Genomic DNA, 57,671 nt, shown 5'->3' on the forward strand with positions numbered 1-57,671 from the left:
TCCAACGCCCCCTTCACCGAGGTCCAGAAGGTCCTCTCCGTCTTCTCCACCGTCACCGCGCCGGTCTCGGCCGGCGCTTCCCTCTACGCGACCACCCGGTAAGGTGGCGCTGCGGGCATCTGGCATCGCCGCCTGACGCCCGCGCCGAAGCTCCCTCTTGCGTTCTCGTGCAGCATCGCGCACGGGTCGCACAGGCCCGGTCGATGCCGGAAGGCAACGGGTCGTGGACCCGGTGCACGCCGAACCTTGGCGGCAGGCCGATCCACCTCTATCTTTCAGCGAGGTCGACCGAGGCGTGAGACGGGGCGGGATGAGGTTCAGACGCGCGGCCCGGCGCTTCGGGCTTGCGGGCGGCTTGGCTGGCAGCCTGTTCCTCGTCGCCGGCTCGATGGTCGGAGCCACCCCGGCCCTGGCCGACGTGGTCATTGGCGTCGCCGTTCCGCGCTCCGGCGCCTATGTTGCGGTCGGCGAACAGGTCCTGCGCGGTGTCCAGGCCGCGGCCCGCGATGCCAATGCCAAGGGCGGCCTTGATGGCCAGACCATCGTTCTCGACGTGCAGGACGATGCCTGCGACTCCAACAAGGCCGTGGCGGTGGCCAACCACTACGCCACCCAGGGGGTGCGCCTCGTGGTCGGCCACGTCTGTTCGAACGCGTCGCTTGCCGCCTCCGAGGTCTATGCCGCCAACGGCACGCTGATGATCACCGCGGCCTCCGTCGCCGCCAAGCTCACCGACCGGGGTCTGCCGACGATCTTCCGCGTGTGCGGGCGCGATGACGATCAGGCCAAGCTCTCGGCCACCGTCCTCGCCGAGCGGTTCCGCGACAAGAAGATCGCCATTCTCAACGACCTGACGCCCGGCTCGCGCAACCTCGCCGCCGCCACCAAGGAAAATCTCAATCGCATCGGCATCAACGAGGCCATCGCCACTGCCTTCGCGGCGGGCGATGCCGATGATGCCGCCCTCGCCGATCGCCTGAAAGAGGCCGGGATCGCGGTCGCGTATTACGGCGGGGATGCCCGCGAGATGGGGCGTCTCGTGCGGATTTCGGCCGAGCGTGGCTTCAAGCCGCAATGGTTCGGGACGTCCGCCATCGCCACTCAGGAATTCGCCACCATCGCGGGGCCAGCGAGCAACGGCGTGCTGATGACCTTCTATCTCGACCCGCGCCGGAAGCCCGAGGCCGCTGCCGTGGTCGCGGCCTTCAAGGCCGAAGGTGTCGAGCCCGAGGGATCGACGATCTATGGCTACGCCGCGCTGCAGGCCCTCGTGGCGGCCGGCAATTTTGCCCACACGACCGACTCGAAGCGGATCGCCGCCACCCTGCACGTGGAGCGCTTCGACCTCGTCCTCGGTTCGGTCGGTTTCGACAGCAAGGGCGACGTCACCGCCCAGGGATACGTCCTCTACGTCTGGAACGACGGCACCTTCACGTACGCCAAATAGTGTTCACGGACATCAGCTCGTGTCCGCTGGCGTGATTCATGGCGTCGAAACGTCCCTGTGAGGATGCCATTCGGGTCGGCGGGAACTGACATTCTGACGTTTCGGGATCGTTTCCGGCCTTTCATCGGTTCGTGAACGGCGAATCTTCAGGCCATCGATCGGCCCGGACGCGCCGCGACGGGACGTTCGAGAACTTTCAGCGAGACGTCATGCCTCCATCCTCCGCAGGTCCCTCCACCGGGCGCCGTGCTCTCCTCTCCGCAGGGCTTGGCGGCGCGGCATCCCTCCTGGGGGCGCCTGCGCGCGCCGAGGCTGCGCCGGAACTGCGCTGGCGTCTCGCCTGCGCGTTTCCGAAGAATCTCGATATCTTGTTCGGTGCGACGGAAATGCTGGCCCGGCTCGTCAGCGAGGCCACCGACGGGCGCTTCCAAATCCAACCCTCGGGGCCCGGCGAACCCGTACCTGCCGAAGGGGTCCTCGACGCGGTGAGCGCGGGTACGGTCGAGATGGGCTACGCGTCGGCGACCCTGGGGGCGTCCAAGGACCCGACCTTCGCCCTCGCCACCGCCCTGCCCTTCGGCCTCAACGCGCGCGGCCAGGGCGCCTGGTGGCTCCAGGGCGGAGCCGCCGACCTGTTCGGCGAGATCTTCGCCAAGCACGGTCTGGTGGCCCTGCCGGCCGGCAACACCGGTGCGCAGATGGGCGGATGGTTCCGCCGCGAGGTGAAGACACTGGCGGATCTCCAGGGGCTGAAGCTGCGGATCGGTGGGCTTGGCGGCCAAGTGTTGGTCAAGCTCGGTGTCGTGCCGCAGACCACGCCGGGGTCGGACCTCTACGCCGCCCTGGAAGCCAAAACGATCGATGCGGCCGAGTGGATCGGACCCTACGAAGACGAGAAGCTCGGACTGCAGAAGGTGGCCCCGACCTACCATTATCCCGGTTTCTGGGAAGGGGCGTCGATGCTTCACCTCTGGTTCAACGCCGAGGCGTGGAAGGGACTGCCGAAGGCGTACCGCGCCATCCTGCAGGCTGCCTCCGCCCAGGTCTATGCCGACGTGCAGGCGAAGTACGACGCGCGCAATCCGCGGGCCCTGCGTCGCCTCGTGGCTGGCGGTGCGCAGTTGCGTCCCTTCCCCCAGGACGTGATGGAGGCAGCCCTGAAGGCCGCCAACGACGTCTATGGCGACATCGGCGCCAAGAATGCCGACTTCAAGCGGATCTACGAGGCGATGAAGGTGTTCCGGAACGAGGAATATCTCTGGTTCCAGGTGGCGGAATACACCTACGACAACTTCATGATCCGGGCGCGCGCCCGTGGGTGACGGGGGCGCGACAGAAAAAAGGCCGCTCCGAAGAGCGGCCCGAAGTCTAGGGAGGAAACGCCCAAGGAGGGCAGCGGGACCGCGACGCCATCGCGTTCCCGCAATGCACAATCTGATCCTCCTGTGGAGAATTGCAAGGTGAATAGGGCAGCACTCGTGTCTCTTTTCGCGAGGCGCGATCGGTTGCTCCATTTCTGTATCAAAAATGTCGCATCTGAGCAGCCGCAAATGCTCGCTTCCTGGATCGGGTGCGATCTGAAGTGAAGACACGATAACGGGCTGTTCGAATTCAGCTTTCGTCGTTCTGTCTATTCTTCTCCGTAGAGCGGCCCTCCGCGCGAGTGGGCCTTTCTGCCTCCGGCGCCGGATGGATTTGGCGCTCGATCTTTCAGCACGATTCGGGAATGGGTGTCGGCCGATGGCGATACAGGCGGGACGGGTTCGAATTCTCAACGATGTCGAGCCCCGCGGCGACGGGCGCTACGTGCTCTATCTGCTGCAACAGGCAAACCGCGCCCACCACAACCCGGCTCTGGAATGGGCCGTCGAGGAGGGGAACCGGCTCGGTCTTCCCGTGCTCGCCTGCTTCGGGCTGCTCGACGGCGCCAATGGGTTTCCCGAGGCCAATGCCCGGCACTACGCCTTCCTGCTCCAGGGTCTCGCCGATGCGGCCTTGGGCTTCGAGGCACGCGGCATCGGCTTCTGCCTGCGCAAGGCCTCGCCCGCCGCGATTGCCATTGACCTCGCGAAGCAGGCGGCCGTTCTGGTTCTGGACCGGGGTTATCTCGCCATCCAGAAGCGCTGGTACGATGAGATCGCCGCCGCCGTCGAGACCCGAGTCGTACAGGTGGAGGGTGACGTGGTCGTCCCGGTGGACGTCGTCTCGAGCAAGCACGAATACGCGGCCCGCACCTTGCGCCCGAAGCTGCACAAGCATCTCGACGACTACGTGGCGCCCCTCGCTGCCCGCACGGTGAAGCACAGGGCCGGGGCGGGTCTGCCCCGTTCCGAGGTCGACATCGCCGATCCCGACGCGGTGCTGGCGGGCATGAGCCTCGACCGCGTGGTGGGTCCGGTGCGCCGCTTCACCGGTGGCGAGACCGAGGCCCGCCGGCGGCTCGCGGCCTATCTCGACGGCCCGTTCGCGCAGTACGGAAGCGACCGCAACCGCCCGGAAGCCGGGGCGGCCTCGCACATGAGCCCCTACCTGCATTTCGGGCAGATCTCACCCGTCGAGATCGTGCTGGCGGTGCGCGCGGCGAAGACCGGCGGCCGAGAGGACAAGACGGCCTATGTCGAGGAGGTCGTGGTCCGTCGCGAACTGGCGATGAATCACGTCCATCATACGGAGGGCTACGACGACTATGCCCGCGCCGTCCCCGAATGGGCCCGGAAGGTGCTGGCCGAGCACGCGGCCGACCCGCGTCCCAGGACCTATACCGAGACGGAACTCGCCGAGGGCAAAACGCACGACGTCTACTGGAATGCGGCTCAGGCCGAGATGCGCGAGACCGGCTACATGCACAACCATCTGCGCATGTATTGGGGCAAGAAGATCCTCGAATGGTCGCCCTCGCCCGAGGAGGGCTTCGCCCGCACATTGCGACTCAACAACCGCTACTTCCTCGACGGCCGCGACGCGAATTCCTTCACCAACGTCGCCTGGGTCTACGGCCTGCACGATCGGCCCTGGGCCCGCCGCAAGATCTTCGGGACCGTGCGGTACCAGAGCGAGAATTCTCTTCGGAAGTTCGACGCCAAGGCGTATCTCAAGACCGTTGAGGCCCTCTGTCGGGCGGAGGCGGAGGGAAAGGACGGGCACGCGAAGGTACGGCCCTTGCCTGAGCGCTCCGCTCGCCGCACCAAGGGCTCGTCCTGAGCCTCGCCGTCCGTCCTCGTTTCACTTCCGGGACCGAATGCTCCGAATTCCGACCCCCCGGCGCGCAAAGCTCCTGCGCGCCAAACTCATTCACGGAAAGGTCCTGCCTGCCAAGGTCCTGCCAGGGATGCAGCGGCTGCGTGGCGCGACGCAGGACGCCTTCGGGGTGTGGCGCCATCGACTGCTGTTCCTTGCCGGCGGCGTCGGCGTCGGGCTGGCGGCGGTGCTCATGGCCTGGCTGGCCGATGCGGCCCAGGGAGGCTTTCGGCAGGTGCTGGCGCTCTCGCCGCTGGTGGCCCTCGGCCTTACCCCGCTCGGCTTCGCGCTCTGTGCCTGGCTCGCCCGCGACGTGTTTCCGAACGCGCAGGGGTCGGGCATCCCGCAGGTGATCGCTGCGCGCCAGACCCGGCAGGTCGCCCTGCGCCGCTCCCTTGTCTCGCTCAAGGTCGCGATCGGCAAGATCGTGGTGATGAGCCTCGGGCTGCTGTTCGGTGCCTCCACCGGGCGCGAGGGCCCGACGGTGCAGGTCGGGGCCGCGATCATGGCGGCGGCCGGTCACCTGACGCCGGAGCGGGTTCCGGGCCTGATCCTGGCGGGTGGCGCGGCCGGCGTCGCGGCTGCCTTCAACACGCCGCTCGCTGGCATCGTCTTCGGCATCGAGGAACTCGGCCGGGCTTACGAGGCGCGCACCGGCGGACTCATCGTCGCCGCCATCGTAGCGGCGGGGCTGACCGCCATGGCGCTCACCGGCAACTACACCTACTTCGGCACCTCCGACGCCGCCCTGCCCTTCGGTCCGGGCTGGATCGCCATCCCGGTGATCGGCGCTCTCGGCGGCCTTGCCGGCGGTGGGTTCGCCCGCATCGTCATCCTGTTCGCGCGCGGCCTGCCGGGACGCCTCGGGGCGGTCATCGCCAGACACCCGATCGCCTTCGCGGCGGCCTGCGGCCTCGGAGTCGCCCTGTGCGGCCTCATCTCGGGCGGCGCGGTCTACGGCACCGGCTACGAGGAGGCCCGCGCCCTCCTGCACGGCACCGCGGCGAGTCACGTCGATTTCGCCCCGCTGAAGTTCCTGGCGACCCTGTTCTCGGCGATCAGCGGTATACCCGGCGGGCTGTTCGCCCCCTCCCTCAGCATCGGAGCCGGCCTCGGCGCCGCCTTCCAGGGGTGGTTCTCGGGGGTGCCCGTGGCTGCCCTCGTCCTGATCGGCATGGTCGCCTACCTCACCGGGGCTCTGCAGGCGCCGATCACCGCCTTCGTCATCGTCACCGAGATGACCCAGGACCATGCCCTGATGATCCCCCTCATGGTGGCGGCTCTGATCGCCGACGCGGTCTCGAAGGCAGTCTGCCGCGAGGGGCTCTACCACGCCCTGGCGCACATCCTTCTCGAGCGGCACGGCACGGAGGGGCGCCCGAGCGCGGCCGCATCTCCGATGCCGTCGTAAAACAGCCGAGCTTGGGCGGAACGCTTGCGGCTCAGGGCGGTTATCGCTCGGTTTCGCGAGCTGGAGTATTGCGCATGACCCTTTTGAAATGGGCCCTCATCTGTTTCGTGATCTCCCTGCTCGCGGGTGGTCTCGGCTTCACCGGCATTGCCTCGGGCGCCGGCTCCCTGGCCCGCATCCTGTTCGGTCTGTTCCTGGTGGTGGCCATCATCATCGTGATCGTCGCCTTCGCCATCGGGCAGGCGGTGTTCTAGTCCGTACGCGCCGATGCCGGACCGGATCGCTCTCGTCACCGGTGCCACCTCCGGCATCGGCACCGAAACGGCGCTCGGCCTCGCCCGGGCCGGGTACCGGGTCGGCATCGTCGGCCGGGACGCCGGGCGCGTCCGTGAGACCATCAAGCGGTTTCGCGAAGAGGTATCGCGTGGAGAGGTCGACGGCTTCACGGCCGACCTCTCGTCCCAATCCGAAATCCGTCGCCTCGCAGCGGAGGTCCGGGTAAGATACCCGCGTCTCGACGTACTCGTGAACAATGCCGGTGCGATCTTCGACCGCTACGCCGTGACAGGGGATGGCATCGAGCGCACCTGGGCGCTCGATCATCTCGCCTACATGCAGGTCAGCCTCGAACTTCTGGATCTTCTGAAGGCCAGTGCGCCGGCCCGCATCGTCAATGTCGCCTCGGCGGCGCATCGGCGCGGTCGCATCGCCTTCGATGACATCGGCCATACCCAAGGCTACAGCCCCGTCACGGTCTATTCCCAAGCCAAGCTCGGCAATGTGCTGTTCAGTGCCGCCCTCGCGCGCCGTCTGGCCGGGACCGGTGTCACCAGCAACGCCCTGCACCCCGGCGTCATCGCCAGCGGGTTCGCCGCGGGAACCGGCGGCTGGTTCGGCCTCGGCTGGCGCCTGATCCGGCCTTTCATGGCCGATCCGGTTTCAGGAGCAGCGACGTCCATCCATGTAGCGACGGCACCGGAGACGGCGGACACGACGGGGCTCTACTTCGTTCGCAGCCAACCGGTGGCGACCTCCGCCCGGGGCCGGGACGTGGCGTTGCAGGAACGGGTCTGGGCCATGAGCCTGAGCCAGCTCGGCCGGTCGGACATTGGCCCTGGAGCGACCCGCTAGCGCAAGGGATGCGGATTTCATGCACTGCACGCATAGCCGCTCCCCCAAGGAGACAATTGCATGGTGCGGTGCGGGATGGCATTTGGTGGCCATGCACCGCGGCGATGGCGTCGCCGCGGTGTGCCCTTCTTGGGCGTTTCCTCCCTAGACTTCGGGCCGCTCCCTCACAGGGGCGGCCTTTTTTCTGTCCAGGCGATGGCGGTTTATCCTTCGGATGCCGCGGAGACAAGCACAATTGTGCGAAAGCGCACGTCATGCCGCACACATTATCCTGCGCCGGCGCCCAAGGGCGCCGGCGCAAGGCGGTTCATCAAGCCGCCGGTGCTTCGGGCAGGAAGGCTCCTGTCAGCGCCGTGGCGATCAACGCCCGGGTCTCGGTGACGCCGTAGAGGGCGATGAACGAGCCAAAGCGTGGGCCGCGTGCCTCTCCGAACAGCACGTTATAGATCGTGCTGAACCAGGCCTGCGATACGCCGGGGCGCCCATCCGGGCTCTTGGCCTTGCCCGACAGGTCAGGGAAATGTCGGCGGCCGACCTCATAGACCACCGCCTGCAGCCCCTCCGGATCACCCGAACCCGCATGTGCGGCCAGCGTCTCGGAGAGGTCCTCCAGGGCGGCCCGTTCCGCGTCCGTCGCGGCCCGGTAGGTCTTGGCCGGTCGCACCAGATCCCGGAAATACGCGAGCGCATGGCCGACGAGTCGGTTCAGCACCGGGTGGGTCTCAGGGCCCACCTCCGGGTCGTAGCGACGGATGAAGCCCCAGAGCACGGCCGGATCCTCGGTGTTGGCTACCGCCGCGAGGTTCAGCAGCATGGCGAAGTTCAGGGCGCCGCCCTTGCCCACGGCCTCGGCCGCTGGCGGATGGCCGCCATGCAGGTGCCAAACCGGGTTGCCGAGCTTCTGGGTCGCCTCCTGGGCCGGATACTTTTCGAGGAAGCCGAGGTAGTCGTCGACCTGACGTGGGATCATCTCCACGAACAGACGCTTGGCCTCGCGGGGTTTGTTGTACATGAACAGTGCAAGGCTGTCGGCGGTGCCGTAGACCAGCCAGTCGTCGATCGAGAGGCCGTTGCCCTTCGACTTCGAGATTTTCTTGCCGTCCTTGTCGAGGAAAAGCTCGTAGTTGAAGCCCTCCGGCGGTTCGCCGCCCAGCGCTCGGGCGATCTCGCCCGAAAGCTTCACCGAATCGATGAGGTCCTTGCCGGCCATCTCGTAGTCGATGCCGAGCGCCACCCAGCGCATGGCCCAGTCGGGCTTCCACTGCAGCTTGGCATGCCCGCCGGTCACCGGGGTCTCGTAGGCCTCGCCCGTCTTCGGGTCACGCCACACCAGGGTGCCGGCGTTCACCCGCACTTCGTCGATGGCCACCTGCATCACCTCGCCCGTCACCGGGTGGATGGGCAGGAACGGGGAGTAGCTCGCTGAGCGTTCGGCCCGCAGCGACGGCAACATGATCGCCATCACGGCCTCGTAGCGCTCCAGCACCGTCATCAACGCCGCATCGAACAGACCGGCCTTGTAGCATTCGGTCGCCGAGCGGAATTCATAGTCGAAGCCGAAGGCGTCGAGGAAGCGGCGCAACTCGGCGTTGTTGTGTGCGCCGAAGCTGTCATGAGTGCCGAACGGGTCGGGCACGCGGGTCAGCGGCTGATTCAGGGCGCCGATCAGCATCTCCTTGTTCGGCACGTTGTCCGGCACTTTGCGAAGGCCGTCCATGTCGTCCGAAAACGCGATCAGCCGCGTCGGTACGCTGTCCTGGGTGAGCACCCGGAAGGCGTGCCGGACCATGGAGGTCCGTGCCACCTCGCCGAAGGTGCCGATATGCGGCAGGCCCGACGGCCCGTAGCCGGTCTCGAACAGGATTTCGGATTTCGGACGACGCTCCAGCCGCGCCACGAGCTTGCGCGCCTCCTCGAAGGGCCAGGCGGCCGCGGTGGCCGCCGCCGCGATGAGATCCGGGTCGAGGTGGAACGGGGACGACATGAGACAGCGTCAGTTCTGCAAGGATGATCAGGAAGGTCGGCACCGTAGGGAGGGTGACCCGGAGGGTCAACGCGGAGTGGTCTCGCGACGCGCAGGGTTCTGGTCGCGCCGAGGCCGGCGCTTTCGATCCGACTCAGCCTCGCCGCATCTATGTCGCGCGTCGCGGGCGGACACAGGGCGACTCAGGTCTTGGTCGCTGATCTGCGTCGGCAGCCGAGCCTAACGATCCTAGCTCCGTCTCGACGGCGGGTCGGCTTCACACCTTTGCCGCGTCGACCTGCGAAACGTCGTCTCGCATCACGATGCGCTCAGGCTGCCCAGCCCCCAAGGCTTCATGACGTCGAACCCCCGATCCGCGATCGCCCGTCCGCATATGCGGATGAACGGCGCCCCCGAAATTCGTGCCACCCGCCTGCTGTTCCTCATCGTGGGGTTCGGGGTTGCGGCCTGGGCGCCTCTGGTCCCCCTCGTGAAGGCCGGGGCCGGCCTGGACGACGCGACCCTCGGGATGCTTCTCCTCTGTCTCGGCATCGGCTCCCTCGCCACGATGCCGATGGCAGGCGCTCTCGCACAAAGCTTCGGTGTCCGCCCGGTTCTGACGCTCGCCGTCGTCACCACCGGTTCGGCGCTGTTGGCGTTGTCCCGCGCCACAGATCTCGCGGTCCTCGCCGTCGCCTTGATTGGGCTCGGGATCGGGCTCGGCCTGCTCGATTGCCTGATGAATCTTCAAGCGGTGGTGGTGGAGCGCCGCGCCGGGCGGCCGATGATGTCGGGCTTCCACGGGCTCTACAGCCTCGGCTGCATCGTGGGCGCCGCCGGCTTCAGCGCCCTCCTGAGCCTCGGCCTGACACCGCCGGCCGCGACCCTGGCGGTGGTCGCCGGCATCGCGGTTGCCTTCCTTGCCGCCCTGCCGGGACTTCTGCCCAGCGAAGGCGGATCACGCGGCCCGGCCTTCGCGGTGCCGCGCGGCCCGGTGCTGGTGATCGGCCTCCTGTGCTTCGTGGTCTTTCTCACGGAGGGGTCGGCCTTGGACTGGAGCGGCATCTTCCTGATCCAGGAGCGGGGCCTTGCGCCAGCCCAGGCCGGCCTCGGCTACGCGGCCTTCTCGTTGACCATGACCCTCGGCCGGCTCACCGGCGACGGTCTCGTGCACCGGCTCGGCCGCCGCCGAATCGTGGTCCTGGGCGCCCTGCTGGCAGCCGCCGGGCTCGTCCTGGTGACGACCGTGCCGCTCTGGCCGGTGACGCTCCTGGGCTATGCCCTAGTGGGGGCGGGGTGCGCCAACATCGTGCCGGTGCTGTTCACCGCCGCCGGGCGGCAAGCCTCGATGCCCGCCGCCCTGGCGATTCCCGCTGTGACCACCCTGGGCTATGCCGGCGTGCTCGCCGGCCCGGCCGCCATCGGAATCCTGGCCCACGCGACCAGCCTGACCTGGGCTTTCCTCGCGGTAGCCGTCCTCCTCCTCGGCGTCGCGGCCGGGGCGGGGCGGCTGCGCGACTGAGGCTCACGGACGAGGCGCTGAGGATATCGTTGCACTCTCGTCAGGCCGGCTCAGCTGAACCATCCGGCTGCGCAGGGCGGATGCGCCAGCCTACTGTGAGCAACCGGGTCCGGACTGCCGCCCAGGCGACGAGCCAGCATGACGGAACGGCGAGGGAAGTCGCATGGGGATATTCCGTACGCCGCCTGCAAACGAATGACGCGCCCTGGATGCCTAAAACGGGCTCACCGGGAAGAACCGCAGATACAGCTCCGCATACTTGCCTTCGTCCCACAGTCGCTGCAGCGCGTCGTCCAGCGCCCGGGACAGGACGGGGTCGTCGGAGCGGGTGACGAGGCCGATGCCCTCACCGAAATAGCGGTTCTCGAGGTAGTCGCCGCCTAGGAAGGCGCAGCAGCCCGCGGCTTCGACGCCGCCGATCCAGAGGGCGAGGTTGAGCCCGTCGGCGAAAACGTAGTCGACCTCGCCCCGACGCAGAGCCGCCTCGGCGGTGGCGAGGTCGGTGAAGGGCTTCGCGGCCGCCTTGGGGAAAAAGGCCGTCAGGTAGGCCGCGTGTGCGCTGCCGCCGACCACGCCGACGCTCTTCTCGGCCAGGGCCGCGGCGGAGGGAACCGGCAGGCCCTTGTCGGTGCGCGCGACGAAGCGGGCCGGCCAGCGGAAGTACGGACGGGTGGCAAGGAAGCGCGCGCGCAGGGTCGGAGTCAGTGGGATCGCGGCGGCGACGACGTCCCCCTGCCGGTCGGCCAGGGCGTCGAGGAGGGTGTCGAAGCGGCGGGCCTGGACCGTGCAGGACATCGCGAGCCGCTCGCAGACGGCCCGGGCGAGTTCCACGACGAAGCCGGTGGGAGAGCCGTCCGGTCCGGCGAAATGCAGCGGCGGGAAGTCGTCGTCGGTGAGGAAGCGGACCGTGCGCGTACCCGGCTGTGATTCCATCCGTTCCTGGCGTGAGCGCGGGTTCCAGAAGTTCGGGATCGAGACGCCGTCGGCTCGTGCGGTCGGGGCGTTCCCGCCGCAGATCAGCGCTGCACCCAGGATGAAAGCAGTGACTCGGCTCCGCCGACGCCTTGCCTTCCGGTCATCGCGCGCGGAAGTTGTAAATGTGGCGCACGAGTTGTGCGTGGATGCGGTCTGGCTCACCGCGTCTCCCTAGCACATCCTCGGGCTCTCGGGAGGTCGCGCGTGGTGTCGCTGCTCGGCTTCAGCGCTCCCGGCGGCGGGAATGCTGCGCTTCCGCCGGAGATCGCGTTCCTGGCCCGGCAGGGATTTGACCCGGAACGCCTGGCCGAGGCCGCCGCCCTGGCTCGGGCCTGCGGCACCGACGCCGCCACCGCGCTGATCCACGCGGACCTGATCGGCGAAGAGACCTATTACCGCCGGCTCGCCCTGGCCCTCGGCGTTCCGTTCCTCGTCGGCGACCTCCTGCGGCTCGGGGATGGGACCTGCTATCCCGACAGCCTCGTGGCTGGCCTCGCCCCCCTGGCGTGGCCAGGGCCGGCAGCCTTCGTGCGCGCGCCGCGCGGACCCGCCATCGCGGCGCTCCTATGCGATGGCACCGCCGACGGCGAAGGCTATGCCATCACGACGCCGCGTGCCCTGCGCGATGCGGTCTTTGCCGCCAACCCCACCGGGATCGCGACCTACGCCGCCGACAGCCTCCAGCGGCATCGTCCCGACTGGGCCTTCGAGTCCGGGACGCAGGGGCCGCGCCTCGCCCTCGTGGGGCTGATGTTCGGGGCGGCGTATCTCGGAGCCGAGTTCATCCCCGGCGCGATCCTGATCGGCACCTGGACCGTAGTGCAGCTCGGCTTTCTCGTCATGGTGACGTTCCGCATCGCCGCCGCCGCCGTCGAGCCCGATCCGGTCCCCGAGGCGCGGCTGCCGGATACGGCATTGCCGGTCTACACTGTACTGGTGGCACTCCATCGCGAAGCGCGGGTTGTGCCGCGCCTCGTCGCCGCCCTGGCGCGGTTCGATTACCCGGTGGCGAAGCTCGACATCAAGCTCGTGATCGAGGCCGACGACACGGAGACCGGCGACGCCCTGGCGGCGGCCGCGCTGCCGGCCCGGTTCGAGATCATCCGGGTGCCGGGGGGACTGCCCCGCACCAAGCCGCGTGCCCTCAACGCCGCTCTTCCGCTGGCGCGCGGAGCCTGCCTGGTGGTCTACGACGCCGAGGACGTGCCCGATCCGAATCAGCTCCGCGCCGCCGCGGCCCGCTTCGCCCAGGCGTCCCACAAGGTCGCCTGCCTGCAGGGCCGCCTCGTCATCGACAACATGGATGACGGCCGCCTCACCCAGTGCTTCGCCATCGAGTATGCGGCGCTGTTCGACGTCCTGATTCCGGCCCTCGCCTCCTGGTGCATTCCGATTCCGCTCGGAGGCACCTCGACCCATTTCCGGACCGACATTCTCCGAAGCCTGCACGGCTGGGATGCGTGGAACGTTACCGAGGATGCCGATCTCGGAATTCGCCTCGCCCGGGCAGGCTACCACGTGGCGGACCTGCCCAGCGATACGCTGGAGGAGGCGCCTCGGGCATTCCGGCCCTGGCTGCACCAGCGCACCCGCTGGATGAAGGGCTTCCTGCAGACCAGCCTCACCCATGCGCGGGCGCCGCGCGACACGGCCCGCCAGCTCGGCATCCTCGGTACGCTCGGCGCCATCGCGCTGGTTCCCGGAACCGTGATCTCCGGTCTGGTCTATCCGTTCCTCATGGGCCGGGCGGCCTACGACTTCGCGCTGTTCGTATGGAGCGGATTCCCGGCGCCAGGCGGCTTCTGGGCGAACCTTCCCGCCGGGGCGTCGGTGACGCTGTTCATCGCCGGATTGCTGGCCATGCTGCTGCCCGCCGCCCTCGGCTGCGTCCGACGCGAGTGGTTCGACCTCCTGGCGGTCGTGCCCTGGATGCCGGTGTACTTCCTGCTCGTCAGCCTCGCCGCCTGGGCGGGCCTGATCGAACTCATCCGCGCGCCGAATCGCTGGAACAAGACCGAGCACGGCCTCGCCCGCACCTCCCGCTCCGGTGCCCTGCATCCGCGTTGAAGAGGAGCGCGGTCAGCTCAGCTCGAGGGTCGCCAGCGTGTCCGCGATCTGCCGCCGGACCTCCTCGGTCACGGGGAGGATCGGGCGCGGCGGCTCCGCTCGGCAGAGTCCGAGAAGATCGGCACAGGCATAGGCGACCCGCAGGCTCGAAAACGTCCGGAACAGCTCCCAGAGCGGTGCCAGCCGGGCGTTGAGGCGTCGCGCCTCGGCCGCATCCCCGATCTCGACCGCGCGGGTGATCGCCAGAGCGGACCTCGGGAACAGCCCGGCAAAGACGCTGTACCAGGCCTCGCCGCCCGCCAGCAGCGCCTCGACCGCGTTCCAGTCTCCGCTGTAACCGAGGGTGAATTCGGCCGGCACCGCGGCGCGCAGCACCCGAACGTGCTCCGCCGCGGCTTCCGGCTCGGGGGACGGGCTCTTCACCGCGACGATGCCCGGAACACGGGCGAGGCGGCCGACGAGCTCCGGGGTGAACCGGAAATGGGTGGTACCCGGATTGTCGTAGAGGCAGAGCGGCAGGCCGGAATCCCGCGCCACGGTCGCACAATGCTCGAAGACCTCGTCCTCGGTCAGGGGCGTATAGGACATGGCCGCGAGGAGGCCGGCCTGGGCTCCGGCGCCCTTTGCGTCCTGGGCCATCCGCACCGCCTCGTCGGTGCGCAGGGCGCCGACCCCGACGAGGAGCGGCACCCGGCCTGCTATCGCCTCGACGGCAGCCTCCACGGCCCGGCGGCGCTGGTGGCGCGCCAGGAAGGGATAGGTGCCGGTGCTGCCGAGAAGGCCGATCGAGCCGACGCCCGCCTCCACCAGGGGCTGCAGGATGGTCCGCAGGGCGCCGAGGTCGACTTGGCCATCGGCGTTCGAGGGGGTGATCGGGAAGGCCGACAGGACGGTCATGGTCGCTCCGGGGCAGAGAGAGGAGGCCGGCGCGTGCGCCGTTCCGCGTCAGCGTGAGGCCAAGGCGCTCACAGCATCTTGGCGAGTTCGGCCGCCGCCTCCTGGGGTGGGCGGGCGAGATTGAGGGCGTTAAGGAAGCGGTTCTGGCCATTCATCACGTAGACGAGGGCGGTGTGCTCCAAGGTGTAGTCGCCATCCTTGGTCGGCACCTTGCGGACATAGGCCCGGTAGGCCTTCACCGCCGCCTTCACCTCCTCGGGCGAGCCGGTCAGGCCGACGATGCGCGGATCGAAGCTCGCCAGGTAGGTCTTCAGGGCCTCCGGGGTATCGCGCTCGGGGTCGACGGCAATGAACAGGGCGCGGGTGTCCTTCCCCTTCGGCCCGAGGGCCTGGAGCACGTCGCCGATCTGCTGCAGCGTCGTCGGGCACACGTCCGGACAGTGGGTGAAGCCGAAGAACACGAGGTGCGTCCGGCCCGCATAGTCGCGCTCGGTGACGCGCTGCCCGTCCTGGTTGGTCAGGGTGAAGGGGCCGCCGACGCTGCTCGTCCCGGCCTCCTGGGTCCGCGGCGCCAACACCACGAAGGCAGCGACGCAGAGCCCCACGAGGCCGACCACGAAGGCGATGAGGGGCAGGAGCGTGCGACGCATGGGACGGCCTTGCAGTCGAGGGAGATGGCGGCTTCAGACCACAGGCGCCGCCCCCGGGCAATCCGCCAAACCGTCGCCGGTTGGTGCCGGGACAGCGCCGACACGGCACCGCCAAGACGCCGGAACCCTCGACCGACTCCTCAGCCCGGCGGCGGCTCGTCCGCGTCGGGCTTCGTCTTGATCCGACTTTCTGCGGCCCGACTCTCGGCCAGGGTCGCGCTCTCCCGCCGGATCGGGCGGGCGATCGGACAGGCCTCCTGCACGAAGCCGTTGAGCGTGTTGAGAAGGCTATCCTCAACCTGCCGGTAGAACACGAATTGCCCGCGCTTCTCACCCACGATCAGCCCTGCCGATTCGAGCACCGAGAGGTGCTGCGAGATCGAGGGCTTCGACATGGAGAAGCGCCCGGCGATTTCCCCCGCGCTGAGCTCGGTATGGGCGAGATAAGCGAGGATCTGCCGTCGCACGGAGGAGGACAGGGCTTCGAAGACGCGCTGCATGGTTTCTCAGAGGGCTGAAGGCGCACCGGATCACCGGGCTCCCGGCATTTAAGCGATAAGCTAATTATTGACAAGCGCACCATTAATTGATTAGGTAATTCACGAAATACAATAGGTAGGCACCATGGCATGTCTCTCCACCCCGCGGCTCCTCGCAGATTCCACGACCTCGGCCACCGAAGGACGCGTCGCCTGGGCGCCTGCGCGTTCCCTCTGGGTCGGTGGCATGACCCTGGCGGCACTCGTCCTCGCCCCGCTCCACGTCACACCCGGCTCGGTAGTGCTGTTTCTCGTCACCAGCGCCGTCACGCTCTGCGCCGGGCATTCCATCGGGCTGCACCGACTGCTGATCCACCGCAGCTTCTCGGCGCCTCTCTGGGTCGAGCGCACGCTCATCTATCTCGGCACGCTGGTGGGCATGGCCGGTCCACTCGGCATGGTGCAGCTTCACGACACCCGAGACTGGGCGCAACGCCAAGCCGCTTGCCATCCGCTCCATGCGCACCGAGCCACCCTCCTGCGCGATGCCTGGTGGCAGATGCATTGCCGCCTCGTACTGATGCATCCTCCGCGCTTCGTGCCGGAGGACCGATTGTCCCGGGACCGCACTCTGGCCTTCCTGGAGGCGACATGGATGGCTCAGCAGTTACCCTGGGCGCTCCTGTTCTTCTGGATTGGCGGAATGCCGTGGCTGCTCTGGGGCGTGCCGGTCCGGATCGCCGCGAGCCTTACCGGGCATTGGCTCGTCGGCCATTTCACCCATGGCCGGGGTCCACAGGGCTGGGTCGTCGACGGCGCGGCAGTCCAAGGCCATGACCTGCCGGCGGCCTCACTCGTCACCTTCGGCGAGGCTTGGCACGGCAATCACCACGCCTGGCCGGACTCGGCCCGCCTCGGGCTGGAGCCCGGTCAGCACGATCCGGGCTGGTGGCTCCTTCTGGCTCTTCGCCGGCTGGGGCTGGTCTGGGGCCTCAAGCAGCCAGGCGCCCTGGAACCGCGTGCCGGGCTGCGGCGGGTCGCACCGGAGATCATGCCGCATGCTCGCCGCGACGCCGACGGCGCCTGTCGGGCCGTGTCGGCCTAGCAGGACGCTCCCTCACGGCCGACGACCTGATCCAGCCCCGACCGAGTCCCCGCCCTCAGATCGCGAGCTTGCCCGGTTCGATCGCGGCGATCGCTGCCGCCGCACCCATCCGCCGCAGGGCCTCGCCCACCATGAGCAGGGCTGGCCCTTCATGGCCCGAGGCCTCGACCCGGTCGGCGAGGTCGGCCGCGCTGGCTTCCACCACCTGCTGGTTCGGACGGGTGGCGTTGAAGACGAGGAGGGCCGGGGTCGTCGGTGCGAGCCCCTCGGCGATCGCCCGCTCCAGCAGGACACCCAGCGTCTTCTTCGGCATGTAGACCACGGTGGTGACGCTCGGATCGGCGAGTGCACCCCAGTTCAGATCCTCGGGCAGCGCCCCGCGCCGGTCATGTCCGGTGACGTATTGCAGGCGCCGCGCCGCGTCGCGGTTCGTCAGCGAGACGCAGAGGGAAGCCGCTGCCCCCTGCGCGGCCGAGATGCCCGGCACCACGCTGATGGGAATGCCGGCGGCGCGGCAGGCATCGATCTCCTCGCCGGCCCGCCCGAACACCAGAGGGTCGCCGGATTTCAGGCGTACCACCTGTTTGCCGGATTTGGCCAACTGCACCATCAGCGCGTTGATGTCGTCCTGGCGGCAGGAGGGGCCATGCCCGGTCTTGCCCACCAGCATGGTGCGGGCCTCGCGGCGGGCATAGTCGAGGATCTCAGGCGCCACGAGATCGTCGTAGAGGATCACGTCGGCGTTGCGCAGCGCGCGCAGCGCCTTGAGGGTGAGGAGTTCAGCATCGCCGGGTCCGGCGCCCACCAGGGTCACCGCGCCACCCTTCGGCGCGGCCTCGGTCTCGCCCAGCAACTCGGCGAGATCGGTTGCGGTCGGCGTGCGATCGGGCTCCGCGAAGGCGCGATCGGTAAAGCGCTCCCAGAAAGCGCGGCGGTCCGAGAAGCCATGGAAGCGGCTCGTCACCTCCTCGCGCCAGTCGCGGGCGGCGCCGATCCAGGCCTTGAACCCGCGCGGCAGCATGCCCTCGATCCGAGCGCGCACAGTCTGGCCGAAGACCGGGGCGGCACCCTCCGTGGAGATGCCCACCACCATGGGCGAGCGGTTGACGATGGCGCCGAACTTCACGTCGCAGAGATGTGGCCGGTCGACCGCGTTGACGATGGCGCCGGTCTTCCGGGCGGCGGTGACGAAGGCGACACAGTCCGCCTCGTCCTCCATGGCGCCGATGCAGAAAGCGGACCCAGCGAGGTCGTCCGGATGCCATGGGCGCTCATGCAGGGTCACGGAGCCCGCGACGATCTCGCCTGGCACGGCGCGCAGCTCGTCGCTCGGCTCCGGCGCATAGACGTCCACGTGGGCCCCGGCGGCGGCGAGCAGCTTCACCTTCCAGGGCGCACCCCCGTTCGAGCCGGCCAGCACGGCCCGCTTGCCCTGAAGCGGCACGAAGACCGGCAGCACCGCAAGCGGCTCCAGGCCGGCAGGGCTGCCGCCGCGAGTCGATTCATTACCGGCGGGCCGGGTTTCACGGGGAATACGGGGCGTGCTCATGAGGCTCGGAGATGGGTGTCGATTCGGCCGAAAGTGAGCCTATGCGGCGTTGCGCGCAAGCGCCTCGGGCAGCAGCTTGCGGATCTCGGGGATGCACGAGCCGCAATTCGTGCCGGCCTTGCAGGCTGCGCCCACGGCCTCCACGGTGCCCGCCCCCGCCGCGATGACCCCGGCGATGACGTCGAGCCCGACGCCGTGACAGGCACAGACGGTCGGGCCGGCCGAGGCGGTCTCGGCGCGTCCCGACAGGAGGGAGCGTCGGGCGGCAGGGTCCGGTTCGGTCTCCGCAAAAAGGGCCTTGGCCTCCTCCCAACTCGGACGGGCCTCGGCGGGCGCGAGGGCGAGGCAGGCGACGAGGCGCCCGGCCTCGTAGACGGCGCAGCGGTAGCGCCCGCGCGCATGGTCGGCATATTCGGCGAGCTCGTGGCCCTGGAACAGGCCCCGCATCATCAGCGCCACGGCGCGCGAACTTTCCTGCGTGGCGAATTGCAACCCCGAGCCGCCCGCAATCGTGGCTCGGGCCCACCACCAGCCCTCGGGCAGCGCCTGCTCCCCGCGGGTCAGCAGGAAGCCGCGGTTGCGGTAGGGCACCAGCGCGATGCCGGCCGGTGTCGCCTTCAGTTCCGGCTGGCCGGAGACCGGATCGGGAATGCCCCGCACCAGGGCGCCGACGCGGGCATCCGAGGCGGTGGCGGCGCTCCAGTGGAAGGTCGCGAACAGGTTGCCCGGCCGCACGGCATCGGTGATCATCGTCTCCAGGGTCACGGTGCCGTGCGGCGTGGCGATCCGGGCGAGGTCGCCCTCCCTTAGCCCGAGCGGCACGGCGTCGTCGGGGTGGATCTCCACGAAGGGCAGCGAGCGATGGGCCGAGAGGCGCTGGCTCTTCCCCGTGCGGGTCATGGTATGCCAGTGATCGCGCACGCGGCCGGTGTTGAGGACGAGGGGGTAATCTTCGCTCACCGCCTGTGCGAGGGCCGGGGGCTGAACGGCGACGAACCGGGCGCGCTTGTCGAAGGTGTAGAACTGGCCGTCGGCGAAGAGTCGGGCGCGGGCCTTGCCACGCTTCGGCAGCGGCCATTGCAGCGGCGTCGCGGCCGCATAGGCGGTATCGGCCAGGTCGCTCAGGGCTCCGATGTCGAAATCCCGGCTGCCGTTGTTCTCGAAGGCCGAAAGGCTGGCATGCTCGCGGAAGATCGCCGCGGCCCCCGAATAGGCGAAGGCCTGCGCGTGGCCGAGGCGCTTGGCGACGTCGCAGACGATCTGCCAATCGGCCCGAGCCTCGCCGGGGGCTTTCAGGAAGCCGCGCTGGCGCGAAATCCGACGCTCCGAATTCGTCACCGTACCGTCCTTCTCGCCCCAGGCGAGGGCGGGCAGCAGCACGGTCTTTTTCCCCGTCGCCCGTGCGCTGTCGCTGTCGGCCACCGCTTCCGAGACGACGTAGAGGTCGAGGGACTTCAGGCTTTCGCGGATGAGGTCGGCGCGCGGCATCGACACGATGGGGTTGGTGCCCATCACCCACAGAGCCTTGATCTTGCCGCGCTCGATCGCCTCGAACAGGGCGACCGCCTTCATGCCCTCGCCCGTGATGATGTTGGGGGCCGACCAGAAGCGGCGGACCCGGTCCACCTCCTCGGGGGTGAAGTGCATGTGGGCGGCCAGCATGTTGGCGAGGCCCCCGACCTCGCGCCCGCCCATGGCATTGGGCTGGCCGGTGAGGGAGAACGGGCCGGCGCCGGGCTGGCCGATGCGGCCGGTGGCGAGATGGCAGTTGATGATCGCGTTGCCCTTGTCGGTGCCCTGCGCCGACTGGTTCACCCCCTGCGAGAAGGCGGTGACGACCCGCTTCGTGCGGGCGAACAGCTCGAAGAAGCGCGCTACGTCGGTCTCGGACAGGCCGGTGGCGGCCGCAGTGGCGGCCACCGTCGGCGCGATGGCGCGCGCCCGCTCCAGGGTGCCGTCGAGGCCCGACGTGTGGTCGAGGACGAAGCGGTAATCGAGGGAGCCGGTGCTGGCGAGATGGACCAGCAGGCCGGAAAACAGCGCCGTGTCGGTGCCGGGCTTCAGCCCGAGGAAGAGGTCGGCCTCCTCGCCCGTCTGGGTGCGGCGGGGGTCGATCACCACCAGCTTGGTGCCGCGCTTGGCGCGGGCATCCACCATGCGGCGGAACAGGATCGGGTGGCACCAGGCGGTGTTCGAGCCGACCAGGACGATGAGGTCGGCCTCGTCGAGGTCCTCGTAGCAGCCCGGCACGGTGTCCGAGCCGAAGGCGCGCCGGTGGGCCGCCACCGCGCTCGACATGCACAGGCGCGAGTTGGTGTCGACGTGCGGGGTGCCGAGGAAACCCTTCGCGAGCTTGTTGGCGACGTAGTAATCTTCCGTGAGCAGCTGGCCCGAGAGATAGAACGCGATCGAATCCGGCCCGTGCTGCTCGGCGATCCTGCGCAAAGATCCCGCGACCGTGCCGAGGGCGGATTCCCAGCTCGCGCGGATGCCGTCCACCTGCGGGTACAGCAGGCGATTGTCGAGGGAGAGCGTCTCGCCGAGCGCCGAGCCCTTGGAGCAGAGGCGGCCGAAATTCGCCGGGTGTCCGGTGTCGCCGGCAATGTCCGCGCCGCCCTGCCCGTCCGGCGTGGCAAGCACGCCGCAGCCGACACCGCAATAGGGGCAGGTGGTCTTCACGGGAGAGGGCGGCGCCTGGACGTGCGCGTTCATGGCAGGATCCTCGGCGTATTTTTGATGGTGCCGTTTGCAGCAAGAGTCGGGCCGAGGCGAAAGCCCACCCCCCCTCTCCCGACCCGCATGCGCGGGCCGCCCTCCCCCGCACCGGGGGGAAGGCTGAGATGGCGTGCTAGTATACGTCGGCCTGATACCGCCCGGTCTTCTTGAGGTGGGCGAGGTACGCCACGGCCTCGTCGGGGTTCTTCCCCCCGTATTGGCCAGCGACGTCGATGATCGCCCGCTCGACGTCCTTGGCCATGCGCTTGGCATCCCCGCAGACGTAGAAATGCGCGCCGCCCTCGAGCCAAGTCCACAGCTCCGCGCCGGTCTCGCGCATGCGGTCCTGGACGTAGGTCTTCTCGGTGCCGTCGCGGGACCAGGCCAGCGACAAACGGGTCAGCACCTTCCGGTCCTTCAGGGCGTTGAGCTCGTCCTTGTAGAAGAAGTCGCTGGCTTGGCGCTGGTGACCGTAGAACAACCAATTGCGCCCCGGCGCCGCGGTGGCGTCGCGTTCGCGCAGGAACGCGCGGAACGGCGCGATGCCGGTGCCGGGGCCGACCATGATGACGTCCTGCGACAGGTCCTCCGGCAGGGCGAACCCGTGGGCCTTCTGGAGGTAGACCCTGACCTTCATCCCCTCGGGGATGCGCTCGCCGAGATGGGTCGAGGCGACACCGAGGCGCAGGCGCGAGCGGTGACTGTAGCGCACGGCGTCGACGGTGAGCGAGACCCGGCCCGGATCGGCTTTCGGCGACGACGAGATCGAGTAGAGCCGCGGCTGCAACTCGTCCAGCGCCTCCAGGAACACCTCGGCGTCGGGCCGCGCACCGGGGAACTTGTGGAGCGCACCGAGCACGTCGAGATGGGCGGCGTCGCCGTCCGGGTCCTCGCCGGCGGCGAGCGCCTGGGCCTTCTTGCGGGCTTCGCCCGAGGTCAGGAGCGAGAGAAGCTGATAGAGCCCGTCCGGCGCGCCACCGAGGGCGTAGTCGGTGAGCAGGCAATCCCGCAGAGTCTTGCGGCCGATCTTGCGCTCGGGGCGGGCCCCGAGTTCGGCGATGACCGCGTCGACCAGGGCCGGGGCGTTGGCGGGGAACAGGCCCAGCGAATCGCCGACCACGTAGTCGATGGGCGTACCGGTGAGATCGATCTCGACGTGCCAGGTCTCCTTCTCGCCGCCCGGCGCATTGAGCCGGGTGCGCGACACGAAGGTCGCCTCCACGGGGTTCTCGCGGCAGAAGCCCAGCGGCCCAAGTTCGGGCGCCGCTTTGGGAGCGGTGCCCTCGGCCTTCTTCGGGGCGGCCCCGCCGGCGGCCCCGAATTCCTCCTCAAGCTTCTTCAGCATCCGGAGCGTGTCCTTGCCGCCGGGCTGGCACAGGTTCAGGCGCTCCTCGTTCTTGAGGAAGATGGCGTTGGCGTAGTCGGCGCAATTGTAGCCGCACTGGCCGCAATCCTGCTGCGCCATGGCGGCCATCAGCTTCTGCGGCTCGGGCCGTTCCTGGGCGAGTGCCATCCGGTCGGGCAGCGGCATCGACGGGTCGTGCCAGGGCGCGTCGTCGTTGTCGGCCAGCGTCTGGCCACCGCCGGGCATCTCGCCGGAGGCAAGTGCGGTGGCTCCCTCCACGGCAGGGCCGAGGAGTGCTGCGAAGTAGCCCGAGAGCCAGGCACGCTGGTCCGGGTCGAACGGGGCGGTCTCGGGAATGAGGACCAGCGGGGGCGTGACGTGCTCGCTCATGCGGCGGCCTTCAGGACGGGTTGCTCTTCGGCGATGTGGCGCAGCGACTCGGGGCCGGTGCGGGCGGTGAAGGCCTGGAAGCTCTCCTCCGGGCCGGTGCGCCGGGCGAGATAGCTGCGCAGCAGCGCCTCGATCCGGGTCGGGCAATCTTCGGCCTTCACGGCCTTCCAGATCTCGGTGCCGATCTTTGGGCTGTCGCCGAAGCCACCGCCGACCACGATGTCGTAGCCTTCGACGGTGTCGCCCTCCTCCGAGACCACGACCTTGGCGCCGATGAGACCGATGTCGCCGATGTAGTGCTGGGCGCAAGAGTGATGGCACCCGGTGAGATGGACGTTCACCGGAACGTCGAGCTCCTTCAGGTTCGCCTCGATATAGTCGGCGATGACGAGGGCGTGGCCCTTCGTGTCGGAGGCGGCGAACTTGCAGCCGCGACTACCGGTGCAGGCGACGAGTCCGGCGCGGATGCTCGAGGCCTCGGTGGTGAGCCCAAGCGCGGCGACGCGCTCCTGCACTTCCGCGATCTTCGCATCCGGAACCCCGGAAAACAAAAAATTCTGCCAGACGGTCATGCGGATGGCGCCGTCGCCGCATTCCACGGCGATCCTGGCCAGGTCCCGCATCTGGTCGGTGGTGAGTTTGCCGACGGGCAGGATCACGCCGATCCAGTTCAGACCGGGCTGCACCTGCGGGTGGACGCCCACATGGGCGAAGCGGTCCATCGGTCCGCGCGGGGCGATGTGGGCCGGGTCGACCCGGTCGAGCTTGGTACCCAGCACCGCCTCGACGGCCGCGAGGTACTTGTCGAAGCCCCAGGCGTCGAGGACGTACTTCATCCGGCTCTTGTTGCGGTTGGTCCGGTCGCCGTTCTGGATGAAGACGCGCAGGATGGCGTCGGCGACCTTGTTGCAATCCTCCGGCCTGAGAACCACGCCGGTGTCACGGGCCAGGTCCCGGTGCCCCGAGATGCCGCCGAGCACGAGGCGCATCCAGATACCCGGCGCGACGCTCGCATCCTCCAGCACCCGCACGGCCTGGAAGCCGATGTCGTTGGTCTCCTCCAGCACCGGCATCACGCCGCCGCCGTCGAAGGCGACGTTGAACTTGCGCGGCAGACCGAACAGCGAGCGGTCGTTGAGGATGTGATTGTGCCAGGACTTGGCGAGGGGGCGGGTGTCGAGCAATTCCTGCGCGTCGATGCCGGCCACCGGCGAGCCGGTGACGTTGCGGATGTTGTCGGCACCGGCCCCCCGCGCGGTGAGGCCGAGGTCGATCAGCCCGTCGAGGAAGGGCTGGCCGTGCTCGGGCGTGATCTCGCGGACCTGCAGGTTGGCGCGGGTGGTGACATGGGCATAGCCGCCGCCATGCGCGTCGGCCAGATCGGCGATGCCGGCGAACTGCCAGTGCTGCACGATGCCGTTGGGGATGCGGAGGCGGCACATGTAGGAGTTCTGGGCCGGGGCGACCCAGAACAGGCCATGGTAGCGCCAGCGGAAATTATCCTCCGGCTTCGGGGCCTTGCCCGTCGACGCTTCGGCGATGAGGCGGTTGTGGCCGTCGAAGGGGTTCTCCGCCCGCTTCCACTTCTCCTGCTCGCACAGCTTGCCGCCGGCCTTGATGGTGGCGTCCTGTGCCTTGATGTGGATCGCGTCGGGACCGGTCGGCTCGGCGGGCGGGGCCGAAGCCCCCTGCCCGGCTGCGAGGCCGCCGGTCATCCGGGCCGCGGCGATGCCGGAGGCGAAGCCTTCGAGGTAGCGCGTCTGCTCGGCGTTGAATGCGTCAGCCATCAGGGCCTCCTCACGCTGCGAGGGGTTGGGATGCGGGCGCGGGGCGCCCGAACATGAGGTCGTCGCGATGGTCGGCGATCGAGGCGCCGGTGCGGATCAGCTCCTTGCACCAGCCCTGCTCAGCGATGTCGCCGACGAAGACCGCGCCGAGGAGCCGGTCCTCGGCCACGATGAGCTTGCGGTAGAGGCCGAGGCCGGGATCCGACATCAGCACGGTCTCGGCGCCCTCCGGCGCCTCGATCCGCCCGGCGGAGAACACCGGCAGCCCCGAGACCTTGAGGCTGGTGGCCAGCGACGTGCCCAGATAGGCCGCCTCCTCGCCGACGAGGTGGCGGCTCAGGGCCTCGGCCTGCTCGTAGGCCGGCTCCACGAGGCCGTAGACCTGACCCCGGTGCTCGGCGCATTCGCCGAGCGCGAAGATGCGGGCATCCGAGGACTGCATCCGGTCGTCGACCATGATGCCGCGGGCGGTCTCGATCCCGGCGTTCTGGGCCAGGGCCACGTTGGGGCGCACCCCCACCGACATCACCACGAGATCGGCCGGCAGCACGGTGCCGTCGGACAGGACCAGGCTCTCGACCCGGCCTTCCCCCTCGACCGACGCGGTGTCGGCTTTCAGCAGCACCTTCACGCCGCGCGCCTCCATGGCACGCTTCACGAGGCCGGCGGCGGCGTGGTCGAGCTGGCGTTCCATCAGCCGGTCCATGACGTGCAGGAGCGTGGTGTCGACGCCGAGGCGCGCGAGTCCGACGGCGGCTTCGAGGCCGAGAAGCCCGCCACCGATCACGATGGCGCGGGCCTGCGCGACGGCCGCCCTGCGGATGGCGGCAACGTCCGCGAGATCGCGGAAGGTCAGCACGCCGGGCAGGTCCATGCCGGGCTTGGCCAGCCGGATCGGCAGGGAGCCGACCGCGAGCACGAGCTTGTCGAAAGGCAGGACATGGGTCTGCCCCACCATCACGAGGGCGTTCTCGCGGTCGATCTCGGTGACCGGCGCGCCGGTGATGAGACGAATGCCGTGGCCCTCGTACCAGTCGAGGCCTCGGAAGGCGCAGCCGGCCTCGTCCACCTCGCCGCCGAGCAGCGAGGAGAGCAGGACGCGATTGTAGGCCGCCTGTGGCTCGGCCCCGACGACGGTGACGTCGTACCGGCCCGGCGCCCGCTCTGTGAGGCGTTCCAGAAAGCGCAGCGACGCCATGCCGTTGCCGATGACCACCAACCGTTCCCGCATGGCTCGCGATCCGCCCGTCAGGCCGCGATAGCGGGCTTGGCGTGGCGCGCGTAGAGGAACTCCAGCACCTCGGCGCGGGCGTGGGTGTAGGTCGCGTCCTCTACGAGATCGAGGCGGCGGCGCGGCCGCTCGAGGTCGACAGTCAGGATCTCGCCCACGGTGGCCGAGGGGCCGTTGGTCATCATCACGATGCGGTCCGAGAGCAGCACTGCCTCGTCGACGTCGTGGGTGATCATGATCACGGCGTTCTTCAGCCGCGCATGGATATCCATCAGCGAGTCCTGGAGATGGGCGCGGGTGAGCGCATCGAGCGCCCCGAAGGGCTCGTCGAGGAGCAGGACCTTCGGTTCCATGGCCAGCGCCCGGGCGATGCCGACGCGCTGCTTCATGCCGCCCGAAATCTCGCTCGGGCGCCGGTCGGCCGCGTGGGTCATGTTCACCAGCGACAGGTTGTGGTCGATCCAGGCGTTGCGCTCGGCCTTCGACTTCTTGCCCTTGAAGACCTTGTCGACGGCGAGCGCCACGTTCTCGCGCACCGTCAGCCAGGGCAGCAGCGAGTGGTTCTGGAACACCACGGCCCGGTCGGGGCCGGGGCTGTTGACCTCCTTGTCCTCGAGGAGGACGCCTCCGGTGGAGGCCTTGAGCAGGCCGGCGACGATGTTGAGCACCGTCGACTTGCCGCAGCCCGAATGCCCGATCAGCGAGACGAACTCGCCCTTGTCGATCTTCACGCTGACGTCGCGCAGCACCTCGTTGGTGCGGCCCGAACGGGTGAAGGAGATGCCGATATTCTCGATGCTGAGATACGTCATGGAATGATCCTCAGGCCGTCGCGGTGCCGCGGGTGACGAGGGTGCCGACGAAGGCGACGAAGCGGTCGAGGATGAAGCCGATGATGCCGACATAGACGAGGGCGACGATGATCTCGGAGATGTGGGAGGAGTTCCACGCGTCCCAGATGAAGAAGCCGATGCCGACGCCGCCGATGAGCATCTCGGCTGCCACGATCGCGAGCCACGACAGGCCGATGCCGATGCGCAGGCCCGTGAAGATGTAGGGAGCTGCCGAGGGCAGCATGATCTTGGAGAAGAATTCCAGCGGGTTGAGGCGCAGTACCGCCGCCACGTTGCGGTAATCCTGCGGGATGTTGCGGATGCCCACCGCCGTGTTGATGATGATCGGCCAGATCGACGTGATGAAGATCACGAAGATCGCGGAGGGCTGGCCGTCGCGGAAGGCGGCGAGCGACAGCGGCAGCCAGGCCAGCGGCGGAATGGTGCGCAGGACCTGGAAGATCGGGTCGAGGCCGCGCATGGCCCATTCGGACTGGCCGATCAGGGTGCCGGTGAGGATGCCCACGATGGTCGCCAGGGCGAAGCCGAGGGCGACCCGCTGGATGCTGGCGGAGATGTGCCAGAACAATCCCTTGTCGGTGCCGCCGTTGTCGTAGAACGGGTGGGCGATGATGTCCCAGGCCTCGGTGACCACACGCGAGGGCGGTGGCAGGCCGGCACCCGGGCGCGAGCACAGCAATTCCCAGATCACCAGGAAGGCGATCAGCACCACCACGGGCGGGATCAGATTTTTTGCGATGGTGTTCAGGGTCGCCATCGTGATCCGGGGCGCCCGCTTGGGCTTGGCGTCCGCCTTGGCCGCCGCTTTCGCGGCGATGGGGGCGGCGGCGATGGTGGAGGTATTGGCCATCACGCGATCCTCTTGATGCCGAGGCTGGACAGGTAGGCGGCGGGATCTGCGGGATCGAAGACCTTGCCGTCGAAGAAGGTCTCTTTTCCACGCGACGTGGAGCTCGGGATCGCGCTGACGCCGAGGGCTTTCGCGGCCTCGCGCCAGAGATCCTCCCGGTTCACCTTGGCGATGAGGGCCTTGGTGTCGGTCTGCGCGTCGAACTTGCCCCAGCGGATGTCCTCGGTCAGGAACCAGAGGTCGTGGGACTGGTAAGGATACGAGGCGTTGTCGGCCCAGAACTTCATCACGAAGGGGCTGTTCTCGACCACGCGGCCGTCGCCGTAATCGATTGTGCCCTTCATGCGGCCGGCGACGTCCGAGACCGGGACGTTCATCCACTGGCGCTTGGCCGCGATGGCGGCGACCTCATCCTTGTTCGCGGGGGTGTCGCACCATTGCTGCGCCTCCAGCACCGCCATCAGAAGCGCCTTGGTGGCGTTCGGGTACTTCTCCGTGAAGGAGGACCGCATGGCGAAGGCCTTCTCGGGGTGGTCCTTCCACAATTCGCCGGTGGTCAGCGCGGTGTAGCCAAGGCCCTGCTGCACGAGCTGCGCGTTCCACGGCTCACCGACGCAGAAGCAGTCCATCGTGCCGACCTTCATGTTCGCCACCATCTGGGGCGGCGGCACCACGATGGTCTCGATGTCCTTGTCCGGGTCGATGCCGCCGGCCGCCATCCAGTAGCGAATCCACAGGTCGTGGGTGCCACCCGGGAAGGTCATGGCGGCTTTCACCGACTTGCCGGCGGCCTTCTTCTTCTCAATGGCGGCCTTGAAGACCTTCGCATCGAGGGCGACCTTCTGGTCGAGATATTCCTTGGCCACCGAGATGCACTGGCCGTTGGTGTTGAGCCGGGCCAGGATCTGCATCGGCACGGGGACGTTGTTCTGCGTCACGCGGCCGGCCGAGATTAGGTAGGGCATTGGCGAGAGGATGTGGGCGCCGTCGATGCCGTTGCCTTCCGATCCGAGCACCAGGTTATCGCGGGTGGTGCCCCAGCTCGCCTGCTTGAGCACCTCGACATCGGGCATGCCGTGCTTGGCAAAGAAGCCCTTCTCCTTGGCGACGAAGAGCGGACTCGCGTCGGTGAGTGCGATGAACCCGAGCTTCGCCCCCTTCACTTCGGGGCCGGCGCCCTGCGCGAAGGCGCCTTCCGGCAGGGCGGTGCGGGCCAGTGCCGCGAGGGACAGCGTCGCGGCGGCACCCTTCAGGAGGTCACGGCGGTTGTTGCGGACACCGTCAGTCATCGAACCCGAAACCCTCGAAATCATGGACACCCGCCAAAGAAAAAACCGCCGACCAAGCACATCCATCGAACGCAGGATCTGCGTTCCGTGGGGGACTCGGGTCAGCGGCTTTGCCGACGGATAGGGCTCGTCATCGTTGACGAGCCCCTGGGCATCTGCACGAGGCGTGCCAAGTTCGGCATCGAGGCTCGATCCAGGCGATGTCAAGAATTCCGGAATCGTTCCAACCTGCTCCGGCAGAAGCGATTTATCAAAAACGTCTCACCGGTCGCCGGCGGATTCGGTGCGAATCCGACCGAGCGCGTACGGGCCTCGTCACGCGGGCGGACGCAGCCGGTGCCTGCTTCCGCGCCGCCTGGTGCGCTGCACAATCTGCAGGCACTCTGCCGGCGCGAGCGGCAGCGGCTCCTCAGCCGGCAGCGTCGTACACGTCGGTCCGGTACATCGCCCGGGCGCGGGCAACCAGGGCGGGCGTGGGCGTGATCTGGCCGGCTCGCTCCATTTCGGCGAGAATCCAGTCGGCATGGGCGGGAAGCGGCCGCTCGGCCTCGGCGCCGAACACGACGAAGCGCGGCGCGTGCCGCTCGGTCCCGTCCGGATCGACCACCACGGTGCCCGCGAGGGCCCGTCGGACGAGGCTCGCGTCTGTTCCGAGATGACCCGGGCGGGCGAGCAGGCCCGCCAACTCGCGCTGGTTCTCGGGCGCCGCGCACCAGCGTCCGGCCCGGCGTACCGCCCGCACCAGCGGAGCGCTCGCCGCCGCCGCATAGGCCGGCAGGGCCAGCACCTTTTCCGGACAATCGGGCGCGAGCTCGCAGCCGAGAGCGGCGATGCGGCCGTAGCCCTCCGCCACTGCCACGCTGTTCCAGGGGCTGCCGACGCAGAAGCCGTCGATCTGTCCGGTCCTGAGGGCTTCGGCGATCCAGGGCGGCGGGATCACCACCATGCGGGCGGCCCCGTCGAGGTCGAGGCCGCCGCGGGCTGCGAACATCCGGAGCTGGTATGTGTGACTGGAATACGGATGCACTGTGCCCAGGGTCAGCGGCCGATTCTGCGTGACCCGCACGCGTGCGACCCGTGAGAACGCGCGTGCAATCGTGTCGAGATCGTCGGCCTCCGGCGCCATCTCGGCCCAGAGCGGCCGCGAGACCGTGATCGCATTGCCGTTGAGATTCAGCCCGAGAGGAACCGCCAGGTCGGTCTGCGGCCCGCTGATGCCCAGCGCACTGGCCAGGGCAAGAGGCGCCAACATGTGGGCTCCGTCGAGGTGGCCCAGGGCCAGCTTGTCACGCAGGGTCGCCCACGAGGGTTCGCTGATGAGGTCGATCGCCAGTCCTTCGGCAGCGGCAAAGCCTCCCTCGACGGCGGCGATCAGCGGGGCCGCGTCGATGAGCGGGACATATCCGAGGGCGAGTCTCATCCGAGCAGACTTCTCATCCGAGGAGATCCGCCGCGGTCACGATGGCGCGAGCGATGTCGGCGATCTTTCGCTTCTCGTTCATGGCCTTGCGCCGCATCATCCGGTAGGCCTCCTCCTCGGACAGACCCCTGGCTGTCATCAGGATGCCCTTGGCGCGCTCGATGAGCTTGCGGTCAGCCAGCTCGCCCCGTGCCTCGGACAATTCACGCTGCAGCCGCGCGAAGGCGTTGAAGCGCAGAATCGCCACGTCCAGGATCGAGCGGATGCGCTGCGGCTGCAATCCGTCCACCACATAAGCCGAGATTCCCGCATCCATTGCCGCCTGCATCATCGGCACGTCCGAGCGGTCGACGAACATCGCCACCGGCCGCTCCACGTGACGGGAGAGGCCCGACATCTGCTCCAGAATGTCCCGGCTCGGGCTCTCCAGATGGATCACGACGACGTCTGGATTCAGTGCGGCCACACGGGCCGACAGATCGGCGGTGTCAGGCAGGACCACGACGTGGGTGAAGCCGGCCGCCGTAAGGCCTTCCTCGAGGATCGCGGCGCGTGCCCGGCTCGGATCGATCACGGCGACGGTGAGGGTCGGCTCGGTCATCGGGGATTGAGAATGGATCGAAAGGGGGAATCCGGCGGATCGCTTCTGCCTAGGGATTGCCATGTTCCATCGGCGGGCGACAGCAAAACCTGAACGGATGGTCTCCACGCAAGCGGCATGCCCGCACAGTCGTTACCGCTCGGACAGGAAACAGCCCAGGTTCCGCCGCAAACGAACCGACTAATGTCGTTGGCCTTCGAACCGATTGCCGAACCGCGCAACGAGGTGACCCGGATGTCAGCGTGCACGTCCCCCGCTCAATCGGCGTTCGAAGCGGGCACCGGGCGCGGCGTGACCCCGCCCCTCCTGCCAACCCTGATGATGGCGGTGATCCTCGGAGCGGCTTCTTATCTCTGCCACGAGCCCGCTGCTGCGCCGCCTCCGCCCTCGGTCCCGGCGACGGCGGTCGCCGCCGCACCCGAGACGGTGGTGGAGACGCCCTACATCCCGGCTCCCCTCGCCTTCCGGACCCAGTTCCCGATGGTCGTGGTGGCTCAAGCCGAACCCGCCGCCGTTCAGGCGCACAAGGCCATGCCTCGCCCCACACGTCTCGTCGCCCCACGCCGGGCCGATCCGCCGCGTCTTGCGACCAAGGCCCTTCCGGCGCCGAGCAAGCCGATGCCCTTCGCGCCGGAGGCCGAAGAATCCCCGATCGTCGAGAGAGCGGTTTCGACCTCGGACGAAGGCATCCTGCCCGAGATCGCCCTGCCCTTCGCGCCGACGATCCGCGCCGTGAGCGAAGCCGGCGCGGCCGCCGGTGCGTTCATGGGGGCCAAGGGAGCGGTGCTCAGCGCCGAGACCGCGACTCTCGGTGCTGCTGTCTCCGGCTTGGTCGAGCGCCTGCGCTGAAGCCGGCCCGGTTTTCCGGGCGACCGGAAAATCCGGACGGAAAGCAACGCGCAATTGCCGCGCCGACCCTGGACCCTGCCGGCTTCGGAGACTAGGTGGACGCGAGCAGTGAGGCGCTGCCGCAGGCCGTGGTGACGGTCGGCTTCGCGGACACGAGGACTTGGATGGCCGGACGGATCGAGGATTACGCGCTTGTCGGTGATGGACGTACCGCTGCGCTGATCGCCCGTGACGGCAGCGTCGACTGGCTGTGCTGGCCCCGCTTCGACTCCGCCGCCTGCTTCGCCGCCCTGCTCGGCACGGAAGATCACGGCTACTGGAAGCTCGGTCCCGCCGAACCCGCCACCACCACGCGCCAGTACCGCGAGGGGAGCCTCGTGCTGGAGACCCGGCATGAGACCGCGTCCGGTTCGGTGCGGGTGACGGACTACATGCCCGCCAATGACGGGTCGCACCTTGTGCGGATCGTCGAGGGGCTCGAGGGCGCTGTGCCCATGCGGATGCAGATGCGCGTGCGCTTCGACTACGGGTTGGCGGTGCCGTGGGTCTCGCACAACGAACTCGGAGACCTGCGCGCGATCTCGGGGCCTCACAAGGTGGTGCTGCGCACCCTCGTGCCGACGCACGGCCAGGACCAGACCACCGTCGCGGACTTCACGGTCGAGGCCGGCCGCAGCGTGGCCTTCACCCTGAGCTACGGTGCCTCTCACGAGGACGATCCAGCGCCGATCCAGCCACGCAAGGTTCTGTTCGAGACCGATCGCTACTGGCGCGACTGGTCGGGCCGAGCTGCCTCAGGCACGCCCTGGGACTCGATCCTGAAGCGCTCCCTGCTCACCCTGAAGGCGCTGATTTACCAGCCGACGGGCGGCATCGTGGCCGCCCCCACGACCTCGCTGCCGGAGGATCTCGGCGGCGTCCGCAACTGGGATTACCGGTTCTGCTGGCTGCGTGATTCAACCTTCACGCTGATCGCTCTGATGGACGGCGGCTACCTCGACGAGGCGCGTGCCTGGCGCGACTGGCTCGTCCGGGCGGTGGCCGGCAACCCGGAGCAGGCGCATATTCTCTATGGCATCGCCGGCGAGCGCATGCTGCCCGAGATCGAGCTCGACTGGCTTCCGGGCTACGAGAACTCGAAGCCCGTGCGCATCGGAAACGCGGCGGTGGAGCAGTTCCAGCTCGACGTCTACGGCGAGATCTTCGACGCGCTCTATCAGGCGCGCCAGCGCGGCCTCCAGGGCGATGCCGATGGTTGGCGCGTCGGCGAGGCGCTGCTGCGCCACCTCGAGAAGGTCTGGTGCACCCCCGACGAGGGTATCTGGGAGGTGCGCGGCGGACGCCGGCACTTCGTGCACTCGAAGGTCATGGCCTGGGTTGCCTTTGACCGGGCCATCCGCTCCTTCGAGGAGGCCGAGACTCGCGAGCAGGATGAGATTCGTACCACAGGCTTGAGCCATCGACCCAAGGAGGCCCGTGACGTGCCGGTGGCACGCTGGCGCGAGATCCGCGATCAGATCCACGCCGAGGTTTGCGCCAAGGGCTTCGACCCTGAGCTGAACAGCTTCGTGCAATCCTACGGCTCGAAGCGCCTCGACGCGAGTCTGCTGCTGATCGCCCATATGGGTTTCCTGCCCCAGCACGACCCCCGGGTGGTCGGCACGGTGGAGGCGATCGGGCGCACGCTCATGCGCGATGGCTTCGTTCTGCGCTACGACACCGAGAACCAGACCACAGACGGGCTGCCCGGCGACGAGGGTGCCTTCCTGCCCTGTTCGTTCTGGTACGCCGACAATCTCATCGGCCTCGGCCGCTGCGACGAGGCGCGTGCGCTGATCGAGAGGCTGATCGGCGTCTGCAACGATGTCGGATTGGTGGCGGAGGAGTATGATGTGAAGGCTCGGCGCTTGGTGGGTAACTTCCCGCAGGCTTTCAGCCACGTCACACTGGTGAACACCATTCTCAATTACAGCCGAGCCAAGGGGCCCGCGCGGGAGCGGAGCAGTGGCTCCGTGGACGTCAGATCCCCGGCCCGATCATCGGTTGCGGTTGTCTCCGCGGCCCAACGGCGCGACGCCTGAGCGTTCCGGACGCTGAAGGCGAACAAGCTCAGAGATTTGAAGGACGACGAGAGATGAGCGGAGCAGAGACCAAGCCGAATGTGGTCCTGAGCGAGATCGACAAGCTCAGCATCGACACGCTCCGGACCCTCGCCATCGACGCGGTGCAGAAGGCCAATTCCGGCCATGCCGGCGCCCCGATGGCGCTGGCGCCGGTGGCCTACACCCTGTGGAACCGTTACCTGCGCTACGACCCGGCGCATCCGCACTGGCCGAACCGCGACCGCTTCGTGCTGTCGGCCGGCCACGCCTCGATGCTCCTCTATGGCCTGATCCATCTAGCCGGCGTCGCTGAGAAGGACGGCGGCAACGCCCCCGCCCTCACCCTCGACGACCTCAAGAACTTCCGCCAACTCGACAGCCGCACGCCGGGCCACCCGGAATACCACTTCACCACCGGCGTAGAGACCACCACCGGGCCGCTCGGCCAGGGCGTCGCCAACTCCGTCGGCATGGCGATGGGCGGTCGCTTCCTCGGCGAGCGCCTGAATCGGCCCGAACTGCCGCTGTTCGACTACAACGTCTACGCCATCTGCTCGGACGGCGACCTGATGGAGGGCGTCGCCTCGGAGGCCGCCTCCATCGCCGGGCACCTGCGCCTGTCGAACCTGTGCTGGATCTACGACAACAACACCATCACGATCGAGGGCCATACGGAATTGGCCTTCTCGGAAGAGGTCGCGGCCCGCTTCCTCGCCTATGGCTGGCAGGTCCTGCGCGTGGCCGACGCCAACGACGTGCACGCAATCGCGGCCGCTCTCGAAACCTTCCTTCAGTCCAGCGACCGCCCGACCCTGATCGTCGTGAACTCGATCATCGGCTTCGGCGCCCCGAAAAAGCAGAACACCGCCAAGGCTCACTCGGACGCCCTCGGCGAGGACGAGGTCAAGGGTGCCAAGCGCGCCTATGGCTGGCCCGAGGACGCGCAGTTCCTGGTACCGGACGGTGTCTACGACAACTTCCGCAACGGCATCGGCAAGCGTGGTGCCGAACTCTATGCGACCTGGGAGGGTTTCTTTCAGGAAGCCAGGGCCGCCGATGCGACCCATGCCGAGGAACTCGACGCTTACCTCGAAGGCCGTCTCCCCGAGGGCTGGGACAAGGATATCCCGGTCTTCGAGGCCGACGCCAAGGGCCTTGCCACGCGTGAATCCTCCGGCAAGGTCCTGAATGCCATCGCGCAGCACGTGCCGTTCATGCTCGGCGGATCAGCCGATCTCGCGCCCTCCAACAAGACCAACCTGACCTTCGAGGGTGCCGGCTCGCTGACCCCCTTCGAGCCGGGTGGGCGCAACATCCACTTCGGCGTGCGCGAGCACGCGATGGGCTCCATCGTGAACGGCCTCGGCCTTGTGGGCCTACGCGCCTACGGTGCCACCTTCCTGGTCTTCGCCGATTACATGCGCCCACCGATCCGCCTCGCAGCGCTGATGGAGGTGCCGGTATTCCATGTCTTCACGCACGATTCGATCGGCGTCGGCGAGGATGGCCCGACCCACCAGCCGGTGGAGCAATTGCTGACGCTGCGGGCGATCCCCGGCTTGGTGACCCTGCGCCCGGCGGATGCCAACGAGGTCGCAGAATCTTATCGGGTGATCATGAGCCTCAAGGACCAGCCGGCGGTGCTGGCGCTGAGCCGTCAGCCACTGCCGACCTTGGACCGCTCGGCCTACGCCGCCGCATCCGGCACAGCCAAGGGCGCCTATGTCCTCGCCGATTGCGACGGGGCGCCTGAGGTGATCCTGATCGGCACAGGCTCCGAAGTGCAGCTCTGCATCTCGGCCTACGAGACCCTGAAGGCTGAGGGCATCAAGGCCCGCGTCGTCTCGATGCCGTCCTGGGACCTGTTCGAACGTCAGGATGAAGCCTACCGCAACAGCGTGCTTATCCCGGAAGTGCTGGCCCGCGTCGCCGTGGAGCAGGGCTCGGTCATCGGCTGGGACCGCTATGCGGGTTCGGCCGGCACCATCATCGGCATGCACACCTTCGGCTCCTCAGCGCCGATCAAGGATCTGCAGACGAAGTTCGGCTTCACCCCCGAAAAGGTGCTTCAGGCCGCCCGCGACCAGATCGCCCGGCACAAGAGGTAGGCGACGCGGGTTCTAACCCTATCCGGAACGCGTCCTCCGTCCGTGTGAAGAGAGGCTAGGAGTGGGGTTGGCTGAGTGACCCTCCGGCACCTGTGGCTGGCGGAGCCGCCCCCACCTCCAGCTTCTCTCCGCAAGGGCGAGGAGAGACGCATGATCAATGACGAATGAGGCGACGCTGATTTTTGTGCGCGACGCCACGATGACGGACGACGAGGAGTTTTCCATGAACCCGCTCAAGGCTCTCTTCCCCGAACAGGGTCAGGCCGTGTGGCTCGATTTCGTCGCCCGCGGCTTCGTTGCGCAGGGCAAGCTCAAGGCGCTGGTGGACGAGGACGGCCTGCGCGGCGTCACCTCGAATCCCTCGATCTTCGAGAAGGCCATTGGCGGTTCGTCCGAGTACGACGACGCACTCAAATCCGTGATGAACCAGGGCGATGCCCGTGTCATCGACCTCTACGAGGGCTGCGCGGTGGCCGACATCCAGGCTGCCGCCGACGTACTGCGCCCGGTCTACGATGAGAGCGACGGCGCCGACGGTTATGTCAGCCTGGAGGTGTCGCCCTACCTCGCCCTCGACACGGAGGAGACCCTGGCGGAAGCGCGTCGCCTGCACAGGATGGTGGCCCGCGACAACCTGATGGTGAAGGTGCCCGCCACTCGCGAAGGCATTCCGGCGATCCAGGCCCTGACGGCGGACGGCATCAGCATCAACGTCACTCTGCTGTTCTCGGTTGACACCTACGAGGCGGTGGCCCGCGCCTTCATTGCCGGTCTGGAGGCATTCGCCGCTAAGGGCGGCGACGTCTCGAAGGTCGCAAGCGTGGCGAGCTTCTTCATCAGCCGCATCGACGTCGCCATCGATAAGGCGCTCGATGAGAAGGGCGGCTTCGACGACCTGAAGGGCAAGGGCGCCATCGCCAACGCCAAGCTCGCCTATCAGCGCTACAAGGCTGTTCACGCCGAGCCGCAATGGCAGGCGCTTGCTGCCGAGGGGGCCAAGGCGCAGCGCCTGCTCTGGGCATCCACGGGCGTCAAGAACAAGGCCTATTCCGACGTGCTCTACGTCGAGGAACTCATCGGACCCGACACGGTCAACACCATGCCGCCGGCCACCATGGACGCCTTTCGCGACCATGGTACCGTCAAGGCCGCCATCGAGAACGACGTGGCGGGTGCGCAGAGCGTGATGACGCGCCTCGCCGAGGCCGGGATCGACATTGAGCGTGTCGCCGACACCCTGGTCGACGAGGGTGTGCAACTTTTCATCGATGCCGCCGACAAGCTGCTGGGTGCGGTGGCCGGCAAGCGCATTGATTTCCTCGGGACGAAGCTCGACTCACAGACCCTCGTGCTTGGGGAAGCCCTGACCACGGCTGCCAAGAAGGCGGTCGAGGAATGGCGTGCGTCGGGCAAGATCCGCCGGCTCTGGGCTCACGACAAGACCGTGTGGAGCAATGCCGACGAGGATCGCTGGCTCGGCTGGCTGCGCATCGTCGAGGATGAACTGGAGCACGTCGCCGACTACGAGGCTTTCGCCGAGGAGGTCCGGGCGGGCGGCTTCTCCGATGTCGTCGTTCTGGGCATGGGCGGGTCGAGCCTCGGTCCGGAGGTCCTGGCCGAGACCTACGGTGTGCACGATGGCTTCCCGACCCTGCGCATCCTCGATTCCACCGACCCGGATCAGGTCCGCGAGACGGAAGCCGCCATCAGCCTGCCCACCACGCTCTTCATCGTGGCGAGCAAGTCCGGCTCGACCCTCGAGCCCAACGTGTTCCGTGACTACTTCCTCGGCCGGATGAAGGACACGGTCGGCGCCGACAAGGCGGGATCGCACTTCGTCGCTGTCACCGATCCGGGCTCAGCCATGGAGAAGGCTGCCCAGTCCGACGGCTTCCGAAAGATCTTCTACGGGGTGCCGCAGATCGGCGGACGCTACTCCGTCCTCTCGGCGTTCGGCCTCGTGCCGGCGGCGGCCTCGGGCATCGACGTGAAGGCCTTCCTCGACACCGCCCGGATCATGGTCCGCTCCTGCGGCCCGGCCGTGCCGCCAGCCCAGAACCCGGGCGTGCTCCTCGGCACCGCCATGGGGGCTGCCGCTCTTACCGAGGGGCGCGACAAGATCACGATCATTGCTTCACCCGGTATCGACACCTTCGGGGCGTGGGCCGAGCAGCTCATCGCGGAATCCACCGGCAAGGAGGGCAAGGGCCTGATCCCGATCGACGGCGAGCCCGTCGACGTGCCTGCCGTCTACGGCCGGGACCGCTTCTTCGTCTATCTGCGCCTCGACAGCCGTGCCGATCCCCATCAGGACGAAGCCGTGCGCAACCTTGAGCGTGAGGGGCACCCCGTGGTGCACATCACCCTCGCCAACGCCGAGCAGTTGCCCCAGGAATTCTTCCGCTTCGAGATCGCCACGGCGGTGGCGGGGGCGATGCTCGGGATCAATCCCTTCGACCAGCCCGACGTCGAGGCGAGCAAGATCGAGACGAAGAAGCTGTTCGACGCGGCCGAGAAGAGCGGTGCCCTGCCGGGGGAAACGGCGATCTTCGCCGATGAGACGATTGCGCTCTACGCGGATGCGGGCAATGTCGGCGCCCTTCCCCAGGCCGTCGAAGGGTTGGAGGCTGCCGTCGCCGCCCATCTCGCCCGGGCGAAGGACGGCGACTACGTGGCGTTGCTGGCCTACGTGGCGCGCAATCCGGGCCATCACGCGATCCTCCAGGAGGCCCGGGTGGCCCTCCGCGACAAGCGACGCCTCGCGACCTGCCTCGAGTTCGGGCCGCGCTTCCTGCACTCCACCGGCCAAGCTTATAAGGGCGGTCCTGATACCGGGGTGTTCCTGCAGATCACCGCCGACCCTTCGGCCGACCTCGCGATTCCCGGCCGCAGCCTCGGCTTCGGCACGGTGGTGGCAGCCCAGGCACGAGGGGATTTCGCGGTCCTGGCCGAGCGAAAGCGCCGGGCCCTGCGCGTCCACATCAAGGGCGGTCAGGTTGAGGCTGGCCTGAAGCGCATCGCGGCCGCGATCAAGGCCGCGCTGTAGCGCCTGTCGGAGCGGACGGCGACCGAGGCGAGAACCGCCTGTTCCTGACCGGGGATGGGCGGTTCTCGTTTTGGGCTCACTGAGCCGTTTGGACGTTTTTGGGCGGCTGAAGCGGGGAGAGCCGGCCCGGGCCTACGACGCGAACCCGTTGTCCCGTCCCCAGATGATCGCCTCGCCACGGCGATGGATGCCGAGCTTGCGGTAGAGCGCGGCGGCGTGGTTGCGGACCGTGTTGGGGGTCAGACCCAATCGCTTGGCGATGGCGCCGTCTCCCAGGCCCTGACAGATCAGGCGGAGCACTTCACCTTCGCGCCTAGTCAGATCGGGCCGGGTGGGGGCAACTTCGGTCGCGCCCGGATGGCGCAGGCTCCCGAGCTTCTCGATCAATCCGCGGCTGAACCAGGACGTGTCGGCCATTACGGCCTCGATCGCATGGAACAGTTCGCGCTCGGAACGCTTGCGATCGCTGATGTCCTGCAGCACCGCGAGTAGGCAGGCCTCGTCGCCGATGGTGACGCGTTCAGCGGAGACGAGGCAGTCGAGTTCGACACCGTCGCAGGTCCGCAGGCAGGCTTCGAAGCCGAGAATGCTTCCCTGCGCAGCGAGATCGGTTCCGAAGCGCTCGCGCTGGACGCTGTCGGCCCACAAGCCCATGGCATCGAGCCCCCGCCCCACCACCGTGTCGTCGGGGTGGCCGAAAATTCGGGTGAAGGCCTGATTGATCCCGATGACGGAAAGGTCATCCGCCCGGCACAGCAGAGTCGGCACCGGCGTGAGGCGGAAGGCCGTCGCGAATCGCTCCTCGCTGTGCCGGAGCGCCGTTTCCGCCTTCTTTCGCAGTTCGAGGTCGGCGAAGGTGAAGAGCATGCAGGGCTCGTCGCCCATGGCGATCGGTTGCCCGGCCACGATGACGAAGCGCGTGCCGCCATCCGGCAGGCGCAGGCAGGCCTCCATCTGCGGGATGGTCTCGCCCGCATTGAGGCGCGCGATGGCCAGCGACCGGTTGCGGGCCTCGTTGAGCACATCGATCTCGTAGACGCTGCTCCCAACGATGTCGGCGCTGCGATAGCCGGTCATCTCCAGGAAACCGAGATTGACCTTGACGTGGCGAAGGTCCGATAGGCGGCAGATGACGGCGGGAGCCGGATTGGCGTGGAAGGTCTTCTCGAAGCGATCCTCGGCTTCGAACTGCGATGTCACGTCGGTCAGGATCAGCACGAGGCAGTCGGGTTCCCCGGCCGCGTCCGTGATGACGAGGCTGCGAATGCGCTGCATCACGTCGAAATCAGGGCGGTCCGTCCGCCGGACGTTGACGATCACCTCGTCAAAGGTCTCGCCCGCCAACACCCGCTCAATCGGCGTGCGCGTCAGGACGTGGTGATTGCGATAGCGTAGTACGAACCTCTCGCGATAGGCTTCGACGGTCCCCCCGAGTTCGGCGAGTTCGGAAGCCCCATGCATGGCGAGGGCGGCCGCATTGGCCCAGGCGATCCGCTGGTCGGGCTCGATCAAGATGACGCCCTCGGTGAGGCCGGCGATGATCTGGTGAAGCTGGGAACGGTCGACGCCCGTCGTCAAAGGTTTTGGCATCCTGCGTGCAAAGCGGCGCTCGCGTGAGCGAAGGCACCTGAGTAGGTCGTCACGCCTCGCAAACGGACCTGTTCGCCTGGGAACAAACGCGGCGCAGCGGGACTCGTTGCCGACACGTGCATAGGGGGAAAGCGTGGCCGCAGCTTTGCATGCAAAATTCTTGCTGATTCTAAAACCGAGGATTTGCGATGTGCCAGGGTGACGATCCGAATTGCGTTCATTTCGTCGAGCATCGGGCCCGTATGCTCGACGATCTGGCGCCGGAGCGGAGGTCCTTTCTGAAAAGCGGATTCGTAGCGTCTGGCGCGGCCGCGACCCTGATGGCCGGTGGTCTCAGTCTGCCCGGACCCACGCTTGCGCAGGCAAGCGCCCGCAGGGGCTTGAAGCAGACGGCGCATTACCATCTGCCGGCCACGGCCGAAACGGTGCATTGGGGCTATTTCAGCCGCAGTCTCAAGCCCCAGGTCGAGATCGAATCCGGCGACTACGTCACTATCGAGACGTTGACCCACCACGCCAACGACGACGCCGAGCGCATGGTGACGGGGGATCCCGGCGCAGAGAGCGTCTTCCTCTGGACCAAGGACAGAAAGGGCGTTGTCCGGCGCGGGGCTGGTCCGGAGGAGACCAAATTCGGACCGGGCGGCGGCCTCGGCGTGCATATCTGCACCGGCCCGGTGGCAATTCGCGGCGCCGAGCCCGGCGACGTGCTTGAGGTCCGCATCCTCGACGTGGCGCCCCGCCCCTGTGCCAACCCAGCCTTCAAGGGCCGCACTTTCGGCAGCAATGCCGCCGCGAACTGGGGCTACCACTACAAGGACATGATCACCGGGGACCGACCCCGGGAGGTGGTGACGATCTACGAGGTCGATGCCTCCGGCGCCCGCGACTGGGCGCAGGCGGTCTATAGTTTTCGCTGGCCGGGTGTCACCGATCCCAACGGCGTCGCCCATCCGACCATCGATTATCCGGGTCTGCCCGTCGATCACACCAGGACCATTCGCAACGTCGATGTGCTCAAGGGCTTCCGGATCCCGATCCGCCCGCATTTCGGCACCATGGGCTTGGCGCCCAAGGAGGCCGAAATGGTGAACTCGATCCCACCGAGCTACACCGGCGGCAACATCGACAATTGGCGCATCGGCAAGGGTGCGACCCTGTACTATCCTGTCGCGGTGCCGGGCGCGCTGTTCTCGGTGGGTGACCCGCATGCGAGCCAGGGCGATTCCGAACTCTGCGGCACGGCCATCGAGTGCTCGCTGACCGGCACCTTCCAGTTCATTTTGCACAAGAAGCGTGATCTTCCCGGCACCGCCCTGGAGACCCTCGACTTCCCGATGATCGAGACGGCCGATGACTGGGTGCTCTCCGGCTTCAGTTACCCGAAATACCTCGCCGATCTCGGGCCAGACGCACAGAACGCGATCTTCGCCAAATCCTCCATCGACCTCGCCATGCGCGACGCCTTCCGCAAAATGCGCCAGTTCCTCATGCACGGGCACGGGCTGACCGAGGACGAGGCCATTTCGCTCATGTCCGTTGCGGTGGATTTCGGAATCACCCAGGTGGTGGACGGCAACTGGGGCGTCCACGCCATCGTCAAGAAGTCGATCTTCCCGGTGCGGACGACCTGAGCCGCCGCTCGTGTTGGCTAGAGCCGACCGGCGCGCACCGACAGGGGCCAACGGATATCCCGCTGCTCCATGGGCGAGCCCCAGGCTTCCGCCAGGGCTTCCTGAAACGCCACGATCGGCGCGCGGCCGATGGCCTTCTCCGCCGCTCGGACCGCTGACCAAGTTTCCGTATAGCCGATCAGGTCCGACAAGCCCCAGGACAGTGTGATGGCGAGTTCCGGCACTGCGATCTCCGGAAATGGGAACGGAAGCGCTTGATATCCGTCCTCGACATGGCGGCGCTCCGGCGGCCAATGGGGCTGGAGAGTTCCGCCGTAGAAGCGCTGTATCACGGCGTCGACCGCCGCATCGTCCACGTGCAGAACGCCGTAGGTGACCAGCGCCAAGATCGCGCCCGGCCGTGCGACCCGCCGCGCTTCGACGTAGAATGTCGGGAGGTCCAGCCAATGCGCCGCCTGGGCGACGGTGACGAGATCGGTACTGGCTTCCGGAAGGCCGCTGCGCTCGGCAGGCGCGATACTGTATGCGACGCGGTCATGCGGCGTCGCATGGGCGATCTGCTGCGCACTCGCGTCGGTGGCCACGACATGCTGGAATCGGTCGGCGAGTAGGACCGAGAGCTGCCCGGTGCCGCAGGCGCAATCGAGGGCGACGGATTGCCCTGGCGCGGCCTCCGCAAGGACATCGATCAGCGCCCGCGGGTAGGTCGGCCGATGTGCCGCGTACTCGGACGCATGGGTCGAAAAATGGTCCTTGAAACGCGTCACGGCCATCGGCCTCTGGTATCGGAAACACTCCCAGATCGCGACCGCATCGATCTGCTTCCGGAGCGCTGCACATCAGGGATTGTACAGGCTGCTACCACACCCGCAAGGGCTGGGATCAGCGTGGTGTGAGGAAGACCATTCCTTTGAGAAGGTGGTGATCTCGTCGTTCGGATCGATGGGAAATCGATCAGTCCAACCGTCAGGCGATGGCCATGTCGAGTGATGCGGCCCTGTCCGAAATCACCGTCGTGGCGCCGCGCGTTCCCGGCTCGACAGTGACGGAGAAAGCCACATCGAAGGATTACCCCAACGGGTTGCGTTGGGGCTGTAGCATCCTGGGTCCAGCCAATGCGATTCTCTGAAGGATCGCATTCGTCTCGCCCCTAATCGCGGCTGGTTCGGACCCGGAGATCAGCAACTCAGGCGACGGCCCTCACGACGACCGAAGACACGGAAGTGAGCGGCGCCGGATTCCATCTGGCCCCGGTTGACCGCTCGGCGGACATCGGGATTGCAGCGAAGATACTCCGCCTCGTCGAAGCCGCTGTCTCGCCGGCCGTAACCCCGTCCACGCTCCCGGTAATCCCCGTCGCGATCACGGTATCCGTCGTCCCGACCTCGATATCCGTCGTCGCGGCTGCGATAGCCTTCTTCGTATCCACGATAGGGCTGGGCGAGGACAGGGCTGATCGAGCCGAGGACGGTCAGTCCCAGAACCGCTGCTGCACAGAGTGACTTCATGTCCGAGATTCTCCTTGCCGGACGCTAGAAACAGTTCCGCTTGGGATTTGGTTCAATCGGACCCGACGATCCGGCCTTCGAGGCCGAACAGACGGCTGAGGCCGCGCACCCGGTTGAGGATACGGTCGCCCGGCAATGAACCTTGACCGGGCGCGAGTGTCAGGGTCACCCGGCCGTCCTTGACGAGGACCGGGAGCCGCCCGAGGGCGCCCTCCATGCCAGCCGAGAGCGGAAAGGCGAGGCGCAGAAGAGCGCCGAGAAGGCGCGCGCGCTCAAACAGGCGAGGACCTGCCAGATTGCGCAGCATCGGGCTTGCCTTCTCGGGCGCGATCCCCTCATGGCGGAAGTAGATGGCGAGCGCGAGGTAGGCCCGGCCCGGATGGTCGATGCCTACGAAGGCCGCATGCGTGATGACGTTGACGCTCTGCTCTCCGCGGTAGTCTGGATGGGCCCGCCACCCGATGTCGGACAGAAGGCAGCCCGCGTGCCGCAGGCGGCGCTCGTCGGCGGTTTCGGGAGCATCGAGACTTGCGATGAAGCGGTCGCTCCAGCCGATCAGATCGGCAGCATGCCCCGGCGAGCGGGCCCGGAGTGCGTTCAACTCGGCAGCTGCCGCGAGCAACGGGTCGGCCAGGCGTGAATCGCGGTCGAGCTGCTCGTAGAGCAGACCCTCGCGCACACCGCTAGCGGAGACGGCAAGCTCGCGCGGACGTCCGATGCGGATGATCTCCTCCAGCACCACGGCCCCATAGGCAAGCAAGGGGCGGCGCGCTTCTGAGACGCTTTCGACATCCTGGAGCAGCGCCGCGTCGGTGCGCTCCACAACTTCGAGGAAGTTCAATTCGTCGGACGGCTCGACACTGTAGCCGTGCATGACGTGGAGCGGGTATCCGCGGGCCGATTGGTGCAGCCGCGCCAGCGCGCGCCACGTCCCTCCCACGGCGTAGAAGCTACGTCCGCGCAGAGTCTCCAGTTGCGGCGCTGCCTTCTTCAGGTTCTCACGGACGATCTTGAGCGCCTTCTTCACCGATCCGCCGGAGAGATCCTGCAGCGCGAGGCCCCCGAGCGGCATCGTCACACCCGTACCGACCGTGGCGCCGCGCACATCGACGAGTTCAAGGGAGCCGCCGCCGAGATCGCCAACGACGCCATCGGGGGCGTGGAAGCCCGAGATGACACCGAACGCCGAGAGTTCGGCCTCGCGACGCCCGGAGAGAAGCTCGATGCGCTGGCCGCAGGCGGCTTCCGCGGCGGCCAGGAAGTCGGGTCCGTTCTCGGCATCGCGCGCGGCGGCCGTGGCCAGCACGAAGACCCGGCCGATCTGCATGGTTTCGCACAGCACGCGGAAGCGCGCGAGGGCGATGAGGGCCCGGCGCACCGCATCCTCATTGAGACGGCCCGTAGTCAGTACGTTGCGGCCGAGGCCGCACAGAACTTTCTCGTTGTAGAGCGGTGTCGGTGCCCGTGTCAGCCCGTCATAGGCGACGAGCCGTACCGAGTTCGAGCCGATGTCGATGATCGCCACCGGCGCGTTGTGACCTCCCGTCCCCTGGAAGGGGGGCCCTCGGACAGGTGTAGGGCGGGCAGGGTCGAGGCCCATGCGGGCTCCTCTGGACAATCCGTCGGCCACGCTGCCGTCAGCCACGCTGCGCGCGTCGGCTCAAAGCGCGCGGGCTCGACTTTTTCGACGACTTGCCGCGCCCGGACAGGCTCGGATTCGTCATGAAGTACTTGTGCGCATTGAACGGCTCCTCCCCTTCGGCAGGTAGGATCCGCTCACTGGCACCCGACGCCAGTACACGCCAGCTCTGGCGGTTGTCGAGGAGGTTGGCCAGCATGATCTGATCGAGGACCTGCTGATGCACGGTCGGATTGGTGATCGGTAACAGGGCCTCGACGCGACGGTCCAGATTCCGGCTCATCAGATCGGCGGACGAGATGTAGACGGTCGCCTTCGGATGGGGCAGCCCGACGCCGTTGCCGAAGCAGTAGATGCGCCCGTGCTCCAGGAAGCGTCCGACGATCGACTTCACCCGGATGGTGTCCGACAGGCCCGGGATGCCGGGCCGCAAGCAGCAGATGCCGCGCACCACGCAGTCGATCTGCACGCCGGCCTGGGAGGCATCGTAGAGCGCGTCGATGATCTGTTGGTCGACCAGCGAGTTGCACTTGATCCAGATCGCCGCCGGGCGCCCCGCCTTGGCGTGGGCCACCTCCGCCTCGATGTTCTCGAGAAGGCGCGGTTTCAGGGTCAGCGGTGAAACCGACATCCGCTCGAGCTCCGCGGGCTCGGCGTAGCCGGTGATGAAATTGAAGATGCGGCTGACATCACGAGCCACTGCTGGGTCGGCGGTGAAGAAGGACAGGTCGGTGTAAATGCGCGCCGTGATCGGGTGATAGTTGCCGGTGCCGACATGGCAGTAGGTCACGAGGCGATCCCCCTCGCGGCGCACCACCATCGACAGCTTGGCGTGGGTCTTCAGCTCGATGAAGCCGAACACCACCTGAGCACCGGCCTTTTCTAGGTTGCGCGCCCAACGGATGTTGGCCTCTTCGTCGAAGCGGGCCTTCAGCTCGACGAGGGCAGTCACCGATTTGCCGAGTTCGGCGGCCTCTGCCAGAGCGGCGACGATCGGTGAATTCGAGGAGGTGCGATAGAGCGTCTGCTTGATCGCCACCACGTTCGGGTCACGAGCCGCCTGAGCCAGGAACTGCACTACCGCGTCGAAGGATTCGTAGGGGTGATGGACGATGAAGTCCTTCTGTCGGATCGCCGCGAAGACGTCGCCTCCGCTCTCGCGAATGCGCTCGGGAAAGCGCGGATTGTAGGACTTGAACTTCAGGTCCGGCCGGTCGATCCCGACGATCTGGGACAGTTCGTTGAGAGCCAGCATGCCCTCCACGAAGATCACCGCATCGGTGCTGATCTCCAACTCGTCGGCGACGAAAGCCCGCAGGTCCTCGGGCATGCCGGCCTCGACCTCGAGACGGATGACCACGCCGCGGCGGCGCTGCTTCAGCGCGGTCTCGAAATGCAGGACGAGGTCCTCTGCCTCCTCCTCGATCTCGAGGTCCGAATCGCGGATCACCCGGAAAGCGCCCTGTCCCCGCAGCGAATAGCCCGGGAACAGCCGTCCGGTGAACAGGACGATGACCTGCTCGATGGCGATGAAGCGCGCGGTGGCATCGTTCTCCGCGTCAGGGAGGCGCACGAAGCGGTCGAGCACCGCCGGAAGACGAATGAGAGCCCGCAGGGTCCGGCCATCGCGGGGACGCACCAGCATCAACGCGATGGTGGAGCCGAGATTCGGAATGAACGGGAACGGATGGGCCGGATCGATGGCGAGGGGCGTCAGCACCGGAAAGACGTGATTGAGGAAGTAGTCTTCCAGCCACGCTTTATGTTCCTGCGTCAGACCGGCGGGCTCCACCAATTCGATACCGACGCCGAGCAGGTCGCGGCGCAGTTCGCGCCATCGGGTCTGCTGATCGAGGGCGAGGCGCGAGACTTCGGAACCGACACGGGCCAGTTGCTCCGACGGCGTCAGCCCATCCTGCGAGGGCAGCACCAGTCCCGCGCGGACCTGATCATGCAGGCCGGCGACGCGCACCATGAAGAACTCGTCCAGATTGTTGGCCGAGATCGACAGGAAGCGCACCTGCTCCAGCAATGGGTGGTTGGTGTTCGAAGCCTCCTCGAGCACACGGCGATTGAACTGCAGCCACGAGAGTTCGCGATTGACGAAACGCTCGGGCGAGTGGCGCAGAGCGAGGCCGGCTTCACGCACGGAATCGCGGGCCTCGGAGCCCGGGATTGCCTCGGCGGAGGCCGTCCCTGCTTCGGCAGCCGGCAGATCGAGGTCCGCATCCGGCAATGCCTCCGGGGCGGGCGCCGGCGCGACCCGCGTCTCTTTGGGGGCCATCTTCTCCTGGGGTGGTCTGGCTGCCGAAGCGGGGGCGCTTCGCCGAGCAGCAGGGCGGGCCGGTCGCGCGCGGCTCTCGGTGCCCCTCGGGATTTCGGCGTCCGGGATGCCGGTGTCCCGTGCGGTTGCGTCCGAGTCCATGTCGCCCAAGAGTCTTTCTCCTTCGTCGCGGGATCGGCTTCCTAGCATGGGCAAGGCTGCCGTTTTTCACAGTTTAATGACAATCACTGGTGCTGCCAGGAGGGCTCAGGACCGTCGCTCCTGTCGATGAGAGCCGCATTCTCGCATTCAGATGGGGGCTTCGCTGTCGGCTTCGCCCTCGGCGGCTGGATTGTCGTATGCCTCGTCGTCGTCGGCTTCACCCGCGCCGTAGCCGAGGCGCTCCAGCACGGCCAGGGCCAGGGGCTTGGTGATGCGCCGGCCCCGGCTCAGGGCGTCGCGATCCAGGGCGGTGACGACTTCCCGGGCGCGGCCGAGGGAGCGGTCGATGCGGAGCGCGAGAGCCTCGACGATCGCAAGGTCAACGACGAGTTGGCGGTCTACGAACAGCTTGACCAGAACCGCTCGCAGGAGGGCGTCGTCGGGAGGCAGGATCATGGCGCTGGGCGCAAGGCGCAGCCGTGAGCGCAGATCCGCCGTGGTCAGCCCCAGGGCCTCCACCGAGGTCGCGGAGGTGATCAGGACCGGACAGGCTCTTTCGCGGGCGAGATTGAGCAGGTGGAACAGGGCCGCTTCGTCGCGCGGGCCGGCCCGGTCGATGTCTTCGACCACCAGGGCGCCGTTGGAGAGGAAGCGTGGGACCGTCTCCGCAGTGATCTCGGAGGCCTGTGCCGTCCAGGCATGCGAGCGGGTCGCCCAAATCGAGGCGAGATGGCTCTTGCCGCTCCCCGGCGGTCCGGAGAGCAAGCATACGGGGTGGGGCCAGTTCGGCCAGGCCTCGACCAGCGCATAGGCGGCCTCGTTGGCCGGGCCGACGAGGAAGTCTTCGCGGCCGTAGCGCGGGTCCGCCGGCAGGTCGAAGGCGAGTTGCTTCGGAGGGACGTTTTCGCGGATTGCCATCTAGCGATCGGGTTTGGACAGGAGCGCGGGAGCGTCGGCATAGTAGAGCGGGCTCTGGAGGTAACGCTCCAGGACGAACCGGACCAGAACTCCGATGGAAGCCGCGACAGGGACCGCCAGCAGGAGTCCGAGGAAGCCGAACAGCGAGCCGAAGGCAAGCAGCGCGAACATCAGCCAGACCGGATGCAGGCCAACCGATTCCCCCACCAGCTTCGGCGAGATGATGTTGCCCTCGAGGAACTGCCCCACCACGAATACCCCAATGGTGAGGCCGATATGAAGCCAGTCGGAACCCGGCCAGAACTGAGCCAGGGCGACGCCGACCGAGAGGAGGAAGCCGGTCAGCGTCCCCACATACGGGATGAAGGTCAGGAAGCCCGCGATCAGCCCGATCAAGACGCCGAAATTCAATCCAACGGCGAACAGGCCGACGGCGTAGAAGGTGCCGAGGATGAGACAAACCAGGGTCTGTCCGCGCACGAAACCCGTCACCGCCCCGTCGATCTCGCGTCCGAGGCGTCGCACGACTGGACGGTGGCGCGGGGGCACCCAGCCGTCGACGGACGCCACCATGCGGTCCCAGTCAACGAGAAGGTAGAAGGCCACCACCGGGGTCACCACCAGGAGCGACGCGATTGAAATCAGCGCTTGGCTGCCCGACCACAGCGATTTCAGGAAGGTCAGGAACCAAGTCCCCCCCTGCCCCACCAGAGTGCCGACCTGCGATTGTAGGTCGCTCAGCACGTCGGCGCCACCGACCCGCTGCAGAAGTGGGCCGGCCCGCTCGGCCAGAATGCCCTGAAGGCGCGAGACCATGCCGGGCAGGGTCGCCACGAGGGCGGAGACCTGGTTGGCGGCAAGCGGCACGACGAGGAGCAGCACGACGACGAGGCCGACCACAAACATCGCCAGGATGAGGAGGGAGGCGGAGAGTCGGCCAAGTCCCAGGCGCTCCAGTCGATCAGCGATCGGATCGAGAAGATAGGCCAGCGCCAGACCGGCTACGAACGGCAGCATCACGTCGGCCAGCAGGTACAGCAGCAGGGCGAGGCCCACGAGGGCCGTCAGCCCAATCATCGCCCTGCCGCGCATCGGCCGTTCCCCGTTCACGTCGTTCCATGCCCAACAGTGGGAACCCGGGGCAACACGGTCAAGGCTGTGGTGCGAAAGGGATGGAAACCTTGTACGCCCCTGAGCGACGCAAGACAGAACACAAGATTGGTATACCAGCGGCACGGCTGTCCTGGGATACGGCTGTCCTGGGATACGGCTGTCCTGGGATACGGCTGTCCTGGGATACGATGGACTCGCGAACCCGCGCGCGAGCGGTTAGAGGTCGCCCAACACGGATTTGCAGAGAGCGGTGCGGATGACCGGCGAGCCCAGTAACGGAATGACCTACGCGGCAGCCGGCGTCGATATCGACGCCGGCAACGCCATGGTCGAGACGATCAAGCCGCTGGTACGTGCTACCCGCCGGCCGGGGGCGGATGCCGAGATCGGCGGCTTCGGTGGCCTGTTCGACCTCAAGGCCGCCGGCTTCAAGGACCCGATTCTTGTGGCGGCCAATGACGGCGTCGGCACCAAGGTGAAGATTGCCATCGAGACCAATCGGCACGACACCATCGGCATCGACCTTGTGGCGATGTGCGTCAACGACATCATCGTGCAGGGTGCCGAACCGCTGTTCTTCCTCGACTATTTCGCAACCGCCAAGCTGGTACCGGGAGTGGGCGCCGACATCGTGCGTGGCATCGCGGCCGGCTGCCGGATTGCCGGCTGCGCCCTGATCGGCGGCGAGACCGCGGAAATGCCGGGTCTCTACGACGGCGCCGACTACGATCTCGCAGGCTTCAGCGTAGGCGCGGCCGAACGCGGAACCCTGCTGCCGCGCGGCAACATCGTTCCGGGCGACGTGGTACTGGGCCTGCCCTCCTCGGGCGTGCATTCCAACGGTTTCTCGCTGGTGCGCCGCATCGTCGAGAAGAGCGGCCTGTCCTACGACGATCCCGCCCCCTTCGAGCCCACCCGGACGCTGGGCGAGGCGCTGCTGGAGCCGACCCAGATCTACGTGAAGCCGCTGCTGGCGGCCCTGCGGACCACGGATGGCATCAAGGCGCTGGCCCACATCACGGGTGGCGGCTTCCCCGACAACCTGCCTCGCGTGCTGCCCGACGGCGTCGGCATCAGCATCGACCTCGACGCGATCATCCCGCCGCCGGTCTTCGGGTGGCTTTCGGAGGTTGGCGGAGTCGTTGAATCCGAGATGCTGCGCACCTTCAACTGCGGCATCGGCATGGTTGTGGTAGTGGCGCCCGAGAGCGTCAGCAGCGTGTCGAAAGCCCTCGACCTCGGCGGCGCCTCCCCGGTCCGCCTTGGCCGGATCACCCCGCGCGGCCCCGAGCCCGTGACCTTCGAAGGCCGGCTCGCCTTCTGATGGCGGCCCTTGCGAAAACCCGCGTCGCGATCCTGATCTCAGGGCGCGGCTCGAACATGGCCTCGCTGATCGCGGCGGCCGAGGCGTCGGATTATCCCGCCGAGATCGTGCTGGTGGCGGCCAACCGCCCCGAGGCACCGGGCCTTGCCTTCGCGGCAGAGCGCGGCATCCCGACCCGTGCCCTCGATCACCGGGCCTACCTGAGCAGGGAGGCCTTCGACGCCGCGCTCCATACCGAATTGAAGGACGCCGGCATCGATCTCGTCTGCCTCGCTGGCTTCATGCGGATCTTCTCCGCCGGCTTCGTCGAGTCCTGGGCGGGTCGGATGATCAACATCCACCCCTCCCTGCTGCCGCTGTTCAAGGGCGTGCACACCCACGAACAGGCGCTGGCCGCCGGTGTCCGCCTTCACGGCTGCACCGTGCATTACGTCGTGCCCGAACTCGATGCCGGCCCGATCATCGCCCAGGCCGCCGTGCCGGTCCGGCCCGGAGACGATGCCGAGACCCTCGCGGCACGCATTCTGGTACAGGAGCACCGGCTCTACCCGCAGGCCCTGGCGCTGGTCGCGGCCGGCCAAGTGAGCCTGGACGGTGACCGGGTGATGTTTTCGGGGGGCGTGCAGGGGACGGACGGGGCGCTACTCAGCCTGTAGCACAGAGCCGTGGGCCGCTTATGCGTTCGGGAGGTGCGTCGCCAGCGCCTCCAGAACCGCCATGCGGACGGCGACGCCCATCTCGACCTGCTCTCGGATCAGCGACTGCGCCCCATCGGCGATCTCGGACGAGATTTCGACGCCCCGGTTCATCGGACCCGGATGCATCACCAGGGCGTCGGGGGCGGCCAGCCGCAGTTTGTCGGCATCGAGCCCGAAATAACGGAAATACTCCTTCACGGAGGGCACGAACGAGCCGTTCATGCGCTCGCGCTGCAGGCGCAGCATCATGACGATGTCACAGCCCTCCAGGCCCCTGCGCATGTCCGTGAAGACCTCGACGCCGAAGCGCTCGATGCCGGCGGGTAGCAGGGTCGAGGGCCCGATGATACGCACCCGGGCACCCATCGCCTGGAGCAGGATCAGGTTGGAGCGTGCGACGCGGCTGTGCAGGACATCGCCGCAGATGGCGACCCGAAGGCCCTCGATCCGACCCTTGTTGCGCCGAATGGTCAGGGCATCGAGAAGGGCCTGGGTCGGATGCTCGTGCGCGCCATCCCCGGCATTGACCACGGCACAATCGACCTTGCGGGCGAGGAGATGCACGGCGCCCGCCGCATGGTGGCGCACCACGATGATGTCGGGCCGCATGGCATTCAGGGTAGCGGCGGTGTCGATGAGGGTCTCGCCCTTCTTCACCGAGGACGAGGCCACGGACATGTTCATGACGTCCGCGCCGAGGCGCTTGCCGGCCAGCTCGAACGAACTCTGCGTCCGCGTCGAGGGCTCGAAGAACAGGTTGATCTGGGTGCGGCCCCGCAATGTGGCGCGCTTCTTCTCGACTTGGCGGGAGAGTGCCACCGCCTCCTCCGCCCGATCAAGGAGGATCTCGATATCGGGCCGCGAGAGCCCTTCGATACCGAGCAGGTGCCGGTGGGGGAAACTTTGAGGCGCGGCTGTCATGCTGGGTCCAGGGCTATAGGCCGGGCCGGCAAGGGCGGCAAGGCACGTGAGGCGCCCGGCCGCCCCCGCGCCTACACCCCCGGAGCCACCAGCGGGCGGAGGGATGCTGCGAGGTCGGTGAGGCTCAGACCACCCTTCTGCAAGACGCGGTCGGCGCGTCCTGCGAGGCGGCGCCGATCTTCCGCGGTGATGTCCTTGGCGGTCAGCACCACCACCGGAATGTCGCGCCACTCCGCGCGTTCGCGCAGTGCCCGCAGGAATCCGAAGCCGTCCATCTCCGGCATCATCAGGTCGAGGAGGATGAGGCAGGGCTTCTTGGCCGCCGTCGCCTCGAGTCCCGCGACGCCGTTCTCCGCCGAGGCGACCCGCCAGCCTTCGCGCGTCAGCATCGCCGACAGCCGTTCCCGGGCATCGGGATCGTCGTCGATGATGAGTACCGGTCCCTTGTGCTCGGAGGGTTTGAACCGATCCATCGCGGATTTGAGCTGCGTCCACTCGATCGGTTTCTGCAGATAGTCGGTGGCCCCGAGGGAGAAGGCGAGGTTCTGCTCGTCGAGCACCGTCACCATGATGATCGGTGTCGTGCCGAGTTCCGGATCCGCTCTCAGGGTGCGCAGCACCGACCAGCCATCCATGCGCGGCATCGTCACGTCGAGGAGAATGACGCGAGGCTTCAGTTCGCGGGCCCGCTCGATGCCTTCGCGCCCGTCGCGGGCTGTGGCAACGGTGAAGCCGTCTTTCTGCAAGAAACGCGCGAGAAGGTCGCGGGTCGAGGCGTCGTCATCGATGATGAGGACGTGTCCGCCGGGGATCGGCCGTGCCTCGTGCGTCAGGTGCAGGGCGCCATGGTCGTGCGCGACGGCTGCCTCGGGGCTTGCGGGGACATAGACTGCGGGCACCACCAGGGTGAAGGTGGTGCCGGACCCTTCCTCGCTCTCGACCTCGATCCGGCCGCCCAGCATCTCTGCGAAGGCGCGGGTGATGGCGAGGCCGAGGCCCGTTCCGCCGAAACGCCGGGTGGTCGAAGCGTCAGCCTGGGTGAAGCGCTGGAACAGCTTGGCCTGCTGCTCGGCGTTCATGCCAATGCCCGTGTCGGTGACGCGGAAGTTGAGCCAAGCGGCCTCGTCGCGCGTCATGCGCGAAACCGCCAGCACGATCCGTCCGCCCTCGGTGAACTTTGCGGCGTTGCTGAGGAGGTTGATCAGGCATTGGCGCAGCTTGGTCTGGTCGGTCTGCGCCTCGCCGAGGTCGTCCGCGATTTCGAGGGCGAGGGTGTTGCCCTTCTTCTCGATGAGCGATTCTACCGTGGAGGCGACGTCACGCACGGTCTCCGAGACGGAGAAGGTTTCGGCGTAAACCTCCATGCGCTCGGCCTCGATTTTTGACAGATCGAGCACATCGTTGATCAGGCCCAGAAGGTGGCGGGCATTCGACTCGATCTTGCGCATGTCGGCGAGGAGTCCTTCCTCGCCTAGATCCTCGATTTCCTCCTGCAGCATCTCCGAGTAGCCGATTACCGCGGAGAGCGGGGTGCGCAGTTCGTGACTCATGTTGGCGAGGAACTGGCTCTTGGCGCGATTGGCCTCCTCGGCCGCCTCCTTGGCCGCTTCCAGCGCCAGCTCGGCCTCTTTCCGTGCCGTCACATCCGAATGGGTTCCGACCCATTCGCGAATGCTGCCATTTTCCTCCAGGATGGGGACCGCCCGGGCGGACATGATCCGCCAGACGCCGTCGTGACGGCGGATCCGATGTTCGATCTCGTAGGGTGAAAGGCTCTCTACGGCCCGCACCCAGGTCTCGTTGGTGCGGCTCTGGTCATCCGGGTGGATGGCCTTCAGCCATCCGGCCCCCGCGGCCTCCTGGGGCGTCTGACCGGTGAAGCGGGTCCATTCGGAGGGCGTCACCTCGAAGCCGCCCTCGGGCGTCGTGGTCCAGACGATGGCGCTTGTGGCCTCGGTAAGAGACCGGAAGCGCTCCTCGCTGTGGCGCATGCGCTCTTCGGAGAGCTTGCGCAGAGTCTCGTCCGAAACCACCAATCCGACGCCGTCGGCCTGGGCTTTACCCGCGCCGGACGAACCGCCCCGCCCCCGCAGGGGATAAAAGCTCATCTGGAAATGGCGCACCCCGCGGGGGGCGCTCGGCGTCGAGACCGCCACGTCGACATTGGTGGTGACGAGGCCCTCGTCGCGAGCGGCCTTGAGCTTCGGAATCAGCTGCTCCTGCAGGGTCGGCACATGGGCCCAGATCGGCGCCCCGAGATCGGCCCCGAAGCCGCGCTCGTTCATGGTGGCGAGCGCCCGGTTCATGTGCTGGATCGTCAGGTCGCGATCGAGGAAGCCGAGCCCGACGGGCGCGTTGGCAAATACGCCGTCGAGGAGAGCCGCCGTGCGCTGCTCGTCGCGCCGGCGCACCAGTGCGAGTCGTCCGAGCAACGCGACGGCACCGAGGGCGGCCGCAATCGAAACCAGGGACAGGACAAGGGAGAGTACCCGGTCCCGTGCCTCGCTCGTCGCCAGGACCGCATTGGCGTGGTTCTGAACCGCCTTCACCGCGGCCCGCACTTCGTCCATCGAGCGCTTGCCCTCGCCCATCCGGGCAAGCCCCACGGCGGCGTCGTAGCCCTGCTCCCGACGCAGCGCGATCACCCGGGCTGCGTAGGCGCGCTTCGTCTCGACGAAGCGGCGCAGGTCGCGGATGTGCTGCGGCCCTTGATCATCCGTTTGCGTGGACAGCGTCTCGATGGCGTTCAACTGACCGTCGATGGTGTCCTGCGCCGCCTGATAAGGCTCAAGATAGGCCTCGTCCCCGAACAGCACGTAGCCCCGCATGCCGGTCTCAAGCTCAACCATGTTCGAGAGCAGGCGCTCGCTCTGGCTGAGGATGGCATGCTGGCGAGCGCCCTGTGCGCGGCTCGCCTCGCCGGCCAGGTAGTTCCCGATTCCAGCCGCGACCGCCAGGCCGATCAGCACCAGGGCGAGCGGCGAGCTGGGTAGACCCGCGAGAAGGCGGGGCTTGCGCCAGGCTCGATCGGAACGCGGAGGCGAGGCATTGCTCATGTGGTGGACTTCATGCGGTGGGTGACCCGGTGGGCGAAGGGACGAACGGAACATCGCGATGGCGCTTTGCTGCCGGTCTGCGTGCCCGGACAGGGCGCCCTCGCAGAGGCCGGAAGCGATGGAGGCGGACTTACGTCAATGAGCCGTGGACACGAGCAAGGCGGGACACGAGCAGGGGGGACGCGAGCAAGGAGATTGCATCGACGCTCGCAAACGCGCCGCCGGTCCGTCCGTTCATCGCCAACCTGTCTTTGGTCAACGCGCCGGGTTGCGCAGGCTGCGTGTCCCACCGGATCGTCAGTCGCTGCCCTCGTCGGGAATGGCGAGGCGGGTGCCACAGGCCTTGCAGTGGACGGCATCCGTATCATGGCGCTGCAGACCACAGGTCGGGCAAGGAAATCGGATTTTGGGTGGCCGGAACAGCACCTGGGCAAGGCGCAGGAACAGGGTCACACCAAAGATCATCACCGCGACCGAGATCAGGCGCCCCGTTGGGCCCGGCAGGGTGATGTCCCCGTATCCAGTAGTCGTCAGCGAGGTCACGGTGAAATAGAGCGCGTCGATGGCATTGCCGATCGCCGGATTGGTGCCGTGCTGGGTTGCGTAGACGATCCCGGTCATCACGAACACGAACACCGCGAGGTTGGTGGCCGCCAGGATCGCGTCCTCGTTGGCGCGGAAGACCGCGCTGTCGGCACGCAACCGGTCGAGGAGCTGGTAGGTGCGCAGAAGGCGGAGGGTGCGGAGGATGCGCAGGAAGCCGACGCCCTCGCCAATCACCGGTGCCAGAAACGAGACCAAAGCGGCGATGTCGGCCCAGGTCGAGAGATGCAGGAACTCCCGCGATCGATTCCGACTGATGGCGAGCCGGGCCAGGAAGTCCAGGAGGACCACGAGGCCGAAAGCGATATCGATCCGCTCGATCCAGGCCTGACGCGGCAGGAACGAGGTCCCCACGACGTAGACCACGGTCGCCGCATCGAAGAGGAGGAGGCCATAGCGGAAGCGATGGGCGCGGCCCGTATCGCCCTCGTAGAGTTCCGCGAGAAGCGCGTTCTGCTGAGCCATCAATGCGAAGTTGCCTGTCGGGGGAAGGAGTGCGCTCAGCGCCGCAGGCGATTGCCGAGCACGAAGCCGAACAGACCCATCAGGATGATGCCAGCCGCGCCCTCGATGCCGACGAGAAGATTGGTGACGCGTCCCACGGGTTTGACGCCGATCTCGGGAGGATTGGCGGTCATCATGTTGAGAGCGCTGTAGCTCACCAGGTCCAGAGGGTTGTAGGTCGGCCGGCCGTCGCTGCCCTCGGGAATCAATCCACCGGTCAGACCGTAGAGCGCTGCGAAGACGCCGATGAGGATGACGAAGGCGCGGGCGATCCGCGACAGGCTTTCGCCATAGTCGCAAAGCCACTCCACGAAGCGATCCGCGACCCATTGATAACCGTGGCGGAGCAGGTCCGGGCCAGAACGCGCGTCCCAGGCTGCCCGCGCCTGAGCGCCCGCATGGAGACGACCCATCCGGCGACCGCGCTTATAGGCCCAGCTTGCCGCGTCCTGGCTGCCGATGCTCTTGAAATTCTGCTCGAGCGCCAGATAGCTCGCCTGAGCCGCGGGGTAATCTCGAGCGACCTCCTCGCCCACCGCGCCGCCAAGCTGGTCCACCCGCATCCGGGTGCCGTTGAGCCAGGCGCCGGCGAAGCGCGCGTGGCGCAGGTCGCAGGTGGAGAGGTTGAGGCGTACGAGGCTGGTCTCGGAGAGGTCCGCCTCCGACAGGTTGGCCCCGTCCAACTTCACGCCGGTGAGGTTGGCGCCCCGCAGGCGCG

42 protein-coding genes and 2 pseudogenes (2 of these 44 only partly in view) are annotated in these 57,671 nt (G+C 67.6%); 18 read left to right on the forward strand and 26 right to left on the reverse strand.

Translation table 11 applies throughout. The annotated features are described in order from the left end of the window. The 7 genes from J7U37_RS11105 to J7U37_RS11135 all read left to right on the forward strand — a co-directional run. On the forward strand, positions 1 to 102 hold the final stretch of the coding sequence (locus J7U37_RS11105) for a polysaccharide biosynthesis/export family protein (protein ID WP_247635745.1). The gene continues 1,080 nt to the left of window position 1, outside the view; the window shows 102 of its 1,182 coding nt (coding positions 1,081–1,182); its start codon lies off the left edge, out of view; it ends in the stop codon at positions 100 to 102. 286 nt (positions 103 to 388) lie between these two features. Further along, positions 389 to 1,447, forward strand: coding sequence for a branched-chain amino acid ABC transporter substrate-binding protein (locus J7U37_RS11110; protein ID WP_247635794.1), 1,059 nt, complete (start codon positions 389 to 391; stop codon positions 1,445 to 1,447). 209 nt (positions 1,448 to 1,656) lie between these two features. Continuing rightward, positions 1,657 to 2,769, forward strand: coding sequence for an ABC transporter substrate-binding protein (locus tag J7U37_RS11115; protein WP_247635746.1), 1,113 nt, complete (start codon positions 1,657 to 1,659; stop codon positions 2,767 to 2,769). A gap of 418 nt (positions 2,770 to 3,187) precedes the next feature. Beyond that, entirely contained in the window at positions 3,188 to 4,648 is a 1,461-nt protein-coding gene (locus J7U37_RS11120; protein ID WP_247635747.1) for a deoxyribodipyrimidine photo-lyase, read from the forward strand. A gap of 127 nt (positions 4,649 to 4,775) precedes the next feature. Next, positions 4,776 to 6,095 carry a chloride channel protein gene (locus J7U37_RS11125; protein WP_247635748.1) on the forward strand — a complete coding sequence of 440 codons (1,320 nt, stop codon included), beginning with the start codon at positions 4,776 to 4,778 and terminating at the stop codon, positions 6,093 to 6,095. Positions 6,096 to 6,169: 74 nt separating this feature from the next. Beyond that, a complete protein-coding gene (locus tag J7U37_RS11130; protein WP_056183226.1) occupies positions 6,170 to 6,349 on the forward strand; it encodes a DUF1328 domain-containing protein in 180 nt (59 codons plus the stop codon). Between the two features lie 13 nt (positions 6,350 to 6,362). Next, the gene (locus J7U37_RS11135) at positions 6,363 to 7,226 is read left to right on the forward strand and encodes an SDR family oxidoreductase (RefSeq protein WP_247635749.1); all 864 of its coding nucleotides are present in this window, start codon (positions 6,363 to 6,365) and stop codon (positions 7,224 to 7,226) included. A 310-nt stretch (positions 7,227 to 7,536) separates the two neighbouring features. On the opposite strand, the gene J7U37_RS11140 is transcribed toward J7U37_RS11135, so the two are convergent. Further along, complete coding sequence (locus J7U37_RS11140; RefSeq protein WP_247635750.1) at positions 7,537 to 9,210, reverse strand: lysine--tRNA ligase; 1,674 nt, start codon at positions 9,208 to 9,210, stop codon at positions 7,537 to 7,539. A gap of 334 nt (positions 9,211 to 9,544) precedes the next feature. Between J7U37_RS11140 and J7U37_RS11145 the strand changes: the two genes are divergently transcribed. Next, positions 9,545 to 10,711, forward strand: coding sequence for an MFS transporter (locus J7U37_RS11145; RefSeq protein WP_247635751.1), 1,167 nt, complete (start codon positions 9,545 to 9,547; stop codon positions 10,709 to 10,711). 213 nt (positions 10,712 to 10,924) lie between these two features. Here J7U37_RS11145 and J7U37_RS11150 read toward each other — a convergent pair whose 3' ends face one another. After that, positions 10,925 to 11,746: a transporter substrate-binding domain-containing protein gene (locus J7U37_RS11150; protein WP_056487476.1), complete on the reverse strand. Its 822-nt coding sequence runs from the start codon at positions 11,744 to 11,746 to the stop codon at positions 10,925 to 10,927. 144 nt (positions 11,747 to 11,890) lie between these two features. Here J7U37_RS11150 and J7U37_RS11155 point away from each other — a divergent pair, with 144 nt between their 5' ends. Further along, positions 11,891 to 13,753: a glycosyltransferase gene (locus J7U37_RS11155; RefSeq protein WP_247635752.1), complete on the forward strand. Its 1,863-nt coding sequence runs from the start codon at positions 11,891 to 11,893 to the stop codon at positions 13,751 to 13,753. A 12-nt stretch (positions 13,754 to 13,765) separates the two neighbouring features. Here J7U37_RS11155 and J7U37_RS11160 read toward each other — a convergent pair whose 3' ends face one another. The 3 genes from J7U37_RS11160 to J7U37_RS11170 all read right to left on the reverse strand — a co-directional run bounded on the left by J7U37_RS11160 (position 13,766) and on the right by J7U37_RS11170 (position 15,800). After that, entirely contained in the window at positions 13,766 to 14,650 is an 885-nt protein-coding gene (locus J7U37_RS11160; RefSeq protein ID WP_247635753.1) for a dihydrodipicolinate synthase family protein, read from the reverse strand. A 68-nt stretch (positions 14,651 to 14,718) separates the two neighbouring features. Next, positions 14,719 to 15,300 carry an SCO family protein gene (locus J7U37_RS11165; protein WP_247635754.1) on the reverse strand — a complete coding sequence of 194 codons (582 nt, stop codon included), beginning with the start codon at positions 15,298 to 15,300 and terminating at the stop codon, positions 14,719 to 14,721. 140 nt (positions 15,301 to 15,440) lie between these two features. After that, positions 15,441 to 15,800 carry a metalloregulator ArsR/SmtB family transcription factor gene (locus tag J7U37_RS11170; protein WP_247635755.1) on the reverse strand — a complete coding sequence of 120 codons (360 nt, stop codon included), beginning with the start codon at positions 15,798 to 15,800 and terminating at the stop codon, positions 15,441 to 15,443. A 124-nt stretch (positions 15,801 to 15,924) separates the two neighbouring features. On the opposite strand from J7U37_RS11170, the gene J7U37_RS11175 reads away from it, so the two are divergent. Continuing rightward, the gene (locus J7U37_RS11175) at positions 15,925 to 16,884 is read left to right on the forward strand and encodes an acyl-CoA desaturase (RefSeq protein ID WP_247635756.1); all 960 of its coding nucleotides are present in this window, start codon (positions 15,925 to 15,927) and stop codon (positions 16,882 to 16,884) included. A 55-nt stretch (positions 16,885 to 16,939) separates the two neighbouring features. Here J7U37_RS11175 and cysG read toward each other — a convergent pair whose 3' ends face one another. The 10 genes from cysG to J7U37_RS11225 form a co-directional block, all read right to left on the reverse strand. Continuing rightward, positions 16,940 to 18,433, reverse strand: a complete 1,494-nt coding sequence (cysG, locus tag J7U37_RS11180; protein ID WP_247635757.1) for a siroheme synthase CysG — start codon at positions 18,431 to 18,433, stop codon at positions 16,940 to 16,942. Positions 18,434 to 18,472: 39 nt separating this feature from the next. Next, the gene (locus tag J7U37_RS11185; RefSeq protein ID WP_247635758.1) at positions 18,473 to 21,145 is read right to left on the reverse strand and encodes a nitrate reductase; all 2,673 of its coding nucleotides are present in this window, start codon (positions 21,143 to 21,145) and stop codon (positions 18,473 to 18,475) included. 136 nt (positions 21,146 to 21,281) lie between these two features. Beyond that, on the reverse strand, positions 21,282 to 22,883 hold the full coding sequence (locus J7U37_RS11190) for a sulfite reductase subunit alpha (RefSeq protein ID WP_247635759.1): 1,602 nt from the start codon (positions 22,881 to 22,883) through the stop codon (positions 21,282 to 21,284). Next, the gene (locus tag J7U37_RS11195; protein WP_056183187.1) at positions 22,880 to 24,670 is read right to left on the reverse strand and encodes a NirA family protein; all 1,791 of its coding nucleotides are present in this window, start codon (positions 24,668 to 24,670) and stop codon (positions 22,880 to 22,882) included. Before J7U37_RS11195 ends, J7U37_RS11190 begins: the two co-directional genes overlap by 4 nt. Positions 24,671 to 24,680: 10 nt before the next feature. After that, positions 24,681 to 25,901, reverse strand: coding sequence for an FAD-dependent oxidoreductase (locus J7U37_RS11200; protein ID WP_247635760.1), 1,221 nt, complete (start codon positions 25,899 to 25,901; stop codon positions 24,681 to 24,683). Positions 25,902 to 25,918: 17 nt separating this feature from the next. Further along, on the reverse strand, positions 25,919 to 26,713 hold the full coding sequence (locus tag J7U37_RS11205) for an ABC transporter ATP-binding protein (RefSeq protein WP_056183181.1): 795 nt from the start codon (positions 26,711 to 26,713) through the stop codon (positions 25,919 to 25,921). A gap of 10 nt (positions 26,714 to 26,723) precedes the next feature. Beyond that, positions 26,724 to 27,605: a nitrate ABC transporter permease gene (gene ntrB, locus J7U37_RS11210; RefSeq protein ID WP_056183178.1), complete on the reverse strand. Its 882-nt coding sequence runs from the start codon at positions 27,603 to 27,605 to the stop codon at positions 26,724 to 26,726. Continuing rightward, a complete protein-coding gene (locus J7U37_RS11215; RefSeq protein ID WP_247635761.1) occupies positions 27,605 to 28,894 on the reverse strand; it encodes a CmpA/NrtA family ABC transporter substrate-binding protein in 1,290 nt (429 codons plus the stop codon). The genes ntrB and J7U37_RS11215 overlap by 1 nt, the downstream gene beginning before the upstream one ends. Positions 28,895 to 29,303: 409 nt before the next feature. Then, entirely contained in the window at positions 29,304 to 30,314 is a 1,011-nt protein-coding gene (locus J7U37_RS11220; RefSeq protein ID WP_247635762.1) for an ABC transporter substrate-binding protein, read from the reverse strand. A 13-nt stretch (positions 30,315 to 30,327) separates the two neighbouring features. Next, positions 30,328 to 30,915 (reverse strand): ANTAR domain-containing protein, encoded by a 588-nt coding sequence (locus J7U37_RS11225; protein ID WP_056183170.1) that lies wholly within the window; start codon positions 30,913 to 30,915, stop codon positions 30,328 to 30,330. 291 nt (positions 30,916 to 31,206) lie between these two features. Here J7U37_RS11225 and J7U37_RS11230 point away from each other — a divergent pair, with 291 nt between their 5' ends. Both J7U37_RS11230 and J7U37_RS11235 read left to right on the forward strand, forming a co-directional pair. Further along, positions 31,207 to 31,764, forward strand: a complete 558-nt coding sequence (locus J7U37_RS11230) for a hypothetical protein (protein WP_247635763.1) — start codon at positions 31,207 to 31,209, stop codon at positions 31,762 to 31,764. 164 nt (positions 31,765 to 31,928) lie between these two features. Beyond that, complete coding sequence (locus tag J7U37_RS11235; RefSeq protein WP_247635795.1) at positions 31,929 to 33,845, forward strand: glycoside hydrolase family 15 protein; 1,917 nt, start codon at positions 31,929 to 31,931, stop codon at positions 33,843 to 33,845. Positions 33,846 to 33,950: 105 nt separating this feature from the next. Here J7U37_RS11235 and J7U37_RS11240 read toward each other — a convergent pair. After that, positions 33,951 to 34,012 (reverse strand): annotated as a pseudogene (locus tag J7U37_RS11240) (hypothetical protein). Here J7U37_RS11240 and tkt point away from each other — a divergent pair. After that, positions 34,004 to 35,974: pseudogene (tkt, locus tag J7U37_RS11245) on the forward strand (transketolase); the annotation flags it as partial. The pseudogenes J7U37_RS11240 and tkt sit on opposite strands and share 9 nt — an antisense overlap. Before the next feature lie 223 nt (positions 35,975 to 36,197). Next, positions 36,198 to 39,020 carry a bifunctional transaldolase/phosoglucose isomerase gene (locus J7U37_RS11250; protein WP_056183273.1) on the forward strand — a complete coding sequence of 941 codons (2,823 nt, stop codon included), beginning with the start codon at positions 36,198 to 36,200 and terminating at the stop codon, positions 39,018 to 39,020. A gap of 132 nt (positions 39,021 to 39,152) precedes the next feature. On the opposite strand, the gene J7U37_RS11255 is transcribed toward J7U37_RS11250, so the two are convergent. Beyond that, a complete protein-coding gene (locus J7U37_RS11255; RefSeq protein ID WP_247635764.1) occupies positions 39,153 to 40,598 on the reverse strand; it encodes a helix-turn-helix transcriptional regulator in 1,446 nt (481 codons plus the stop codon). 200 nt (positions 40,599 to 40,798) lie between these two features. Between J7U37_RS11255 and J7U37_RS11260 the strand changes: the two genes are divergently transcribed. Then, entirely contained in the window at positions 40,799 to 42,244 is a 1,446-nt protein-coding gene (locus J7U37_RS11260; protein ID WP_247635765.1) for an acetamidase/formamidase family protein, read from the forward strand. 17 nt (positions 42,245 to 42,261) lie between these two features. Here the strand turns inward: J7U37_RS11260 and J7U37_RS11265 are convergent, their stop codons facing one another. Beyond that, on the reverse strand, positions 42,262 to 43,017 hold the full coding sequence (locus J7U37_RS11265) for a class I SAM-dependent methyltransferase (protein ID WP_247635766.1): 756 nt from the start codon (positions 43,015 to 43,017) through the stop codon (positions 42,262 to 42,264). A 450-nt stretch (positions 43,018 to 43,467) separates the two neighbouring features. On the opposite strand from J7U37_RS11265, the gene J7U37_RS25290 reads away from it, so the two are divergent. Continuing rightward, positions 43,468 to 43,746, forward strand: a complete 279-nt coding sequence (locus tag J7U37_RS25290; protein WP_348772989.1) for a hypothetical protein — start codon at positions 43,468 to 43,470, stop codon at positions 43,744 to 43,746. A 58-nt stretch (positions 43,747 to 43,804) separates the two neighbouring features. On the opposite strand, the gene ppx is transcribed toward J7U37_RS25290, so the two are convergent. From ppx to J7U37_RS11290, 4 genes are all read right to left on the reverse strand, one after another. Next, positions 43,805 to 45,277, reverse strand: a complete 1,473-nt coding sequence (gene ppx, locus J7U37_RS11275) for an exopolyphosphatase (RefSeq protein WP_247635768.1) — start codon at positions 45,275 to 45,277, stop codon at positions 43,805 to 43,807. A 112-nt stretch (positions 45,278 to 45,389) separates the two neighbouring features. Further along, the gene (locus J7U37_RS11280) at positions 45,390 to 47,675 is read right to left on the reverse strand and encodes an RNA degradosome polyphosphate kinase (protein WP_247635769.1); all 2,286 of its coding nucleotides are present in this window, start codon (positions 47,673 to 47,675) and stop codon (positions 45,390 to 45,392) included. 288 nt (positions 47,676 to 47,963) lie between these two features. Next, positions 47,964 to 48,728, reverse strand: coding sequence for a hypothetical protein (locus J7U37_RS11285; RefSeq protein WP_247635796.1), 765 nt, complete (start codon positions 48,726 to 48,728; stop codon positions 47,964 to 47,966). 6 nt (positions 48,729 to 48,734) lie between these two features. Beyond that, complete coding sequence (locus tag J7U37_RS11290) at positions 48,735 to 49,826, reverse strand: AI-2E family transporter (RefSeq protein ID WP_247635770.1); 1,092 nt, start codon at positions 49,824 to 49,826, stop codon at positions 48,735 to 48,737. Between the two features lie 277 nt (positions 49,827 to 50,103). On the opposite strand from J7U37_RS11290, the gene purM reads away from it, so the two are divergent. Together purM and purN are read left to right on the forward strand one after the other, a co-directional pair. Further along, on the forward strand, positions 50,104 to 51,171 hold the full coding sequence (gene purM / locus J7U37_RS11295) for a phosphoribosylformylglycinamidine cyclo-ligase (protein WP_056183146.1): 1,068 nt from the start codon (positions 50,104 to 50,106) through the stop codon (positions 51,169 to 51,171). Beyond that, positions 51,171 to 51,827 carry a phosphoribosylglycinamide formyltransferase gene (gene purN, locus J7U37_RS11300; RefSeq protein WP_247635771.1) on the forward strand — a complete coding sequence of 219 codons (657 nt, stop codon included), beginning with the start codon at positions 51,171 to 51,173 and terminating at the stop codon, positions 51,825 to 51,827. Before purM ends, purN begins: the two co-directional genes overlap by 1 nt. A gap of 18 nt (positions 51,828 to 51,845) precedes the next feature. Here the strand turns inward: purN and J7U37_RS11305 are convergent, their stop codons facing one another. From J7U37_RS11305 to J7U37_RS11320, 4 genes are all read right to left on the reverse strand, one after another. Beyond that, positions 51,846 to 52,790: an aspartate carbamoyltransferase catalytic subunit gene (locus J7U37_RS11305; RefSeq protein WP_056183141.1), complete on the reverse strand. Its 945-nt coding sequence runs from the start codon at positions 52,788 to 52,790 to the stop codon at positions 51,846 to 51,848. 71 nt (positions 52,791 to 52,861) lie between these two features. Then, positions 52,862 to 55,846 carry a response regulator gene (locus J7U37_RS11310; protein WP_247635772.1) on the reverse strand — a complete coding sequence of 995 codons (2,985 nt, stop codon included), beginning with the start codon at positions 55,844 to 55,846 and terminating at the stop codon, positions 52,862 to 52,864. A 297-nt stretch (positions 55,847 to 56,143) separates the two neighbouring features. After that, complete coding sequence (locus J7U37_RS11315) at positions 56,144 to 56,914, reverse strand: potassium channel family protein (protein ID WP_247635773.1); 771 nt, start codon at positions 56,912 to 56,914, stop codon at positions 56,144 to 56,146. Positions 56,915 to 56,949: 35 nt separating this feature from the next. After that, positions 56,950 to 57,671, reverse strand: partial view of a pentapeptide repeat-containing protein gene (locus J7U37_RS11320; RefSeq protein WP_247635774.1) — the 3' portion only. It continues 658 nt past the right edge of the window; only the last 722 of its 1,380 coding nucleotides appear in the window; the start codon falls outside the window, past its right edge — the gene reads right to left on this strand; it ends in the stop codon at positions 56,950 to 56,952.

This window comes from Methylobacterium sp. 37f (genome assembly GCF_023093475.1).
Taxonomy (GTDB): Bacteria; Pseudomonadota; Alphaproteobacteria; order Rhizobiales; family Beijerinckiaceae; genus Methylobacterium.

Coding starts and splice junctions, on each gene's coding strand:
- J7U37_RS11110 (WP_247635794.1), top strand. CDS start 389: ATGGTCGGAGCCACCCCGGCCCTGGCCGACGTGGTCATTGGCGTCGCC.
- J7U37_RS11115 (WP_247635746.1), top strand. CDS start 1,657: ATGCCTCCATCCTCCGCAGGTCCCTCCACCGGGCGCCGTGCTCTCCTC.
- J7U37_RS11120 (WP_247635747.1), top strand. CDS start 3,188: ATGGCGATACAGGCGGGACGGGTTCGAATTCTCAACGATGTCGAGCCC.
- J7U37_RS11125 (WP_247635748.1), top strand. CDS start 4,776: ATGCAGCGGCTGCGTGGCGCGACGCAGGACGCCTTCGGGGTGTGGCGC.
- J7U37_RS11130 (WP_056183226.1), top strand. CDS start 6,170: ATGACCCTTTTGAAATGGGCCCTCATCTGTTTCGTGATCTCCCTGCTC.
- J7U37_RS11135 (WP_247635749.1), top strand. CDS start 6,363: ATGCCGGACCGGATCGCTCTCGTCACCGGTGCCACCTCCGGCATCGGC.
- J7U37_RS11140 (WP_247635750.1), bottom strand. CDS start 9,210: ATGTCGTCCCCGTTCCACCTCGACCCGGATCTCATCGCGGCGGCGGCC.
- J7U37_RS11145 (WP_247635751.1), top strand. CDS start 9,545: ATGACGTCGAACCCCCGATCCGCGATCGCCCGTCCGCATATGCGGATG.
- J7U37_RS11160 (WP_247635753.1), bottom strand. CDS start 14,650: ATGACCGTCCTGTCGGCCTTCCCGATCACCCCCTCGAACGCCGATGGC.
- J7U37_RS11165 (WP_247635754.1), bottom strand. CDS start 15,300: ATGCGTCGCACGCTCCTGCCCCTCATCGCCTTCGTGGTCGGCCTCGTG.
- J7U37_RS11170 (WP_247635755.1), bottom strand. CDS start 15,800: ATGCAGCGCGTCTTCGAAGCCCTGTCCTCCTCCGTGCGACGGCAGATC.
- J7U37_RS11175 (WP_247635756.1), top strand. CDS start 15,925: ATGGCATGTCTCTCCACCCCGCGGCTCCTCGCAGATTCCACGACCTCG.
- cysG (WP_247635757.1), bottom strand. CDS start 18,433: ATGAGCACGCCCCGTATTCCCCGTGAAACCCGGCCCGCCGGTAATGAA.
- J7U37_RS11185 (WP_247635758.1), bottom strand. CDS start 21,145: ATGAACGCGCACGTCCAGGCGCCGCCCTCTCCCGTGAAGACCACCTGC.
- J7U37_RS11190 (WP_247635759.1), bottom strand. CDS start 22,883: ATGAGCGAGCACGTCACGCCCCCGCTGGTCCTCATTCCCGAGACCGCC.
- J7U37_RS11195 (WP_056183187.1), bottom strand. CDS start 24,670: ATGGCTGACGCATTCAACGCCGAGCAGACGCGCTACCTCGAAGGCTTC.
- J7U37_RS11200 (WP_247635760.1), bottom strand. CDS start 25,901: ATGCGGGAACGGTTGGTGGTCATCGGCAACGGCATGGCGTCGCTGCGC.
- J7U37_RS11205 (WP_056183181.1), bottom strand. CDS start 26,713: ATGACGTATCTCAGCATCGAGAATATCGGCATCTCCTTCACCCGTTCG.
- ntrB (WP_056183178.1), bottom strand. CDS start 27,605: ATGGCCAATACCTCCACCATCGCCGCCGCCCCCATCGCCGCGAAAGCG.
- J7U37_RS11215 (WP_247635761.1), bottom strand. CDS start 28,894: ATGACTGACGGTGTCCGCAACAACCGCCGTGACCTCCTGAAGGGTGCC.
- J7U37_RS11220 (WP_247635762.1), bottom strand. CDS start 30,314: ATGAGACTCGCCCTCGGATATGTCCCGCTCATCGACGCGGCCCCGCTG.
- J7U37_RS11225 (WP_056183170.1), bottom strand. CDS start 30,915: ATGACCGAGCCGACCCTCACCGTCGCCGTGATCGATCCGAGCCGGGCA.
- J7U37_RS11235 (WP_247635795.1), top strand. CDS start 31,929: ATGGCCGGACGGATCGAGGATTACGCGCTTGTCGGTGATGGACGTACC.
- J7U37_RS11250 (WP_056183273.1), top strand. CDS start 36,198: ATGAACCCGCTCAAGGCTCTCTTCCCCGAACAGGGTCAGGCCGTGTGG.
- J7U37_RS11260 (WP_247635765.1), top strand. CDS start 40,799: ATGTGCCAGGGTGACGATCCGAATTGCGTTCATTTCGTCGAGCATCGG.
- J7U37_RS11265 (WP_247635766.1), bottom strand. CDS start 43,017: ATGGCCGTGACGCGTTTCAAGGACCATTTTTCGACCCATGCGTCCGAG.
- J7U37_RS11280 (WP_247635769.1), bottom strand. CDS start 47,675: ATGGCCCCCAAAGAGACGCGGGTCGCGCCGGCGCCCGCCCCGGAGGCA.
- J7U37_RS11290 (WP_247635770.1), bottom strand. CDS start 49,826: ATGCGCGGCAGGGCGATGATTGGGCTGACGGCCCTCGTGGGCCTCGCC.
- purM (WP_056183146.1), top strand. CDS start 50,104: ATGACCGGCGAGCCCAGTAACGGAATGACCTACGCGGCAGCCGGCGTC.
- purN (WP_247635771.1), top strand. CDS start 51,171: ATGGCGGCCCTTGCGAAAACCCGCGTCGCGATCCTGATCTCAGGGCGC.
- J7U37_RS11305 (WP_056183141.1), bottom strand. CDS start 52,790: ATGACAGCCGCGCCTCAAAGTTTCCCCCACCGGCACCTGCTCGGTATC.
- J7U37_RS11310 (WP_247635772.1), bottom strand. CDS start 55,846: ATGAGCAATGCCTCGCCTCCGCGTTCCGATCGAGCCTGGCGCAAGCCC.
- J7U37_RS11315 (WP_247635773.1), bottom strand. CDS start 56,914: ATGGCTCAGCAGAACGCGCTTCTCGCGGAACTCTACGAGGGCGATACG.